The organism is Planotetraspora kaengkrachanensis (assembly GCF_016862895.1).
GTDB classification, from domain to species: domain Bacteria; phylum Actinomycetota; class Actinomycetes; order Streptosporangiales; family Streptosporangiaceae; genus Planotetraspora; species Planotetraspora kaengkrachanensis.
Genome location: NZ_BONV01000015.1, coordinates 168553 through 226223, shown reverse-complemented (window position 1 = coordinate 226223; position 57671 = coordinate 168553). Strand labels below are relative to the sequence as shown.

Below are 57671 nucleotides of genomic sequence, written 5' to 3'. Positions count from 1 at the left end.
CGGCATCGCCGAAAAGGACTACCAGCATCTGCTCTCCGACAAGTCCGGCAAGCCGCTGGTGTCGCGGGTGATCAAGGGCACGTACGCCCCCGGATCGACCTTCAAGATCAGCTCGGTCGCGGCCATGGTCGCCGACGGACAGCCGCTCAACGGCACCTACCAGTGCCCGAGCGCGTACAACGTCGAGGGCCGGGCCTTCCCCAACGCCGGAGGCATGAGCCTGGGCGCCATCTCCCTTCACACGGCACTGGTGAAGTCGTGTGACACGGTCTTCTACCGCGCGGGCTACGAGGAGTGGCTGCGCGACGGAGGGAAGAAGGCCAAGTCGCACGTCAAGGAGCCCATGGCGAACATGGCCAGGTCGTTCGGCTTCGGCAAGCGCACAGGCGTCGACCTGCCGGGCGAGTCGGCGGGCCTGATCCCCAACCGCGCCTGGAAGCGCGATCTGTGGAACGCCACCAAGGACCAGATGTGCCGACGGGCGAAGACCGGCTACCCGGAGATCGAGGACCAGGCCCGCGCGGCGTTCTCCAAGCGCCTCGCCAACGAGAACTGCCTCGAGGGCTACATGCTCCACGCCTACGAGGCGGCCAACTTCTCCATCGGTCAGGGCGACGTGCAGGTCACCCCGCTCCAGCTCGCCCGGGCGTACGCCGCGCTGGTGGGCGACGGGAAGCTGCGCAGCCCGCGGCTCGGCTGGGCGCTGGTCAAGCCTGACGGCACCCTCGTCAAGGAGATCCCGGTGCCCGTGGTCGGCAAGCTGCCGATCAACGACGAGACCCGCAACTACATCCGCAGGGCGCTCAGCGAGGTGACCTCGGACGGCACCGCGGCGGGGGCGTTCGCCGGATTCCCGATGGGTGTGGTGAAGATCGGCGGCAAGACCGGAACGGCGGAGGTCTTCGGCAAGGCCGACACCTCGTGGTTCGCGTCGTTCGCCCCTGCCGACAACCCGCGCTTCGTGGCCGTCGTGATGGTCTCTCAGGGTGGATTCGGTGCCTCGGCGGCGGCTCCCGCCGTCCGGCAGATCTGGGAGGGGATCTTCGGCCTTGGCAAGGGTGACGACGGCAAGGCGACCAAGGCGGCGCTCCCCGACGGGAAGCCCGCCGGCCGTCTCCCGGTGATCAGGCCTGACGGCACGGTGAGCCGGTGAGGCGGCGCCATGCCTGAGGCGGTGAGGATCGGGAGACGGTCCATCGTCCAGCGCACGGTCGGCCAGGGTTCGCCGATCTGGCGGATGGACGGCCTGCTGTTCGCGGCGATGCTCGCGCTCAGCGTCATCGGGACCCTGCTGGTGTGGTCCTCCACCCGGACCTGGATCTCCAACGAACCGACCGCGCTGGCCAAGAAGCACGTGCTCAACCTGTGCGTGGGCCTGGTGCTCTATTTCCTGATCGCCATGGCCGACTACCGCTGGCTGCGCACCTACGCCGCGCTCGTGTACGGCATAGCGATCCTGGGGCTCCTGCTCGTCATCACGCCCATGGGGTCGACGATCAACGGCCACCACTCGTGGATCATGATCGGCGGCGGCTTCGCCATCCAGCCGGCGGAGCTGGTGAAGCCGGCACTGATCATCTTCATGGCCCGGCTGCTCGCGCGGCACCTCCAGGGGAAGAAGAAGGACCGGCCGCGGCCGCTCGACGTGGCGTTGTGCCTCGCCGCGGCGGGCGTCGCGGCGCTCCTCGTCATGCTCCAGCCCGACCTCGGCACCACGATGGTCCTCGCAGTGATCACCGGCGGGGTGATCGTGTTCGCCGGGCTGCGCAAGCGCTGGATCGCCCTGGCGATGGTCGCGGCCGTCGCGGCCGGGCAGGCGGTGTGGTCGCTCGGGCTCATGAAGCCCTACCAGGTGGCGCGGTTCACCGCGCTGATCAACCCCTCGAGCGATCCCCGCGGCGTCGGGTACAACAGCACCCAGGCGCTGGTCGCGATCGGGTCGGGCGAGCTGTTCGGCAAGGGCCTGTTCCACGGCGGGCAGACGACCGGGCGTTTCGTGCCGGAGCAGCACACCGACTTCATCTTCACGGTGGCGGGCGAGGAGTTCGGCTTCTTGGGGACGGTCACGGTGGTGGCCCTGCTCGGGGTGATCCTGCTGCGCGGCCTCCGGATCGCGCGGATGTGCGAGGACCGCTTCGGCGCCCTCGTCGCCGGCGGGATCGTCACCTGGATGGGGTTCCAGACCTTGGTCAACGTCGGCATGACGATCGGCATCATGCCGATCACCGGTGTGCCCCTGCCGTTCGTGTCGTACGGAGGCACGGCCGCGTTCGCCAACATGGCCTCGATGGGCATACTCCAGGCCATCCACATCCGGGAGAGATGGGCCTGACGGAGGGCCGGATCGGCCGCGCCCGCCCCTGATCCCGCGACCGATCCGGCATGCCTCCCGAAGCCGATACCCTGGACACATGTCTGTCGAGTCATTGTTTCCTCGCCTGGAACCGCTCCTGCCCAAGGTGCAGAAGCCGATCCAGTACGTCGGAGGTGAGCTGAACTCGACGGTCAAGGACTGGGACGAGGCGACCGTTCGCTGGGCGCTGATGTATCCGGACGCCTACGAGGTCGGCCTGCCCAACCAGGGCGTGCAGATCCTCTACGAGATCCTCAACGAGCTGCCGGAGACGCTGGCCGAACGCACCTACGCGGTCTGGCCCGATCTCGAGGCGCTGATGAGATCGTCGGGCGTCCCGCAGTTCACCGTCGACGCGCACCGGCCGGTGCGAGCCTTCGACGTCCTCGGAGTGTCGTTCTCCACCGAGCTGGGCTACACGAACCTGCTGACGGCCCTCGATCTGGCGGGGATCCCGCTGGACGCGGTGGACCGGACCGGCGACGACCCGATCGTGCTGGCCGGGGGCCACGCCGCCTTCAATCCCGAGCCGATCGCCGACTTCCTCGACGCCGCCGTGCTCGGCGACGGAGAGCAGATCGCGATCGCGATCTCCGAGGTCATCCGCGAGTGGAAGGGAGAGGGCGCTCCCGGCGGACGCGACGAACTGCTCATGCGCCTCGCCTCCACGGGAGGCGTCTACGTCCCGAAGTTCTACGACGTCGAGTACCACCCCGACGGCCGCATCAAGCGCGTCGTCCCCAACCGTTCCGGCGTGCCCTCCCGTGTCTTCAAGCACACGGTGATGGACCTGGACGAGTGGCCCTATCCGAAGAAGCCGCTCGTCCCGCTCGCCGAGACGGTCCATGAGCGGTTCAGCGTGGAGATCTTCCGGGGTTGCACCCGGGGCTGCCGCTTCTGCCAGGCGGGGATGATCACCCGTCCGGTGCGCGAGCGGTCGATCACCACGATCGGCGACATGGTCGAGGCGGGCCTCAAGGAGTCCGGTTTCAGCGAGGTCGGCCTGCTGTCGTTGTCCAGCGCCGACCACTCCGAGATCGGTGAGATCGCGAAGGGCCTCGCCGACCGGTACGAAGGCACCCAGACGGGGCTTTCGCTGCCCTCCACGCGGGTGGACGCGTTCAACATCGACCTCGCGAACGAGTTCTCCCGCAACGGCCGCAGGTCAGGGCTCACCTTCGCCCCCGAGGGCGGCTCCGAGCGCATGCGCAAGGTGATCAACAAGATGGTCACCGAGGAGGATCTGATCCGCACCGTCACCACGGCCTACAGCCAGGGGTGGCGGCAGGTGAAGCTCTACTTCATGTGCGGCCTGCCCACCGAGGAGGACATCGACGTCCTCGGCATCGCCGACCTGGCCAAGAAGGTCATCAAGGCGGGCCGCGAGGCGACCGGCTCCCGGGACGTGCGCTGCACGGTGTCCATCGGCGGGTTCGTGCCGAAGCCGCACACCCCGTTCCAGTGGGCCGCACAGTGCGACCACGAGACGGTCGACCGCCGCCTGCGCGAACTCCGCGACGCCCTGCGGGGCGACAAGGAGTACGGCAGGGCGATCGGATACCGCTACCACGACGGCAAGCCGTCGATCGTGGAGGGCCTGCTGTCACGCGGCGACCGCCGCGTCGGCTCGGTCATCCGGGCGGTCTGGGAGGACGGCGGCCGGTTCGACGGCTGGAGCGAACACTTCTCCTTCGACCGCTGGATGGCCGCCGCGGAACGCGCGTTCTCCGGTGAGCCGGTGGACGTCGACTGGTACACCACGCGGGAGCGCGAGGAGCACGAGGTGCTCCCCTGGGACCACCTCGACGCCGGCCTCGACCGTGAGTGGCTCTGGCAGGACTGGCAGGACGCCGTGAACGACGTCGAAGTCGAGGACTGCCGCTGGACGCCCTGCTACGACTGCGGCGTCTGCCCCACGATGGGGACGGAGATCCAGATCGGCCCGACCGGCAGGAAGCTGCTCCCGCTCACCGTGGTCTGAGGCCTGGCGGGCCGGAATGCGGACTTCGCACCGGCACGGGGGAGGCGCTCCCGCATCACCTCAGGCCGCTCCGGCTCCCGGCGCGGCCTATCCTGAAAGTCGATCGACCGATATTCGGAAGGACGGCGGAACTCTGAAACCCGTTCCCGATGGGCCGGCACCCCCGCCCGTGGTGCAGCGCCTGCGCGTGCGCTACGCCAAGCGCGGGAGACTGCGCTTCACCAGCCACCGTGACATCTCCCGTGCCGTCGAAAGGGCGGTACGGCGGTCAGACATCCCGGTGGCGTTCAGCGCGGGGTTCAGCCCCCATCCGAAGATCTCCTACGCGGGTGCCGCTCCCACCGGGGTGGCGAGCGAGGCCGAATACCTCGAGATCGGTGTGAGCAGCACCTGCGATCTCGAGCAGGTCCGCGCCGAGCTCGACGCCTCGCTGCCGCCGGGGCTGGACGTGCTCGAGGTGATCGAGGCCCGTGCCGGGAGCCTGGCCGACAGGCTGGAGGCCTCGGTGTGGCTGCTGCGGCTGCCGGGGGCCGACGTGGCCGCGGCGGAGCAGGCGGTGAAGGAGTTCGAGGCGGCCGACCGCGTGGAGGTCGAACGCCTGACGAAGAAGGGAATGCGGCGGTTCGACGCCCGCCAGGCGGTGCGGTCGGTGACCGTCGTGAACGAGCACGAGAGAACGGCAGGTCAGGAGCCAGGCCCGCCGTGTGTCATACTTCGTATGGTTGTCCGGCATGAAACACCTGCCGTTCGACCCGATGACGTACTCATGGGTCTGCGTCTCGTGGCAGGCTTCGCGCCGCCGTCACCTCCCGAGGTGACCAGGCTGGCGCAGGGGCCGCTCGACGCAACGACCGGTGAGCCCGGCGATCCGTTCGACGTAGAACGGGCTGACGGGGACCTATAAGACTTGCCGTCGCTGCCCCGCACAGGAGGCGGCGGCGGACGTGAGGACAAGAGCCTCCGCGCGGCGCGGAAACGTGCCCGGAGGCTGACGGGAGAGCGCCCGCATGCTCGAGAACGACCCTGCCGACGGGGCTGTGCGCCTCGACGGCGAAACGACCGATGCCGGCCGGGAGCAGGACTCCGGGCCGGAGTACACGCCACAGGAGACCACTGGCGCGCCCATGACGCGTTCGGCGTCCACCGAGGTGCAGACATCCGCGGTGAACCAGCCGTCCTCCGGGTCCGGAGCGACGCAGGTGACCAGTGGCGCCGTGGTGACCTCGCCGCGCCGTCGCGCGGCGAGCCGCCCGGCCGGGCCGCCGCCCGAGCCGGACGAGATCCCGCCGGTGACCACCACCACGGCCGCCGCGCCCGCCGAGGCTCAGCCGCCCGCGGACGTCCCCGAGGCGCCCGCCGAGGCGGCGGAGAAGCCGAAGCGCACCCGCCGTCGCGCCTCCGCCAAGGCCGCGTCCGCGGAACCCGAGCTCTCAGGGGCCGACGAGGCCGCGGCCGAGACCGGTGCGGCAGCCGAGTCCGCCGTCCCGGCGGCCGGTGACGAGCCCGCAGAGGCCAAGCCGACGCGCCGGACCCGGACCAGGAGGTCGGCGGCCGAGCCGGCCGCCGAGTCCGCCCCCGTGTCCGTGCCCGCCGCCGAGGAGGCGCCCGCGACGAGGAGGCGGCGTACCCGCAAGAAGGACGAGAGCGTCACCGAGCGGTCCAGCGCGATGAGCGCCGCCGAGGCCGAGGTGGCCGCCGCCCTCCGGCTCGGCCGGACCGACGAGCGGCCGCAGGCCGACGACCTGCTCGACGTCGAACCGCTCGACGACGAGGAGACGCCGCTCGGCGAAGCGCCCGCCGACGTCTCCGAGGACATCTCGGGGGACGTCTCCGGGGACGCGGACACCGACGAGGACGCCCGTGAGGCGGCCGACGCGCGGGCGTCCAGCGCCAGGGTCGTCGCGGACCCGTTCGGGATGTCCGAGCGCGAGTCCGTCGCACCCTCGGTGACCTTCCAGCCTCCCGCGGCCGTCTTCCAGCCGCTCTTCCAGGCTCCCGACCCGTTCGCGGCCGCGCCGGCCCGGCCCCAGCCCGCCGTACCCGCCGCGTGGCCGCAGGACCAGGACCAGGACCAGGACCAGGACGAGGCTGAGGAGTCGGACGAGGCGCAGGACCTCGGCGACGACGAGGACGGCGCCGACGGCGAGACCGATGGCGACGGCTCTCACCGCAGGCGGCGCCGCCGCCGCGGAGGCCGCGGCCGGGGAACTCGCGCCAGGGACGCGGAGGAGGGCGAGGAGTCCGAGGCCGAGGAGGCTCAGGCGACCGCCGCCGAAGAGGAGGACGAGCGGGCCGCCGAGGAGGCCGACGAAGAGCAGGGCGGCTCGCGCCGCCGTCGCCGCCGGCGCCGCCGCGGGGGCGACGAGGCCGAGGCCACCGTCGACGATCCGCCGAACACGGTCGTCCGCATCCGTGCGCCCCGGGCCACGCGCAGCACCTCGATCGACGAGGTCCAGAGCGTGCGCGGCTCGACCCGCCTGGAGGCCAAGAAGCAGCGCCGCCGCGAAGGCCGCGAGCTCGGCCGGCGACGCCCGCCGATCATCACCGAGTCGGAGTTCCTCGCCCGGCGCGAGTCCGTCGAACGCGTCATGGTCGTCCGGCGCCGCCACGGCCGCACCCAGATCGCGGTGCTCGAGGACGGCGTGCTGGTCGAGCACTACGTCGACCGGGAGTCGAGCCAGTCGTACGTCGGGAACGTGTACCTGGGCAAGGTGCAGAACGTGCTGCCCTCGATGGAGGCGGCGTTCGTCGACATCGGCAAGGGCCGCAACGCCGTGCTGTACGCCGGTGAGGTCAACTTCGACACCGCCGGCCTGGAGGGGCAGCCCAAGCGGATCGAGGCGGCGCTGAAGTCCGGCCAGTCCGTGCTCGTGCAGGTCACCAAGGACCCGATGGGTCACAAGGGCGCGCGGCTGACCTCCCAGATCAGCCTTCCGGGCCGCTACCTGGTCTACGTGCCCGACGGTTCGATGACCGGGATCTCCAGGAAGCTCCCCGACAAGGAGCGGACGAGGCTCAAGCAGATCCTCCGCAAGGTCATGCCCGAGAACGCGGGTGTGATCGTCCGCACCGCCGCCGAGGGCGCCTCCGAGGAGGAGCTCAGCCGCGACGTCGCGAGGCTTTCCGCGCAGTGGGAGAACATCCAGCGCAAGGCCAAGTCGGCCAGCCCGCCCGAACTGCTCTCCGGCGAGCCCGACCTGACGGTCCGGGTCGTCCGCGACGTGTTCAACGAGGACTTCTCCTCGCTGGTCGTCGAGGGCGACGAGGTGTGGCAGACCGTGGACGACTACGTCAACTACGTCGCGCCCCATCTCGTGGAGCGGCTGACGAAGTGGGACGGCCAGGGCGACATCTTCGCGGCCTACCGGGTGGACGAGCAGATCGCCAAGGGGCTCGACCGCAAGGTGTGGCTGCCCTCGGGCGGCTCCCTGGTGATCGACCGGACCGAGGCGATGACCGTCGTCGACGTCAACACCGGGAAGTTCACCGGGCAGGGCGGCAACCTGGAGGAGACGGTCACCCGCAACAACCTGGAGGCGGCGGAGGAGATCGTCCGCCAGCTCCGGCTGCGGGACATCGGTGGCATCATCGTCATCGACTTCATCGACATGGTGCTGGAAGGCAACCGTGACCTGGTGCTACGGCGACTGCTGGAGTGCCTGGCCAGGGACCGGACCAAGCACCAGGTGGCTGAGGTCACCTCGCTGGGCCTGGTCCAGATGACCCGCAAGAGGGTCGGCCAGGGCCTGCTGGAGGCCTTCTCCACGCCCTGTGAGTGCTGCAACGGCCGCGGCCTGATCATTTCCACCGAGCCGGTGGAGGCCAAGCCGGAGCCGCGCGGCACGCAGGGCAAGATGGCCATCGAAAAGGCCGTGGCAGACAAGCTCGGGGCGGGTGAGGGCGCGGTCGTCGCGGCCTCCGCCAACGGACGGGACAGCGTCACCGACGCCATGACCGACGACGGCGACACTCCGCCCGCCCAACCGCGGGGACGTCGCCGTTCCCGCAGGAAGCAGGCCGAATAAGCCGCTCGGCGGCAAGTTCGCCTGCCCGGTGTTCCGCCCGGTTCGACCTGGGTGCCGCGAATCCGGTACCCTAGTCATCCGGTGCGCCCGCTGGCGCGCCTGGCTTTGCGCGCCCGCCCGGATCGCCGGTCGTGTCATCGACAGCAGCTGGATGCGGGGCGCGCATCTACGCATTTAGCCAGAAGAAGGGTTCCGCGGTGTACGCGATCGTTCGTTGCGGCGGCAGGCAGCAGAAGGTCTCCGTCGGGGACGTCCTCGAGGTGGACAAGGTGGCCGGCGAGGTGGGTTCCTCGGTGGCGCTGCCGGCGCTCCTCGTCGTCAACGACGGCGATGTCACCACCGACGCCGCCACGCTTGGCAAGTTCCAGGTGACCGCCGAGATTCTCGGCGAGACCAAGGGCCCCAAGATCCGCATCCTCAAGTACAAGAACAAGACCGGTTACAAGAAGCGCCAGGGTCACCGTCAGCGGTACACCCAGGTGAAGGTAACCGGCATCAACCCCGGGAAGTAGTGAATCATGGCACACAAGAAGGGCGCCTCGTCCACCCGGAACGGCCGTGACTCGAACGCTCAGCGGCTCGGTGTCAAGCGCTTCGGTGGCCAGCTCGTGAACGCAGGCGAGATCATCGTCCGCCAGCGTGGCACGCACTTCCACCCGGGTGACAACGTCGGCCGCGGTGGCGACGACACGCTGTTCGCGCTGGCCGCGGGCCACGTGCAGTTCGGGACCAAGCGCGGTCGTCGCGCAGTCAGCATCATCCCGATCGCGGAGTAGATCCGCCCGGGACAAACGTTGCAGATGAGGCGGACCGAGCACTCGGTCCGCCTCATCGTCTTTATAGGGGGAAGCGGCTGATGGCCGATTTCGTGGACTACGTCGTCCTGCACACCAGGGCGGGTGACGGCGGAAACGGCTGCGCCTCCGTCCATCGCGAGAAGTTCAAGCCGCTCGGCGGCCCGGACGGCGGCGACGGCGGCCGGGGAGGCGATGTGATCCTTGAGGTGGATCCCAACGTCTCCACTCTTCTCGAGTATCACCACCGGCCCCACCGCCACGCCGGCAACGGCAAGCAGGGCATGGGCTCCAACCGGGACGGCGCAAACGGCGAGGACATCGTCCTGCCGGTCCCCAGCGGCACCGTGGTGAAGGACGCCAGGACGGGTGAGGTGCTGGTCGACCTCGTGGGAGCGGGGACCCGCTACGTGGCCGCCCAGGGCGGTTTCGGAGGTCTCGGCAACGCCGCACTGGCCAACGCCAAGCGCAAGGCCCCGGGGTTCGCGCTCCTCGGCGAGCCGGGCGACGAGGCGGAGATCGTGCTGGAGCTGAAGACCATCGCCGACGTGGCGCTGGTCGGCTTCCCCAACGCCGGCAAGTCGTCGCTCGTCGCGTCGCTCTCGGCGGCCCGGCCGAAGATCGCGGACTATCCGTTCACCACGTTGATCCCCAACCTCGGCGTGGTCACGGCAGGAGAGACGGTCTTCACGGTCGCCGACGTGCCGGGTCTCATCCCCGGCGCCTCCGAGGGCAAGGGGCTCGGGCACGAGTTCCTCCGCCATGTGGAGCGCTGCTCGACGATCGTGCACGTCCTCGACTGCGCCACGATCGAGCCCGGGCGTGACCCTCTCACCGACTTCGACGTGATCGAGGCGGAGCTCGCGGCCTACGGCGCGCTGCAGGACCGGCCCCGGCTGGTCGTGCTCAACAAGGTCGACGTCCCCGACGGCCGGGATCTCGCGGACATCGTCCGGCCGCTGCTGGAGGAGCGGGGTCTGCGCGTCTTCGAGATCTCCGCGGCCACCCATGAGGGCCTCCGGCCGCTGACCTACGCGATGGGGGAGATGGTGTCCCAGGCCCGGGCTCAGGCCCCGGTCGAGGAGCCGACCCGTCTGGTCATCCGGCCGAAGCAGCTCGGCGAGACCGGCTTCGCCGTCCGGCGGGTCGACGAGAACACCTTCCAGGTGACCGGCGAGAAGCCGGAGCGCTGGATCCGCCAGACCGATTTCAGCAACGACGAGGCCGTCGGCTACCTGGCCGACCGCCTGGAGCGGCTCGGTGTCGAGGAGGCGCTGATCGAGGCTGGGGCGCAGGTGGGCGCCGAGGTCGTGATCGGCCCGATGGAGGGCGGCTACCTCTTCGACTGGCAGCCCTCTGAGGGCACCAGGACCCGGGTGGGCGGGCCGAGGGGCACCGACAACAGACTGATGTAGTCAACGGGCGAAGGAGCGGCGTGGCAGGCAGGGAGCGGATCCGGGAGGCTTCGCGGCTGGTCGTCAAGGTGGGGTCGTCCTCCCTGACGACCCCACAGGGCATGATCGACGTCGACCGCGTCGACGCGCTCGTCGACGTGCTCGGCGCGCGCCGCCGGGCCGGCACGCAGCTCGTGCTCGTCTCCTCGGGCGCCATCGCCGCCGGTCTCGGGCCGCTCGGCCTCCGGGCCCGGCCCAAGGACCTGGCCACCCAGCAGGCCGCGGCCTCGGTCGGCCAGGGCGTGCTGATCGCCCGCTACACCTCCTCCTTCGCCCGGTACGGCCTGCGCGTCGGGCAGGTGCTGCTGACCGCCGACGACATGATGCGGCGGTCGCATCACCGCAACGCCCAGCGGACGCTGACGAGGCTCCTGGAGCTCGGCATCGTCCCCGTGGTCAACGAGAACGACACCGTGGCCACCGACGAGATCCGCTTCGGCGACAACGACCGGCTGGCCGCCCTGGTGACCCATCTCATCCATGCGGACGCGATGGTGCTCCTGTCGGACGTGGACGCCCTCTACGACGGCGACCCGCGCCGGGAGGGCGCGACGAGGATCGCCGAGGTCCGCGGGCCCGACGACCTCGACGGCGTCGAGCTCGGCACGTCGGGGCGGGTCGGGACGGGCGGCATGATCACCAAGGTGCAGGCGGCCAGGATCGCCACGGGCGCGGGGGTGCCCGTGGTGCTCACCGCGGCGGCGCACGCGGCGCAAGCCCTGACCGGCGCCGACGTCGGCACGTACTTCCACCCCGGGGGGCGCCACCCGGGCACCCGTCTCCTGTGGCTCGCCCACGCAGCCACCGGCCGGGGCCGGCTGCACCTGGACGCCGGAGCGGTCGACGCCGTGGTGGGCCGCCGCATGTCGCTGCTCCCCGCCGGCGTGGTCAAGGTCGAGGGCGACTTCGCCGCCGGCGACCCCGTCGACCTGTGCGGCCCCCAGGGCGGCCCGGTCGCCAGAGGCCTGGTCAACTACGACGCCGCAGAGATCCCCGAACTGCTGGGCCGCTCCACGCGTGAGCTGGCGAGCACGCTCGGGCCGGAGTACGAGCGAGAGCTGATCCACCGGGACGACATCGTCATATTGGAGCCGGAGAAGTGATGGAGCGCGAGACCATGGCTGAGGCAGAGGAATTCCTGGCGGTCGCCCGGGCGGCCAAGGACGCCGCGACCGTGCTCGCGCCGCTGCCGCGAGCCCCGAAGGACGCGGCTCTGCGGGCGATCGCCGACGCGCTGGTGGCGGCGACCGACGAGATCGTCACGGCCAACGCCGACGACGTGGAGCGGGCCCGGCGCAACGGCACGTCCGAGTCGATGATCGACCGGCTCAGGCTCGACGCGGGGCGGGTGGAGAAGATCGCGGAAGCCGTACGGCAGGTGGCCGACCTGCCCGACCCGGTCGGCGAGGTCGTGCGGGGGAGCACGCTGCCGAACGGGCTCGAGCTGCGGCAGGTCAGGGTTCCGCTGGGCGTCATCGGGATCATCTACGAGGGCCGGCCGAACGTGACGGTCGACGCGGCCGTGTTGTGCCTGAAGAGCGGCAACGCCGTGCTGCTGCGCGGCTCCTCCAGCGCGCACTCCTCGAACAGCGTGCTCGTGCGGATCATGCAGGAGGCGCTGGAGGGGACCGAGGTGCCGGCGGGAGCCGTACAGCTCGTGCCGGGGGTGACCCGCGAGTCGGTCAAGCATCTGCTGCGCGCCCGCGGACTGGTCGACGTGCTCATCCCACGCGGCGGCGCCTCGCTGATCAGGAGCGTCGTGGAGGAGTCGACCGTCCCGGTGATCGAGACGGGCGTGGGCAACTGCCACGTCTACGTGGACGCCGACGCCGACCTCGAGACGGCACTCAAGATCCTGATCAACGCCAAGGCGCAGCGGCCGTCGGTGTGCAACGCGGCCGAGACGTTCCTGGTGCACGCGGAAATCGCCGACGCGTTCGTGCCGATGGCGCTGGCGGCGCTCAAGGACGTGGGCGTGACCGTGCACGGGGACGAGCGCATCCGGTCCTATGGCGCGGACGTCGAGCCCGCGACCGAGGACGACTTCACCGTGGAGTACGTCTCGCTGGACATCGCCGCGGCGGTCGTCGACTCGCTCGACGAGGCGGTGGCGCACATCCGGCGGTACGGCTCCGCGCACACCGACGCGATCGTCACGCGCTCCCAGGCGGCCGCGCGCAGGTTCGTGGCCACCGTGGACTCGGCGGCCGTGGCGGTGAACGCCTCGACGCGGTTCACCGACGGCGGCGAGTTCGGCTTCGGCGCGGAGATCGGGATCTCCACCCAGAAGCTGCACGCGCGGGGCCCGATGGGCCTGCCCGAGCTCACGTCCACCAAGTGGATCTACACAGGCGACGGGCACGTGCGTCTCTAGCGTCTCCTCCGAAGCGGCGCGCCTCCGGGGAAATGTCGCAGGCGCCCGCTATGCTCGGCGCTCCTATGTCTGGACGACTCGGGCGGGTCGGCCCGTACACGCTCCTGGAGCGCCTGGGCCGAGGCGGGATGGGCGAGGTCTACCTCGCCGTCAACCGCCGCGGAGAGCAGGTCGCGGTGAAGATGCTCCGCGAGCCGATCGAGGCCGACTCCGACGCGCGATTACGCCTCGACCGGGAGATCCGCGCGTTACGCAGGGTCGAGAGCCCCTACGTGGCCGAGGTGATCGACGCCGACCTCTCCGGCGACCGGCCCTACCTCGTGATGGAGTACATCGAGGGCGCGACTCTGCTCGAAGCGGTCCAGCGGGGCGGCGCCATGGAGGAGTCGGCCCTGATCCCCCTGGCGCAGGGGCTGGCCGCCGCCCTGGCGATCATCCATGCGGGCGGGGTGGTGCATCGCGATCTCAAGCCCGCCAACGTGCTCGTCCGCGAAGACGAGCCCGTGCTGATCGACTTCGGGATCGCCCACGTGCTCGACGCCACCCGGCTGACCGTGACGGGGACCTTCCTCGGCACCCCCGGCTACGCCGCGCCGGAGCTTTTCGCCGACGAGGAGGTGGGGGAACCCGCCGACGTGCACGCGTGGGCCGCCACCGTGGCCTTCGCGGCCACCGGCAGGCATACGTTCGGGCGGGGGCCCGTCCAGTCGCAGATGTACGCCGTCCTCAACGGAAAGGCCGATCTGGCCGGCGTTCCCGCCTCCCTGCTGCCGCTCGTCCGGGCGGCGCTCCACCGGGACCCGGCCAAGCGGCCCACCGCGGCACTGTTGTCCGACCGGCTGGCCAGGCTCGCCCGCGTCTCCGGCGACACCCCGCGTGGTACGGCCACGCGCGGCCGTACCGGGGCGGACAAGGCGGCGGCGGACGCGGACACCGCCGTGGAGGTGGAGGAGCAGGAGGCGCAGGCAGGCACGGGAGGAGGCGGCCGCCGGACCCGATCGAAGAACGGCAGGGCCGCGAAGGCCGTCAACGGCGGGTCCCAGAGCGGGTCAGCGGGCGCCTCGTCGAACGGCTCCGCCGCAGGCGGCGCGGCGTCCGGGAGTTCCGCCGGCGGTGCGGCGGGCGGGGGCGCCGCGGGTTCCAAGAACGGCAAGGGGGCCAGAACGGGCAACGGAGCCACGGCCCGGCGGCCGAAGCAGGGCGACAGGGCCGAATCGGCCCTGGCCGTCGAGGCGCCCGTCGCCGGGGCGGGTACCGGCATCCCCACAGGCGGCACCGTCCTGCTCGCCCTGGGGCTGCTCGGCGTGCCGTGCGTGGTGGTCTCGGTGGTCGAACCGCTGGCCACGTTCGCGATCAGCGGAGCCTTCGCGGTCGTGACCAGGGCGGCCTGGGTGACCCACTGGATCGTGCGCAACCGCAGGTCCCCGCGTACGCGGGGGTACCTGGGGGTGCTCAGCTATCCGGTGACCCTGGCGGGCTCCCTGGTGACCGGCGTCGTATGGCCGGGGGTGCCCGCGGCCGCCCTGGCCTTCCTCGCGCTCTGGCTGACCGCCGGGACGCATCTGGAGGACCAGTGGTGGACCCAGGTCGCTCCCGTCACCGTCGCCGGCGTCGTGTTCGGCGTCGCCGTCGGTGGGATCATCGGACGGGAGATCGAGCGGATCGGCTCGAGGATGCCCGGTCTCAGGAGGGAGCCGCTGCGGGCGATGGCCGTGTTCGGCGGCTTCGTCGCTCTGTGCGCGGGAGCCGTACAGGCGGTCTCCCTGTTCTTCTAGCCGTTCTCTCCGGGCTGACGGGGGCGGCCGCTCAGTTCTCCCTGCGCGCGAACCTGTTGAAGATGCGCTCGCCCGCGTGGACGGCGCCTTCCGCCACGTCGCGCAGGACGCCGATGAAGGGATCCTGCGACTGGGCCCAGGACTCGCGGTAGGAGTTCGCCGCGGCCTTGATCTCCTCGGTGATCTTCGTGTTGGCGTCGTCCTCCCGGCGGGGGTAGGTGCCTGCGAGGACGGCGTCGTAGCTGCCGGAACGCCGCCAGCGGTCGAGCTCGGCGACCCGGGTGACCGCGAACGGGTGGGTGGTGCCGAGGAGGTTGAGGACCTTCAGCAGGCCGTCCCGGACGTCGCCGGCGGTGTCGTACTCCCTGGCCTGGTCGAGGAAGGCCTCGATGTTCATCTCGTGGAGGCGCGAGCCGCCGGCCAGCTTCATGAGCGCCCGCAGCGCAGCCTCCGGGTCCTGCCCGGCGAGCAGCCCGCCCCGGTCGGCCGACATCTCGGCCTTGCGCTGCCACTCCTCGAGGGCCGCGACGATCACGCGAAGGCCGATGTAGCCGAGCGGGATCCAGGCCACCCTGGTGGCGAGGCGGGTGAGGACGGCGAGCATGGTGCCGTAGACCGCATGACCGGAAAGGATGTGCGAGGTCTCGTGCCCGACGACGAACCGCAGCTCCTCCGGGTCCATCAGGTCGAGCAGGCCGGTCGACACGATGATGAACGGCTCGTCGAAGCCGATCGCCATGGCGTACGCCTTCGGGTCCTGCTGCACGTAGATCTCCGGGATCCGGTGCAGGTCGAGGATGTAGGCGCTGTCGCGGCCCATGTCGTAGAGCGCACGGAACTGGGTCTCGTCCGTGCGCACCGCGGACGCCAGGAACATCAGTCGCAGGCGGCGCTCGCTGAACAGGCCTGACATGCGCTTCAGCACCGAGTCGAACCCGCTGAGCGAACGCATGGCCACCAACGCGGAGCGGTCGGCGGGGTGTTCGTACGCTCGCGAGCTGATGCCGGGCAGCTGCACGCGATTGCGATCCGGAGTGGTCATGTCCGCATGCTATGCCTCACCGGCGGGCCGTGCGCGGGACGGCGGACTCCCGGCTGAGCGCGCTGAGAGAGGGGTGGTGTCCGATTACTCCCGGTATGCAGGTTAGGGTCCCTCCCATGAGAAATGGGGCTCCGACGCGGCGTCTCGGCATCATGGGCGGCACCTTCGATCCGATCCACCACGGGCACCTGGTGGCCGCCAGCGAGGTCGCGCATCACTTCGATCTGGACGAGGTGGTGTTCGTTCCGACCGGCCAGCCATGGCAGAAGGCCGACAAGACGGTCTCCGCCGCCGAGGACCGCTACCTGATGACGGTGATCGCGACGGCGTCCAACCCGCGATTTTCCGTCAGCAGGCTCGACATCGACCGCCCCGGCCCCACCTACACCATCGACACGCTGCGTGACGTCGGGGAGGCGTACGGGCCGGATGTGGAGCTGTACTTCATCACGGGAGCCGACGCCCTCGCCCAGATCCTGAGCTGGCGGGACGTCGAGGAGCTGTTCACGATCGCCCACTTCGTCGGCTGCACCAGGCCCGGCCACACCCTCCAGGACCCCGGCCTGCCGGACGGCAAGGTCAGCCTCATCGAGATCCCCGCCCTGTCGATCAGCTCGTCGGAGTGCCGCGAGCGCGTCGCGGAGGGCCAGCCGATCTGGTACCTGGTTCCCGACGGCATCGTGCAGTACATCAACAAGCGCGGCCTCTACCGCAAAGAAACCCACTGACCAGCACGGACCTCACTGCCTCTCCACCGGAGGGCACATCGAGGGCACACCGGCGAAGATCGCATCAACCGCGGCGCGCGCGCGATCATCGGCGTCAGGCCACAGATGCGCGTAGATGTTCAGCGTGACGCTGGCCGAGCTGTGCCCCATCAGGTGCTGCACCGTCTTGACGCTTTCGCCATACCGGATCAAGGCGGAGGCGTAGGTGTGGCGGCAGAGATGCAGGCCCGTTCCCTCCGCGATGCCGGCTGCGTCGGCGGCCGGCATCGCCAGCTATCACTCCAGGTGCCTCTCTTGATCGGCGTGCCACGTGAGGTCGTGAACACTAACTCGGCATCACGAAGTATGGGCCTACGTGGGTTGGTCCGATCCTCGATCGCGACCCGCGTCGGCGGGAACGCTGCCACGTGCTCACTTAGCGTTGCCAGCACGCCATCAGAGAGCGGAATCGACCTCGAACTCTTGGGCGTCTTCGGTGGGCCGAGATAGGCCACGTTCCCTTTGGCTGAACTCGTGATCAACTGCTGCTCAACCCTGAGAACTTTCCGATTAAAGTCGGCCCGCCCCTTCCGAAGGACCGGGACCGGTCTAGTTTGGCCGGAGCATTCAAGTCGCGCGCGACATCCCGAGCTTGTGACGCCAGCCAGAGGGTGTCGGTGGAGTTAGCCCTCAGAGGAACATGACGGGTACGTCCTGGCTGATGCATATCCGTAGGACCTCTATGAGGGCTTGCGCCTCCTCCACGGGCGCCAGATGGAGTCCCGCTGGCGCAGCTCGCCAGTAGGAGACGATCTCCACGAGGCGCGGCAACATCTGTGTGCACTCGGCCACGGTTAAGGTGCCGCCGCCGTCGTCCGGACGATTCAGTAGAGGGCGCAGGCTCGTCTCCACGTCGTCCCATGAACGATCGCCGCCAAATCCGATCATCGCGTCGAGATCGAACCCCTCAGCCCCGGCCAAGCTCGTGCGGAATGCATGGAACGTGGTGTATGACCACTGCGCATCCGGACTGGTGACATCACCATTGCCAGGAAAGAGCACCAGACCCATATCAGCCTCCCGTAGACGGCTGCCCAGCGTAGGCGAATGATCATCCGGAACGCCTCGCATTTTCCACCTGTCCGCCGGACCGATCAGCCAGCTCGGCCCCCTGTTACAGATTTCCATCCGTGGTCAAGCCGTCTTCGGCGGAGCACCGGTGCGGGAATGAGAGGAAGCGTGAAGTGGGAGGGGGCAGGCTCGGCGATCCGATGGAAGGTGGCCCGCAAAGTTGGACGGGCACGCCGGGGATGGATCGGTGGAAGAGCTGTTTGGGTGAGTTGCTTCCGGTGGCACCGCGGAGGGGTCGAGGGAGGGGAAGCACGGCGCCTGACGAGCTTGTCATCACGGCCCGCACTCACGAGATGGGTACGGACACAAGGTCTACCTGTTGGTCGCGCGCCCGCACACCGGCGGGCTGCGGCTCTTCGGCCGGTCCCGCCGGCGGCGGCGCGCACCACGCCGACAAGCGGCGTGATCCTCAGATTGACGGCATTGCGGCTTGTGCGGATGAAGGTCTCCCGATTTGGTGGACGGTCATAGCCATGGGCACGCGCAGAGCCGATGAGACCCGAAAACCGGAAGGCGCCGATGGGCGAAGGGGAAGAAGAGGTGAGGGGCGAGGGAGGCGAGCAAGGGGCCGGGGTTCACCGAATCGTTTCGGAGCCAAATCGACGGGGACCCCTCCAAGATCAGCTTGGGGGCATGGGAGGGAGAATCGCGGGCAGGGGCGGTGCCCCTCCCGAATTAGCGGGCCAGTGTAATTGCCCCCCAAACTGATCTTGCCCCGCCGATTCAGCACCACCGCAACGATTCGTCAAACCCCTGACGCGCGTGCAGCCTTGTTCCGAGGCTAGTCCGGATCCTTCCGGGTATGACGTGGTCGGAATCCACGGGTGTAGTGCCGCCTCGTTGGGCGGGGAAGCGAGTTGGAAGGCAGAACCGGCGCCCCGGCATTCAGCGCTGCTTTCCTGATTTCTTCAGCCACGTGATCAGCTCGCGTGTGCCATCCGGCCCAATTGGCGAGGTTGGATTTTTGGACAGCCCACACTTGATATTTGGTCTTATCAGTCGTTTTGACGACAATGCCGACATAGCCGGGATCCAGTGCGACCACATCCCTAAGCGGAATCCGGCTACTGCTGAACGGGTTCCTGATCAGGAGCTTGTCACGGGTGAGGCTCACTGCCGGCCTCACGCCGATGCGCCAGACCCAGATACCGGCGAGAAGAAAAACCATGAGGAACAGCCCAGAGCTCGTCCCGTGTCAGAGCCTGGATCGTGCCGATCTCTGGCACGATCAAGCCGACAATCCATGCAATCGAGAGCACCCGGCCGATGAGACTAACTCGCCACGTAGCTATCAGATCTTCCACATCGCATGGTGACATCGACAGGTAGGCCGTGGCGACACTGCAGATCGAAGTCGTGCCTCCCGATTGCGTGGGCACGTGCCACAGGCGTGCCAGATGTGGCGGCACACAAGGGGCATTCACGGGGACTCACGGATAGCTCTCGGAGCTCCGGAGCTGCACAGCAGCAGGTCACGCGAAGATGACCGAAGTCTTCCAAACTGGTGAACATGCGATCAGTCAGGGCGCGCCAGGAAGGTCACTAGAGCGGCTTCAGGGATGCGGACACCCCCGGCCGATACGGACGAAGACAATTCGCCGTTCGGCGATCAGTCGACGAGGAAGGTCCTCATCGACACGGCGCGCGAGGTGTTCGTCGAGCAGGGGGCCGATGCGCGACTCGGTCATGACGGGTCAGGACGCTGTCGCGATCCAAACGGCCACCAGCGCGATGACGGTGCTGCACGCGACGATCGCGAAGGCAATCCGGGAGGGATGCCGTTGGACCCGCGACACGAGGCCCGGGTACGTCTTGGCGAGTTGGTTGGCGTTGACCGGACGGCTGGGACCGCTGCACGGCACTCCGAGCGCGTTCACTAACTGGTCGAGTTGCCTGCGCGTGTAGTAGTAGCCGGACACCCTGATGACCAGATTGCGGTGCGCGTCGAGCAGGAACAGGCTTTCGGTGGCTCCTGCGCGGGGTGCGACGATGGTCGCACGCACCACCTCGGCGACGCGCGAGCGTGACCGGCGCTGGGCGACCAAACCCTGTACGACGATTTCCTGCGCTGTCAGGATGATCCGGCCGCGGACGAGGGCCGTGATCGCCAGGATGATCAGCACGGCGAAAAAGGCGCCCATGACCGGGGCGAATACCGTCGGGGCGTCGCCGCGCAGGATCGCGGTGACGGCGCCCACGGTGGTCACCACTAGCCCGACCAGAGTGACCAGCATTTTCCGTCGATCCGGCCGCAGTACGAGGCCATCCTGGACACCACGCATGCGAACTGCGCCCTTCTTTCGGTCATTCGATGAGGATGCCGTATCGGCCGGTGCTTCAGCCGCGCGGGGTAGGTCGGGCGAGGCTGGCATCGTGGGCGAGGAGCGCTATCAATTTGTACCCGGACTACAGGCCGACTCGTATCCCCGTCTTCGAGTCTGTACGGGCTGGCTAGTCCCGCCCGGAGCTCTGGCTCAAGCGATTCGCGGCTCTCCGGTCTGACGATATTGATCTAGATCGAAGATCAGGGCGGCATCCCCCTTGCGCCTGACGACACTGGTTGTCACCCGCTGATCTACTTCAGCGCTTTTACCCAGGGTTCGCATCGAAGGGTCGAGGGCACAGCGAGGGCACATGACCGCCGAAAGCCGCGGAGGCGAGCGAAAACCGTTGAAAGTTGAAATCGCTGCCTGACCAGCGTTGTTCCGTATCGGTCCTGGTCGCGTTGCCGGTGTTCGCGCTACATCAACAAGCGCGGCCTCTACCGCAAAGAAACCCACTGACCAGCACGGACCTCACGGCCAGCGACCACCGCCACGATGACGGCCACCGCCAGGAGGACGGCACCGACGATCAGCCTGATCCGGCCGTGGTGCGCCCGGGCAGGTGCGGGCTCGACCGGCGGGGCCGTCGGCTGCCCGTCGGGTTCAGGAGTCGACATGGATCGCTTGCCACGCTTCCTGGATCGCTCAGTGCGTCGGCCTGTTTACGCATGGTGCGCTCCGAGCGAACGCTCCGCGAGCGAAAGAAACCGCATTGTTACTTAGGTGAGCGGTATCCGGTAGCCCGAGACCGGTCGGTCGTTTCCGGGATCATGACGCGGATCCGGTGGGGCTCGCCTACCGGGTCTGGTCGGTCGGGCGGATGAGGATCTCGTTGACCGCGACGTGCTCCGGCTGAGTGACCGCGTAGAGGACGGCGCCGGCGATGTCCTCGGGTTGCAGGGTCCGCATGGAGGCGGCCATCTTCTGTGCGGCGGCCTGCATCGTGGGGTCGGTGATGTGGCCGGCCAGTTCGGTGGCGACGAAACCGGGCTCGACGACCACGACGCGCACGCCCCGTGCGGTGACCTCCTGCCGCAGCGACTCGGAGAAGGCGGTGACGCCGAACTTCGTCGCCGCGTAGACGCCGCTGTTGGCCGACGCGGTCCGGCCCGAGGTCGAGGAGACCTGCACGACGGTGCCCTTGCGCTCCAACAGGTGGGGCAACGCCGCGTGGACCATGTACATCGACCCGAGCAGGTTGGTCTCGACCATGCGCGTCCATTCCGTGGTGTCCGCGCCCTCGATCGGGCCGCTGAGCATCACCCCGGCATTGTTCACCAGGACGTCCAGAGCGCCGAAGCGCTCGACGGTCTCCGCGGCCGCGGCCCGCACCGACTCCTGGTCGGTCACGTCCAGGTCGAGGGTCAGAACCTCTCCGGGAGCCTTTCGCGCCAGAGAGTCCAACCGGTCGGCGCGCCGGGCGCCGATCGCGATACGGGCGCCCTCCGCGGAGAGGGCCAGCGCGGTGGCCTCGCCGATGCCCGACGACGCTCCAGTGACGAGTACGACCTTTCCCTCCAATGTGGTGCTCATGTGCTTCCTTTCCACAGGGCCCGCGGGGTTCACAGCCCGCCTGACCATTGAAAACATCCTAAGCGGACCGGCTGGTCACGTTAGCGTAGCAGCGAAACGGACCGCTCGGTCACCTTGAGGAGTAGGCTGATGGGCGGAAGGAGGCACATGACTGGAACGACGCCCGCCGTCCCGTCGCGCAGCGATGCGGTGCGCAACCGCCGGCTGCTGCTGGACGCCGCGGCCAAGACGTTCGCCGAGCGCGGAGTCGAGGTGTCCATCGGTGAGATCGCGCAACGTGCCGGGGTGGGGAAGGGCACGGTCTTCCGCCACTTCTCCTCCAAGGAGGAGCTTCTGGCGGCGATCATGCTCGGCATGCTCGATGAGCTCGTGGGCACCGGCACCGCGCTGCTCGCGGAGGGCGACCCCGGCCGGGCGCTGCACGCGTTCATGACCGCCGGGGTGGAGATCTTCGTCAGGGACCGAGCGTTCTGCGAGGTCATCGGACGGCCCTCGTTGCAGAACCCGCAGGTGCGTGACGCGATCGATCGCCTGTGCGATGTCGCGGAAGCGCTCACCGCCCGCGCCCGCGAACAGGGCGTCGTCCGCCCGGACGTCACCGGCACCGATGTCGCCCTGCTGCTGGGCGGCATTCAGCGGACGGCTGAGTCGTTGCTCAGCGCCGAGCCGCAGGCGTGGCGCCGGTACCTAGAGTTGGCCTTCGACGGCATCACCACCCACACGGGGCGGACGCTTCCGCACCCGCCTCCGCGCCACCTGCCGCTGGCCGCCCCTGCCGCCGATCACGGGCGCTGAGCGAGCGCCGTGCTCAGCCGGCGAAATGTCGTAGCACTCGTACACAATCGCGTCTCGTGTACGAGTACTACCGAGCCGCGGATCGTGATGCCGCGTTGGTGGACGCGGAGTCGCCGCGTGTCATCGAGCCGGGAGTGGCGCGAGGCTTCGACGCCGTCGATGCCGGCAAGATCGATCCCGAGAACGAGTTCTGCCGGCTGGTGGCGATGATCCTCGATGTCCCCTATTCGTTGGACCTTGTCGGGCTGACGTACTTGTATCCGCCGCCAGAGGGGGCTCCGCGGAGCCCCGAAGAGGCGGACGCCCTCCCCGAAGGATCTCCATACCTGGAAGGACCGGGGATCGCGGAGTTCGCAGTGCGCGTCCGTGACGCCCTGGCGGAGGTAGAAGATGATCGTCTACCTGTGCTGGCGGCTCGGTGGTCCGGGATCGAGGAGTTCAGGCGCTACAGCGGTACTACTCCGGACGAGCTGTTGTCGTTGATCGAAGACTTCGTGGGGCTCGCACGCCGAGCCAAGGCCCATGATCAGATGCTCTACTGCTGGATGGGCGGATGGTAGGTGGGCCTTCGTCTCCGTCGGGCACGCCCGGGGACCTACAGCCGGGCGGCGATGGCAGGGCCCTGGTCGCGAAGCCATGCCTCGGCGCGAGGCAGACGGTCCTTCACGCCCTCGTCCCACATCCGCTTGAAGACCGGGTCGATCGCTGCGGCCGCGTTCATGTTGACGTGAAAGCGGTGGATCATGGCGGCCGCCGCGGGGACCAGGACCCGGCGCTGCGTGGGGGTCATGCCGTACGCGTCGGCGAACAGGGCGACGCGATGAGGGATGTCGAGGCCGACGAATGAGGGCGCCCTGTCCTTGGGGTGCAGCAGCGGCGCCCAGTAGTAGAGCGCATTGGCCAGATCGTCGATTCGCGTGGTCGGTTTGGCGAGGTCGAAGTCGATGAGTGCGGCGGGCAGGCCGTCGCGGAAGACGACGTTGCCGGGGCAGTAGTCGCGATGGCCCACCACCAGCGGTTCGCCGTCGGAGGTCGAGTCCCTGTTCCACGCGCCGGGTGTTCCTCCCCACTGCGCGTCCCCAGGCGGCGTCCAGCCGTCCGCGGCGTCGTGAAGCCGGCGGACCAGCCGTGCGAGTTCGATCAGCACCTCCTCCACCGAAGTGTGAGGCGGAAGGGGCTCCCGCGGGACGTCGCCGGGAACGAAAGAGAGCACCTCTCGGCCCTGATCGTCGAAGCCCAGGGGAATCGGAGCGTCGGAGAAACCCGCGGTGTGCAGATGCGCCAGGTAGGCGTGAACCGTCCTGGTGAAGGGCCGGGCCGGACGGCGGACCGTGTCGCCCACCCGAACGATCGCCTGAGTGACGCCGTCGCCGATCAGCGGCTGCTCACCGGCCTGACCCACGTCAGGGTTCTGGTCTGTCATGACCCTCACCTGATCACATCTGTGTCCCCCGCCGGGGACGGCATCGGTGCCACGCACCCCACGGGAGGCGAGGGAGGATGCGCGAATTCGCTCGCGCGCCGCGTGCGGCCTGGAGGCTCGCTACTCCTTGAGGCGATCGGCCACGGAGTCGTACCGCCTGAAGGCTCTGACAGAAAGGCCCGCGATCAGGACGAGGACGGCGCAGACGATGCCGCCGCCCGCCCACGCGGGGACGAGCCCGAAGGCGCTGGCCGTCGCACCGGCTCGCAGGTCCCCGAGCCGGGGGCCGCCAGCGACGACGACCATGAAGACTCCCTGCATGCGCCCGCGCATCTCGTCGGGGGCATAGGTCTGCAGGATCGTCTGCCGCCACACGGCGGAGACCAGGTCGGCCGCGCCCCCCATGGCCAGCAGGACCACGACCAGCCACAACTGCTGGGCGAACGCCGCGGCGGCCACGGTGAGACCCCACACCGCGATCACGATGGTGAGAGCCACTCCCTGGCGGCGCACGCGTCCCATCCACCCCGAGAACAGTCCGGCGGTGACCGATCCGATGGCGATGCTCGCCGACAGCCACCCGAAGGCGACCGTGGATCCGTCGAACCGCTCGGCCGCCATCTGCGGGAACAGGGCCCGCGGCATGGCGAACGCCATCGCGATGATGTCCACGGCGAAGGACATCATCACGATGGGCTTGCTCACGATGTAGCTCAGCCCGTCGACCACCGACCGGAAGCCCGGCCGGGAGATCTCACCCAGGGGTTCGAGGCGCGGCAGCCGTACGGCCGCGTAGAAGCCGGCGCCGAACAGGACGGCGTCGATCAGGTACGCCGTGCTGTAGCCGCCTCTCACCAGGACCACGCCGGCCAGCAGCGGGCCGAGCACCGAGCCGAGGCTGCTCACCAGGAAGTTGAGCGTGTTGGCCGCGGCCACGCGCTCTCTGGGGAGCAGCCTCGGGATGATCGCGCCGCGCGTCGGCGAAGTGATCGAGAACCCGATCGACTGGAGCACGACCGCGACCAGGATGAGGTAGACGTTCTGCAGCCCGGCCCAGGTCTGGATGAGCAGGGCCAGCGTGGCCAGCCAGGCCACGACCGATCCGGCGAGCAGGAGCTTGCGGCGGTCGACCGCGTCGGCGATGGCGCCGCCCCAGAGCCCGAAGATCACCAGCGGGATGAGGTTCGCCGGTCCGAGCAGGCCGACCCACAACGAGGATTTCGTGATGTCGTAGATCTCGGCGCTCACGGCCACGGACGTGAGCTGGAAGCCGATGAACGACACTCCCTGGCCCACGAGAAGCCGTCGGTAGGCGGGGACTCTGAGGGGCCTGACATCGAGTGCGACACGTCTAAGGCCTGACTCGACCTCCGTCATTCCCCAACTCCGCCAATCTCGGACATATGTAACATCCGGGCACTTTACCCATATGACCTGGGCCACGACGCACCGGGAGGGATCTCCGGACCGGAATCGACCGTCTCCGGAACGCGTTGAAATCTCTATGCCTGGGGATAACTCGGGATTGTCGGCGTGTCCCGATAGGGTCGCTCCGGGAAACCAGGTTGTGGGTGCCGCCGGGGAGCGGGCACCCTTGAGATGCCGTCAAAGGAGGACAGAGCAGCATCGTGACCGCATCTGAGAGATCCATACAGCTGGTGAAGGTCGCCGCCGAGGCCGCAGCGGAGAAGCTGGCCGACGACATCATCGCCTACGACGTGAGCGAACAACTCGTCATCACCGACGCGTTCGTGCTCTGCTCCGCGTCCAACGACCGCCAGGTCCGCGCCGTGGTCGACGAGATCGAGGATCGCCTGCGCATCGAGGCCGACGCGAAGCCGGTGCGCCGCGAGGGCGAGCGTGAGGGCCGCTGGGTCCTCCTCGACTACCTCGACATCGTGGTCCACGTCCAGCACGAGGAGGACCGCACCTTCTACGCCCTGGAGCGGTTGTGGAAGGACTGCCCCTCGATCCCGCTTCCGGAGAGCGTCACCAAGGTGGCCGCCCAGCGCGCCCGCGGGGCCGGCGAGTGACGCAGCGGAAGCCCGTGAGACGTTCGGCGACGCGGCAGCGGCGCAAGGGGGCGGAGTGAGCCGACGGATCGTCTGCCTCCGCCATGGCCAGACCGTCTGGAACGTCGAGCGGCGTTTCCAGGGGCACACCGACATCGGCCTCGATGACACCGGTGTCGCTCAGGCCGCCCGGGCGGCCTCCCTGCTCGCGGCGCTGCAGCCCACGATGATCGTCTCCTCCGACCTGCGGCGGGCGTACGACACCGCCTCCGCTCTGGGTCGCGTCACCGGACTCGACGTCACGGTCGACAAGGACCTGCGGGAACGCGGCGGCGGCGAGTGGGAGGGCCTCACCCGCGAGGAGATCAAGGCGGGGTGGCCCGCCGAATTCGAGGCGTGGGAGGCCCCCGGCGGCGAACTCGTGACCGATGTGGCCGAGCGCGTCGCGGAGGCGATGCTCCGCTGGTCGGCGAAGATCGACGAGGACGGCCTGCTGGTCGTCGCCTCGCACGGCGCCGCCCTCCGTCTCGGCATCGTCCGTCTCATGGGCCTGCCACAGGAGTTGTGGCCGGCGGTGGGCGGGCTCGGCAACTGTGCGTGGTCCGTCCTGGAGCAGGGACGCAAGGGCTGGCGCCTCCTGGAGCACAACGCGGGCACCCTGCCCGAACCTGTGATCAGCGACGACAGCCCGGCCGCCACCGCCGACGCCTGATCGCGCCACGCCGCCGCGCACCGTCCCCCGGAGGGACGGTGTGCGGGCCGTGCCAGCGCCGTGTGCGGGCCGTGCCAGCGCACGCCCCGACCGTGGGCGCATGACTTCCTCACAGAAACCCGCACCGGCCTCCGTGCCGCCGGGCGCGATCGAGGCGGAAGGCCTGGTCAAGCGTTACGGCGACACGACCGCACTGGCCGGTCTCGATCTGATCGTCCCCCCGGGCAACGTCTGGGGCCTGCTGGGACCCAACGGCGCGGGCAAGACCACGGTGGTCCGCATCCTGTCCACCCTGCTGCGCCCCGACTCCGGCCGCGCGTCGATCTGCGGCGCCGACGTGCTGCGGCGGCCGGGGCGGGTACGCGAGCTGATCGGGCTGACCGGTCAGTTCGCGGCCGTCGACGAGGCGCTGACCGGGTTCGAGAATCTCCTCCTCGTCGCCCGGCTTCTGGAACTCCCCGGCCGCCGGGCGCGGGAGCGGGCGGGCGAGTTGCTTGACCGCTTCGGCCTGTCGGAGGCGGGTGGCCGGCTCGTCAGGACGTATTCGGGCGGCATGCGCCGCCGGCTGGACGTGGCCGCGAGTCTCCTCGGCACCCCGTCGGTGTTGTTCCTCGACGAGCCGACGACCGGCCTGGACCCCCGGTCACGCGGTGACGTGTGGGATCTCGTGCGAGGCCTCGCGGCGGACGGCACGACCGTGCTGCTGACCACGCAGTACCTGGAGGAGGCCGACCGGCTCTCGCACGGGATCTCAGTGATCGACCACGGCCGGGTCGTGGAGACCGGCACGCCCGCACAGCTCAAGGCGAGGGTGGGGCGCCAGACGATCGAGTTGCGCCCGGTGGATCGCGGCCGGGTGGACGACGCCGAGGAGATCGTGGCCCACGTCACCGGGGCGGCCGCCGTACGGGACCGGGAGGGATGGCTGGTCTCGGCGGCGTTGCCGGTCGGCGGCCGGGCCGGCGCGGTGCTGGCCGAGGTGGCCGCCCGGCTGGAGACCGCGGGGATAGAGGTGGCCGAGATCGGTGTGCGGCTGGCCACCCTGGACGAGGTCTTCCTCGCCCTGACCGGGCACGACGAGCCGGTGGAGGCGGGACGATGAACGCGACGCGAGCGGCCCGCCACGGTGTAACGCTGGGATGGCGGAACATCGCGAAGTTCCGGCACACCCCGGATCAGCTGCTGGACATCCTGCTGATGCCGATCACGTTCGTCGTGATGTTCGTCTTCCTCTTCGGCAACGCGGTCTCGGGTGACTGGCACGCCTATCTGCGGTTCGTGATCCCGGGCATCGCGGTCCAGGCGCTGATGTTCGCCATGCTCGGTGGAGCGCTCGCGCTCAACGCCGACATGCGTGAAGGGATCCACGACCGGTTCCGCAGCCTGCCCATCGCCCGGTCGGCACCTCTGGTCGGGCACATCCTCGGCGACTGCCTCAAATACGTGTTGTCGGTCGTCTTGGTGTTCGCGTTCGGCGCGGCGCTGGGCTTCCGGTTCGGCGGCGGCGCGCTCGCGGTGGCCGGCGCCGCCGGGCTGCTGATGGCGTTCGCGCTCGCCACCTGCTGGATCGGCGTCCTGATCGGCGTGGCGGCCAGGAACGCGGAGACCGTGCAGGCGCTCAGCCTCGTCCTGATCTTCCCGCTGACCTTCGGGAGCAACGTCTTCGTCCCGGCCGAGAAGCTCCCCGGCTGGCTGCAGGCGTGGGTGCGGATCAACCCGGTCAGCCAGGTGACGGACGCGGTGCGGGCGCTGACGCTCGGTCTGCCCGCGGGCGGGTCGGTGCCGGCGTCGCTGCTCTGGTCGGCGGGCATCGCGGCGGTCTTCGCGCCGGCGGCCGTCCTCCTCTACCGCCGCCGGGGCTGATCGGCGAGGTGGTCGGACGGCGCGGCCACGTCAGTCCGGAGCGGGTCGGCTGAGCCGGAGTCGGGTGGAGTCGGCGCGGCCACGTCCGCCCGGAGCCGGTCGAGGGCGGAGCCGGCGTCGAGTGAGGCCGCGGCCGCGTACTCCACGTCGTAGGTCTCGCCGAGAAGCGCTCGGGCGCGCCGCTCGCTGTCCACGACGTCGGGGTTGCCGCGGTCCGGAGTGCCGCGCAGCGCCGAGGCGAGCCCGAGCGACGCGGCCGCGGCACTCGGGAGGTGTTCGGCCAGCGCCACGTCGGCCAGCGCCTCGGCCACTCCCGGCGCCTCCGATCCCGCCGCGCCGAGGCGGCCGAGGGCGTCACGCAGGTGAGCCCGGGCCTCCGTGAGGTCTCCGGAGAGGGTCGCGACCCGGCTCAGCTCGATCAGGGCGAGGACGTGCATCCAGGCCTCGACGAAGCCCCCTCCGCGCAGGTCGGCGATCACCTGGGTGAGCGACGTACGGGCACGGGCGTGGTCCCCGGCGGCGCGGGCGGCGGCGGCCAGCCCGATTCGCGCCGCGGCGACCACGGAGACGAACCGGCCGGCCCGGGCGGCGCGTTCGGCGTTCGTGAGGTCGTCGAGGGCGCCCTCCGTCTCCCCGGCGCGCAGCCGGTGGAGGCCGCGCTGCGCCTCCATCCACGCGGCGTCGGACATCGCGCCCACGGCTCGCGCCATGCGCAGCGCCTCGCCGGCGGACTCGACGGCCGCGGTGTGCCTGCCGGAGACGCCGTGGAAGCCGGCCAGGATGCTCGCGGCGGCGGCGATGCCCCACCTGTCGCCGACGGCGGCGAACCGCGCGTGCGCGGTCTCGTAGTGCGCGCCGGCGGCGTCGAGGCGGCCGTCGTTCTGTGCGGCGTATCCGAGTGTCAGCTCGGCCTGGGCCGAGACCCAGCCGTCCGGATGCGCCGTCAGCCGTCCGCCGAGGCCGGACCCGCCGCGGAAGCCGTCCAGGATCATGGCCATGAAGGCGACGGCGGGATGCCAGAGACGTTCGTCGTCACCGGCGAGCTCGCGCGCCGCGTCAGCGGACGAGGCGCTCCTGGCGGGATCGCCGCTGGACTGGTACAGGGCGTCGTACGCGTACACCGTGGCCAGGGCCCTGCCGGGCACGGTGGTGCGCACGTCCGGCAGGTCCAGCACGCGGCTCAGCCACCCGGTCGCGTCGTCGCGGGTGTCGCGCAGCACCCAGTGCCACCCGAGTGCGGCGGCCAGCCGGGCCGCGGTCTGCTCGTCGCCGCCGTCCACGGCCCAGCGGAGGGCGGCGGTCAGGTTGCCGTACTCCTGGTCGAACCAGGCCAGCCGATCCAGCTGCGCTCCGGCGCGCAGGTCGGGCTCCGCCTCCTCGGCCCGCGCGAGGAAGAACGACGCGTGCGCCCGGCGCGACCGGTCCGCCTCGCCGGACTCGGCGAGCCGCGCGGCCGCGAAGGCGGCGACGGTGCCGAGCATCCGGTACCGCGACGGCCGTCCGGGGGTCTCGACCATCTCCACCAGGGACTTGCCGACCAGCGCCGCGACCACCTCGACGATCTCGTCCTCCAGGCCCATCGCCGTGCACACGGCCTGCGCCGCGTCGAGCGTGGCGCCCCCGGCGAAGACCGCCAGCCCGCATGCCGCTGTGCGCTCGGACTCGCTCAGGAGCCGCCAGCTCCACTCGACCACGGCCAGCAGGGTCTGATGGCGCGGCAGCGCCGTCCTGCTGCCTCCGGTGAGCAGCCGGAACCGGTCGGAGAGCCGGGCTGCGATCTCCGCCGGGCTCAGTGACCGCAGACGGGTGCAGGCCAGCTCGATGGCCAGTGGAAGCCCGTCGAGGCGCCTGCAGATGTCGAGCACGCCGGGCAGGTCGCCCGGGGTCAGGGTGAACCCCGGACGTACGGCGGCCGCGCGGTCGAGGAACAGGCGCACCGCCGGATAACCGGCGGCTCCGGGGACGTCCACGTCCTCGGGCGGGAGCCCGAGCGGACCCACCGGATGGAGGAACTCGCCGGAGATGCCCAGCGGCTCGCGGCTCGTGGCGATGATCCGCACGCCCGGGCAGTCGGCGAGCACGCGGCCGGCGAGACGGGCGCACGCGTCGATGAGGTGCTCGCAGTTGTCCAGCACCAGGAGCGTCCGCCGGTCGCCGATGCGCGCGGCGAGCCGGGCCGCCGCGCCGCCCGCCCCGTCGGCGGGTCCGTCGCCGGTCTCGCCGCGCAGGCCTCCCTCGCGCAGCCCGAGCGCGCGGGAGACCGCCGCGGGCAGCCATTCCGGGTCGTGGACCTCGGCCAGTTCGATCGACCACACCCCGTCGGCGTACTCGCCGGTCAGTGTCGCGGCGATCTCCTCGGCGAGCCTGGTCTTCCCCGCGCCGCCCGGCCCGACCAGCGTCAGCAGCCGGGCCTCGCCGAGGACCTCGCGGACCCGGGCCACGTCCTCGTCGCGCCCCACGAAACTTGTCACCTGCGCGCGGAGATTCCCACGACGCGTACCTTGTTGTCCGCCCCGCGGACCGTTCCGCCGTCCCTGCGGTGTTTCCGCACCCTGTCGCGGGACATCGCCTGCAGGAGCCGCGTGGCCGACGCGCAGGATCGCGGTGTGCAACTCGCGGAGCCGGGGTGAGGGATCGGCGCCCAGCTCGTCGGCCAGGATCTCGCGCAGGTCCTCGAACACCACGAGCGCCTCCGACGGCCGTCCGGCGGCCGCGAGCGCGCGCATGCGCATCTCGCCCAGGCGCTCCCGCAGCGGATGCGCCGCCGCCAGGTGGGCGAGCTCGGTCACCACGTCCGCCGGGTCCGCGCCGACCGCCAGCTCGACCTCCGCCCGGTCCTCGACGGTCCGCAGACGCAGCTCGCCGAGGCGGACGGCGTCCGCGCCCGGCCCGGCGGAGGCCAGGTCGGGCAGCGGGTCGCCGCGCCAGAGCCGTAACGCCTGGTCGAACAGGTCGCAGGCGGCCGTGAGGTCACCGGCGTCGCGGCACCGCCGTCCCTCGCTCGTGAGGTGTTCGAAGAGCCGGACGTCGACGTCCGCGGCGGGCACGTCCAGCCGGTAGCCCGTGGGCAGCAGTTCCAGCGGAATCCCGGGGGGAAGGGCGCGTCGCAGCCGGGAGACCAGTGTCTGCAGTGCGTTCGCCCCGCCCGCCGGAGGCCGACCGTCCCAGACGGCCTCGACGAGCTCGGCCGCGGAGACCGTGCGGCCCGAGTCCAGCGCGAGCCGGGCGAGCAGGGCGCGCAGACGTGGTCCCGGGATGTCGACGGTCCGGCCGGTGTCGTCGAGGACCTCCAGAGGTCCCAGCAGCCTGATCCGCACGGGTCCAGCGTCTCACGCGCGCCCTGCCGGACGCCCGTCTCTCAGCCGACGGTGATCTTGTCGACGTTCGGCCCGCCGCGGCCTGACGTCGCGGTGGCCCTCACCGTGTTCTTCCCGGCCCTGAGCTTCGCCGTGACCACCCGGTCCGCCCAGGTGTCCCAGCCGCCGGTGCCGTTGAAGGCGACCTTCGAGGCCACCACTTTGCCGTTGACGGAGATGTCCATCGGGTGGTTCGCCGTGGTGCCGTTGGCGTACCGGACGGTGAGCGGTGTGGATCCCGCCGCGGCGGCGTCGACGGTCCACTCCACGTAGCCCTTGGCCCTGTTGTCGTAGTCGACGAAGCCGGAGCCGGTGTACCCGGTGTGGTCGGTGAGGACGCCCGCCTTCGACAACCGCGCGTCCTCCGCCTGGTAGACCTTCGACGGGCCCGTCCCGCCGAACGTCACCGTCTGCGTCGAGGTGTTCCATCCGCTGACGCGGACGCCCGCGGCGGAGCCCCGATATGTGACGGTGAGCGTCTTCGACTCACCCGGCCAGAGGCTGATCGCGTTGTCCGACCACTGGGCGGGCAGGACCGGGGTCCCGGACGCGTCGACCACGTGGGCGTCGAGGTAGAACGCGGGGACCTTCCCCGTGCCTGTGTTCTTCACCGTGACCGTCGCGGTGCCCGCCGAGGCGGACGCGGCGGTCACCGAGATCGGCGCCTGGGGCATGCTCGTGAGCCCCGTGAGGTTCGCGTACGACGTGGTCGGCGTGTAGTACCAGTCGCTGTCGTCGTAGTCGAGCGTGTCGCTCGAGGTCGACAACCAGTAGACGTTCCTGTCGATCTCGCCCGAGCCGTCGCTGAGCGTCAGGCGCAGCAGGTACGTCGACGGGAGGCCGCTGATCGCGGGCACGGTGACAGCGGTGACCCGGCCGCCGTCGGCGGGCGCGGTGACGGTCGCCGTGTTGCTGTACTCACTCGTGCCGTCGAGCGCGAAGACGTCGGTCTTCACGGTCAGCCCCGCGGCGGGCGTGTGGGTCGAGTTGACGACGACCACGGACTTGTCGTCGTAGGAGTACTGCACGTGGAGCGGCGCCGTGGCCTTCCGCGTGCCCCAGTAGGCGCCGCCCTGGTCGAGGTAGGTGTCGAACAGCTGCCAGTGGAGCGAGCTCCAGCCGCTGTTCAGCATCCAGTAGATGACCCCCGTCGAGGGGTCGGACGCGTCGGTGAAGTTGCGGCCGAACGCCTCGAACTGCGCGCGGACGTTCTCGTACTGGGCGAGCTGGGCCTTGCGCACGTAGTCGTCGAGGCTCGACGGCGCGCCGTACCGGCCGACGAGGGCGTTGTTGAACAAGGTGAGGTCGTCGAAGGTCCTCGACGGCGACCGGTGGTACTGGGGGGCGGTCAGGTTCTGCCAGAGCGTGTCCTGCTCGGAGGGGGAGAGCATCCGCTTCAGCGAGTCGACCGTGGGGATGTCCGGTCCCGCGCTGACCTCGGACGCGAAGCCCGCGGCGCCGCCGAGCCGCTTGTCGTACCAGTAGTTCGGCGGGATCCAGTCGTAGGGCCCCTCCATCTTCATGCCGGAGTCGCCCAGTTGGGGTGAGGAGTTGTCCGAGGCCGCCGCGACGACCGGCGTCTTCCAGTCGGCCGCGTCGAGTGCGCTGAGGTAGTCGGCCTCCTGCGTGGCGTTCGGCGCGAAGTCGCTGCCGATGAGGAAGGTGAACACGCTCGGGTGGTCGCGCAGCCGGGCCGCCTCCGCGGCCATGGAGGCCTTGGCGATCGGATAGTCGGCCGCGGTCCACGGGTCGCCCGACTCGCCGCCGTTGGTCTGGCCCTCCCATTTGTCGCAGCACTCCCAGCCGGCCATGACGAGGATGCCCATCCGGTCGGCCATGTCGAACAGCTCGTCCGACTCGAGGTGGCCCTCCAGCCGGATCGTGTTCAGGCCCATGTCGCGGACGTACTTCAGCTTGTCCTGGACGTACGTCGTGTCCCAGCGCAGGAAGATGTCCGAGGACCAGCCGCCGCCGCGGATCAGGATCGGGCGGCCGTTGATCTTGTAGAGGCGGTGGCCGCTCGCGTCGAGCGACGAGGTGACCGAGCGGATGCCGTACGTCGACGAGGAGGAGTCCGTCACGGCGCCCTTCACCGTGGAGGTCACGTCGAGGTCGTAGAGCGGCTGGCCGCCCATGCCGTACGGCCACCAGATCCGCGGGTGCTTCACGGTGAGCGGGAAGGACACCGTCTTCGTCTCATGGGCGGCGAGCCGTACGGTCTGGCTGAAGCGCTGCGAGCCCGCTGTGCCGGCGATCTTCGCGGTGACCGGGGACGCGGAGTCGTTGCGCGCGTCGACCTTGACCGTCAGGTCGGCCCGGTTCAGCGCGCCGTTGAGCGAGGTCACGACGTGGGCGTCGCGCAGGGCGACCGAGCCGCTGCGCCGGACGAGGACGTCGCGGAAGATGCCCATGTTCCGGTCGGGCGGGTTCTGCACCCAGTCGATCCAGCCGATCGTCAGCTGCTTGTTCGGGTCGTTGGGGTTGACCTTGAAGGCGACCGAGTTGGTGCCGGGGTGCACCAGCGAGGTCACGTCGATCTCGTGGCGCGTGTACGCCCCGGCGAGCCCGGCGGCCACCTGCGTCCCGTTCACCCAGACGTCGCCGCCCGATATCAGCCCGGTGAAGTCCAGGAACGTGCTCAGGCCGGTCTCGGGTCCGACCGTGAAGTCCGAGCGGAACCACCAGGGCACGGTGAAGTCCGACGCCGGCACGTTCTTCATGTTCGTCGAGTAGAACGGGTCGGGGTAGACGCCGTCGGCGACGAGAGCGGCGAAGACGGTCGAGCGGGGTCCGGCGGCGTACCAGCCTGGGGCGGCGTAGCCCGGCGAGGAGATCGCCGCGCCGGAGTCCGGGGTGATGGACGATGACTGGATCTTGTAGCCGGGGAGGGCGATCGCCTGGGGGACCGCCTGTGAGGCGGAGGCGGGCGCGACGGGCACGGCCGTGAGACCGGCGAATGTCAGGGCGAGCGCGGCGAGTGATCGGAGCAGGGTCCGGGGGCGCACAGAATCCTCCTGAGCATTTGTTAATAAGGGTTATTAACAAATTTGCCCAGATCGTAGGACGCGCTCATGATCGCGTCAAGGGTAATCCCTGTGACCTGGGTAGTGACCTGGCATGACGTCGCGAAGACCGGTGGGTGTTGAAGAGGAGTTCCTCGTCGTCGACCTGGAATCCCGGCGGCTGACCCCGCTGGCGCATGCCATGCTCGACCAGCTGCCGGAGGAGGGCTTCGCCGCCGAGCTGCAGCGCTCGGTCGTGGAGACCAACAGCACGCCGTACGAGGACCTGATGGACGTGCGGGCCGAGCTCGTACGGCTGCGCGGCGCCCTCACGGCGGCCGCCGAGCCGCTGGGGGTCGGCGTGATCGGGTCGGGGACGACCCCGCTGGCCGGGACGGACGGCTTCACCATCTCGCCGGGCGAGCGGTTCCGGTACCTGTCGGACTCCTACCAGTTCCTCGCCCAGGAACAGCTGATCTGCGGAGCCCAGGTGCATGTGGAGATCGACGACCGGGACGTGGCCGTGCTCGCCGTCCAGCGGGTGGAGCCGTGGCTTCCCGCGCTGCTGGCACTGAGCGCGAGCTCGCCGTACTGGCAGGACGCCGACAGTGGGTATGCCAGCAGCCGGGCGCTGGCCTGGCAACGGTGGCCGACGGCCGGGCCCGTCGGGCCCTTCCGCAGCGCCGCGGAGTACGACCAGGCCGCGGAGGACCTGGTCGCCTCCGGCGTCATCGAGGACGTCGGCATGGTCTATTTCGACATCCGCCTCAGCGCCCACGTGCCGACGGTCGAGTTGCGGGTCTGCGACTCGTGTCCCCTGGTCGACGACGTGGTGCTGATCGCGGGACTGTTCCGGGCGCTGGTCGTCAGGGAGAGCGAGTCCGTGGTGAAGGGCGAGCCCCAGAAGGGCGAGGGCCGAGTCGCGCTCCTGCGGGCGGCGAACTGGCGGGCGGCGCGCTCGGGTCTCGAGGGCGACCTGCTGTCGCCGGTGAACAGCCGGCCCATGAGCGCCCCGAAGCTGATCACCTGGCTGCTCGACGATCTGCGGCCCGCGCTGGAGGAGCTGGGGGACTGGGAGGTCGTGTCGGAGCTCGCGGACGCCGCGCTGCGCCGGGGCAGCTCGGCCTCGCGCCAGCGCGGCGCCCATGCCCGGGACGGGAGGCCCGAGGACGCCGTCGACCTCCTGCTCCAGGAGACGCGCAGGTCATAGCGGCGGTCCGCCCGGCGGTCGCCCTGTGTCACGGACGGCGTGGCCGGGCCGATACCCTACTGGCCATGTCCCCGTGGTCCCCGACGTTCCCGGCCTTGGGCGCGCGATGACCGCCGCGTACTCGGGCTGGATCATCGCCGCCGCACTGCTCCTCGCCCTGGCGGGAATCGTCACCGCCGTCCGTGACCGGTCCATGGGCGTGGTCCTGCTGGCGGGCCTCGCGCTGCTCGAGGTGGCGTTGCTGGTTCAGGCGGGCATCGCTCTGGCCGGGATGGATCACGTGCGGGAGAAGGCCACCTTCATCGGCTACCTGGCCGGGACGCTGGTCATCCCGCCCGCCGCCGTCTGGTGGGGGATGGCCGAGCGCACGCGCTGGGGGCCCGGCGTCATCGCGGTGGCCGGTTTCACCGTCGCCGTCATGATCGGCAGGCTGATGCAGATCTGGAACGGGGCGGCATGACCCAGGGTGACCGGCAGGTCAGGTCGGGGCCGGGACGGCTGCTCGTGGCGGTCTACGGTGTGTTCGCCCTCGCGGCCACCTCGCGCGCCGGCGTGCAGATCGCCACCAAGTTCTCCGAGGCGCCGCTCGCCTACCTGCTTTCTGCCTTCGCCGGGATCGTCTACATCGTGCTGACCGTGGCGCTGGCCAGGAACAACCGCCGCCTGGCGCTGGTCGCGTGCGCGATCGAGCTGGCCGGCGTACTGATCGTCGGGACGCTGAGCCTCGTGGACTCCCGGGCGTTCCCCGACGCGACCGTGTGGTCCGGCTACGGCAGCGGCTACGGATTCGTGCCTCTCGTGTTGCCGGTTTTCGGGCTGATCTGGCTGCTGCGCCGCCGTCCCGTTTCCTAGGTCGTCGCCCTCCGTTCGCAGGGCCGGCCACCCACCCCGCCGTGGTGAGGAATAACGCCGCTGATACGGTTGTCGAAACGTGGGATGACTGGACGATCGCAGCTAACGGGAGTGAACACCGGCATGAGTGCCGTCGCCGCACACAGACAAGGCAACAGGTCGATGGCCTGGCTGATCGCAGCGGGGATCGCCCTGGCGGCGCTCAACCTGCGGACGGCCGTGACCAGCGTGGGACCGGTCCTCGACCAGGTCAGCGAGAGCCTTGGCATGTCGGGGGTGGCGACGGGCCTGCTCACCACGCTGCCGGTGTTGTCCTTCGCCGTCTTCGGGGGCCTTACCCCCGCGCTGTCGCGGATCATGGGCGAACGCCGGCTCCTGCTGGTCGCGCTCGCCCTGCTCGGGGTCGGCCTCGCCGTCCGCGCAATGGTGGGCAACACCCCGGTGTTCCTGGCCGCGAGCGTGGTCGCGCTGTCCGGCGGCGCCATCGGCAACGTGGTGATCCCGACCCTCATCAAGCAGCATTTCCCCCGCCGTGCGGGTGCCATGACGACCGTCTACTCGACGGCTCTCGCTGTCGGAACGATGGTCGCCGCCGCGGCGACCGTGCCCATCCAGCGGGCGGCCGACGGCAACTGGCACATCGCGCTGGGAGTGTGGGCGGCCTTGGCCGCTGTCGCCGCCATTCCGTGGCTTGCGCTGTCGCGCAATGAGCCGGAGCGGTCCCGCACCCTCGCGCGCACGGGAACCGGCGAACTCATCCGGACCAGGCTGGCCTGGGCCATCGCCGGCTACTTCGGGTCGCAGTCGCTCATCGCGTACGTGATGTTCGGCTGGCTGCCCGAGATCCTTCGGGACAACGGCTACACCGCGGGCCAGGCGGGAACCGTCCTGGCGGTCTTCACGGGCCTCGGCATCCCGATCTCTCTGGTCGTGCCCCCGCTGGCGACGCGCCTGCGGAACCAGCGCGCGCTCGTGGTCGGCTTCGCCGTCCTCTACGCGGCGGGATTCGCCGGCCTCATGACGGGCCACGCGCTCTGGGTCTGGTCGCTCCTCGTGGCCGTCGCGATGGGCACGTTCCCGCTGGCGTTGTCGATGCTCGCCCTGCGCACCCGGACGCCCGAGGCCACCAGCGCGCTGTCCGCGTTCGGGCAGAGCACCGGCTACCTCATCGCGGGCGCCGGGCCGCTGGCCTTCGGCGTCCTGCACCAGGTGAGCGGCGGGTGGACGGTGCCGTTCGCCCTGCTGTTCGTGGTCGTGGCCGGGCAGGTCGTCACCGGCTGGTACGCGGGCGCCGAACGGACGGTCGAGGACGAGCAGCGCCCGCGCGGTGGCAGGCACGCCGCCCATCGGGCCACTCCGGACGCCTCGACGTCAGATGCTTCCGGCGCGTCGCCGTCCCACGGCGAGGGGCACGCCTCCGGCGCGTCGCCGTCCCGCGCTCCGGGCGGCTCGCCGTCCCCGGACGAGGACGACGCGCCCGTCACCGTCTCCGCCGCCTGATCGCGGAGAGTCAGCCATCGAGTGATCCCGGGCATTGAGGCGTGCGCCACCGCGGGGGCGGCGCAAGCCTCACGGGACCACCGTCCGGGGCGAGGGCCGGCGATCACGGCCTGCCCGCCCAGACGCGCCCGTCCGGGCCGCGGTGAATCCGCGGCCCCCGGATGCCGCGTCGATTCCCTTCGGTACGGCCCGCACCGCTACAGCGGAGTGCGGGCCGTACCGAAGGCATGTAAAGCGTGTTATCGCAAACACCTGTCAGGTCCAGTACTGGAACGGCAGCGCCTACGTGGCGGTGCCCGGTCAGTCGGCGTGCGGCGTCGCGGGCAACACCTACAACGTCACGACGTTCACCTCGGTGAACACCACGCGGCTGCGGTTGAGCATCGCCTCAAGAACCGGTTACTCGACCGGCGTAGTCGAATGGATGGCGTTGCGCACAGGGTCATGAGAGCCGTCTGGACAGCGGCCCGGTTTCGGCGCGCGCCCGCGATGGGCGCACGCCGTACCGGTGTTTTTCGATATATATCCACAAGTAGCCGGAAATTTATCTTTGGATGTTATGATAGGAAAATAATCCTTTTGTGATGAGTAGCATCACGGCGTATATCCCAGAGAAAGGGAATTCGCCTGTGTGTTACGAAGCAGACGCCGTGCCGCCTGTGCCCGCGTCGTCGGCCGTCGTCCTCTCCTCGGGACGCGTCACGCTGCCCTCGGCCGACGGGACCGAGGTCGCCGCCTTCCACGCCGTGCCCGGCGGCCCGTCCGGAGTGGGAGTGCTCGTCCTTCCTGACAACCGCGGTCTTTCCGGGTTCTACGAGCAGCTTTCCCTCCGCCTCGCCGAGCACGGCCATCCGGCCGTCGCGATCGACTACTTCTCCCGGACGTCCCGGCTGGAGGATCGCGAGCCCGAGTTCCCGTTCATGGACCATCTCGGCAAGCTCACCAGGGACGTCCTCTACGACGACTTCACGGCGGGTGTCACCTGGCTCCGCTCGCGCGGGTGCGCGGCCGTCGTTTCGCTCGGCTTCTGCCTGGGCGGCCGGTTCGCGTTCACGACCGCGCTCGAGCGGTTCGGCCTGGCCGGTGTCGTCGGGCTGTACGGCTATCCCGACGAGTTGTTCGGCGCGGCGGGCCCGACCCAGCTCGCTTCCGGTTTCACCGCGCCTGTCCTCGGCATGTTCGGAGGCGGCGACGAGGGCATCCCTCCGGCGGTCGTGGACGCCTTCGGCCACGCGCTCGAGAGCGCCGGTGTGCCCCATGATTTCGTGACCTACCCCGGGGCGCCGCACGGGTTCTTCGAGATGGGGAACGAGGAGTTCGCCGGCGCCTCGGCCGACGCCTGGCGGCGGATCCTCGCGTTCCTCGACGAGCGGTCCTGACGCCCGAGGGTGGCCGCCCGAGGCGACCTGACCTCGCCTCGGGCGACCACCTGCCAGGGTAGGCGCCCTTCGCCGATATCGGAATCTCTCCAGACCGCACGGGCTGTTAGAGTCCGGGCATGCGATTGATCGTCTCTCCTCCGCCCGCGTCCTAGCGGGCGGACTCCCTCTCACGAGCCGGGCCGGAAACGGCCGGGCCGGTGGTCTCTGCCCGCTTCCGGGCCTGATCGACCACTCAGCAGAGAGAGACGTCACGATGACGCGCGTTCACACCCTGTCCGAACGGCAGGGTTTCAGTTATGTCCTCGTCGCCGCGATCGCCTGGGGGACGGGAGGCGCCGCGGGGGCACTCCTCACCCGCACCGGCGACCTCGGCCCGGCGGCCGTGTCCTTCTGGCGGTTCGCCATCGGCGCGGCGCTGCTCGTCGCCGTCCGGCGGCTGGGCCGCCTCCGGCCGCGGGCGGGCCGTACCGGCTGGCGGGAGGCCGCACTCGCGGGCCCGCTCATGGCGGTGTGCCAGGTGGCGTACTTCGCCTCGATCGCCGAGACCGGCGTCGCGCTCGCCACGATGATCACCATGGGGGCCACGCCCGTGCTGGTCGCGCTCGGCGGCCGCGTGTTCCTGCGGGAGTCGCTGGGCCGGGCCGAGGGGATCGCCATCGTCCTGTCGGTGGGTGGACTGCTCCTGATGACAGGCGGCGACGGGACATTCTCCCTCGGGGGGATCGCCTGGGCGCTGCTGTCGGCCGTGTCCTACGCCGCGACCACGCTGCTCGCCAGGGCGTCGGCGGCCGACCCGTACGGCCGGGCGGTGGGCGGGTTCTCCGCCGGCGCCCTGTGCCTGCTCCCCGTGGCGGCAGTCTCCGGGCTGGTGCCGTCCCATGCGGACGTGCCGGTGCTGGCCTATCTCGGTGCGGTGCCGACCGCGTTGGCCTACGCGCTGTTCTTCTCGGGACTGACCCGGGTCGGCGCGACGACCGCCTCGGTGGTCGTGCTGCTGGAGCCGCTGGTCGCGGCTGTGATCGGCGTGGTGGCACTGGGGGAGCGGCCCGGCCCCGGCCAGGTCGCGGGCGGCGCGCTGCTGCTCGCCTCCGTCGTGGTCCTGGCCCGGGCGCAGGTCGGCGGAAGGGCCCGGTGAATTGAATCGACCGCTGCCCGGCGGTCGCTGTGCGGTCCTGTCGCCGAAAGGCGGCCGGGCGGGCGGCGGCCGCCGGGCCGGCGTTTCCGATTCGAGCGTTCGCCCGGCCGTTCACCGGCACTCCACCGAAAAGGTTTCTGTTTGCGCTATCACGTTAATCACCTCAGAATTCGTCGATTTATGGCCGGGCCGAATTCGTCACTGCGCAGGTCGTGCGGTTAACCGAATTGTGTCCTTGACGGGGATGAGTGTTATCGCAAACACTCGGGAAACCGAGAAGGGACGACGCATGACGACTCCGCAGCGTGGAGACATCCCCCATCGGCCGAAAGTGGCCGTGATGGAGGACGTGGCCGAACTCGCCGGTGTTTCGGCGATGACGGTTTCACGGGTGCTCAACGCGCCGGAGAAGGTGCGGCCGGAAACCAGGGCGCGCGTCCTGGCCGCCGTGCAGGAGCTGGGCTACCGGCCCAACTCCGCGGCACGGGTCCTGGTCACCGGCAGGTCGGGCGTCCTGGGCGTGGTCAGCTTCGACACCACCCAGTACGGCCCCGCGTCCACGCTCTACGCGATCGAGCGGGCGGCGAGGCAGAACGAGTACTCGGTCAGCATCGCGAGTCTGGACGCGCTCAACCGCAAGTCGATCGCGGAGGGCGTCGGCCGGCTCACCTCCCAGTCGGTGGACGGCGTCATCATCGTCGCCCCGCACGAGTCCGCGACCGACGGGCTGCGGCACCTGCCGCCGGACCTGCCCGCGGTCGCGGTCGACGCGGGGGACGGAGTGCCCTTTCCCGTGGTCATGGTCGACCAGCACGCGGGGGCGGCACGGGCGACTCGCCATCTTCTCAGTCTCGGTCACCGGACGGTGTGGCATCTGTCCGGCCCGGCCAACTGGGTGGACGCCAACGCGCGCGTCGCCGGATGGCGGTCGGTGCTGGAGGCCGAGGGCCGTGAGGTCCGCGAGCCTCTGGTCGGGGACTGGTCCGCGCGCTCGGGCCACGAACTCGGCCGTCGCCTCGCCCTTGAGGACGATCTGACCGCCGTGTTCGCGGCCAACGACCAGATGGCCATGGGACTGCTCAGAGCCCTGAGGGAGGCGGGGCGAAGGGTTCCCGAGGATGTCAGCGTGGTCGGGTTCGACGACATCCCGGAGGCGGCCTACTTCTGGCCGCCGCTGACCACGGTCCGCCAGGACTTCGCCACGGTCGGCCGGCTGGCCTTCCAGCTCGTGCTCGACCGGATCGACGGCGTCCTGGGAGAGCGCAGGCTCAAGGTCGAGCCCGAGCTCGTCGTCCGGGAGAGCGCGGGTGTGAGCCCTCCCGGTTGAAAACGTGGCCCGTGCCCGGGGACGCGCACGGCCATGAATGTTAACGCAAACACAACCAAATGCTAGATCGAGTCGACCATCCGCTCCACGAGTCCCCGACCCGTGGAGGACGGCTGGAGCGACGTACTCCTCCACCACCCCCCTGAGAAGAAGCAAGGAGAGAGTAATGAGAAGGAAGCTGCCGGCAGTGCTGCTCAGCGCCGCCCTGGCCTTCGTCGTCACCGCGTGCGGTAGCGGATCCGGCGGGACCACCACCGCAGACGACGGGAAGATCACGCTGGGCTTCTCGCAGGTCGGCTCCGAGAGCGGCTGGCGCGAGGCGAACACCAAGTCGATCAAGGAATCGGCGTCGACCGCGGGGATCGACCTCAAGTTCTCCGACGCGCAGCAGAAGCAGGAGAACCAGATCGCCACGATCCGGTCCTACATCCAGCAGAAGGTCGACGTCATCGCGTTCTCGCCGGTCGTCGTCACTGGCTGGGACGCGGTGCTCAAGGAGGCGCAGGCGGCCAAGATCCCCGTCGTGCTCACCGACCGGGCCGTCGACTCCGACGCCTCGCTGTACGTGTCCTTCCTCGGCTCCGACTTCGTCAAGGAGGGCGAGGCGGTCGGCGACTGGGTCCTCAACGAGTACAAGGACGCCACCGGGCCGGTGAACATCGTCCAGCTCGAGGGCTCGGTCGGGTCGGCGCCCGCCATCGACCGCAAGAAGGGCTTCGAGGCCAAGATCGCGTCGAACCCGAACCTCAAGGTGATCGCCTCGCAGAGCGGCGACTTCACCCGGGCCGACGGCAAGGAGGTCATGACGGCGATCCTCAAGGCCAACCCCAAGATCGACCTGCTGTTCGCGCACAACGACGACATGGGCCTCGGTGCCATCCAGGCGATCGAGGAGGCCGGCAAGAAGCCGGGAGTGGACATCAAGATCGTCACGATCGACGCGGTCAAGGACGGCATGCAGGCGCTGGCCGACGGCAAGATCAACTTCATCGCGGAGTGCAGCCCGCTGCTCGGCGACCAGCTCATGGAGATCGTGAAGCAGATCAAGGCCGGCCAGCCGGTGGAGAAGCGGATCATCACGAAGGAGACCACCTTCACCCAGGAGCAGGCCGCCGAGGCATTGCCGAGCCGCAAGTACTGAGATACGACCCACTCAGACACGACCACTGAGACCAGGCGCGAGGGGACGGGGCCCCTCGCCTTCTCTCTGAGAGGAGCCCCAGCATGCCCGGAGCCGTGCTGGAGATGATCGGCGTCAGCAAGGGATTTCCGGGAGTGCGGGCGCTGGCCGATGTCGACTTCCGGCTGTTTCCCGGAGAGATCCACGCCCTGATGGGCGAGAACGGGGCCGGGAAGTCCACCCTCATCAAGGTGCTGACCGGGGTGCACTCCGCGGACGCGGGGGAGGTGCGGCTCGGCGGTGAGCGGGTCACGGTCACCGGCCCGCAGCACGCGCAGAGCCTCGGCATCAGCACCGTCTACCAGGAGGTGAACCTCTGCCCGAACCTGACCGTGGCGGAGAACGTCTTCATCGGCCGTGAGCCGTCGAAGGCCGGCGCGATCCGATGGCGTGAGATCCGCCGCCGGGCGGCCGAGCTGCTCACCCGGTTCGGCGTGGACGTCGACCCGGGTGCGCGGCTCGGCACGTGTTCCCTGGCCATCCAGCAACTCGTGGCGATCGTCCGCGCGGTCGACATCTCGGCGAAGGTGCTGATCCTGGACGAGCCCACGTCCAGCCTGGACCGCGACGAGGTCGAGCAGCTGTTCACGGTCATGCGCAGGCTCCGCGACGACGGAGTGGCGATTTTGTTCGTCTCGCACTTCCTCGACCAGGTCTACGAGGTGAGCGACCGGATGACCGTGCTGCGCAACGGCGCCCTGGTCGGGGAGTACGAGACCGCGCGGCTCAGCCGGATCGACCTCGTCGGCCACATGACCGGCCGGACGCTCAGTACGCTCGAGCAGCTGCACGTCCGCGACGAGACGGCCCGCGTCCAGGCCGAGCCCGTGCTCAAGGCCGACGGCGTCGGCCGCAGGGGTGCGATCGCGCCGTTCGACCTGGAGATCCATCCCGGTGAGGTGGTCGGTCTCGCCGGGCTGCTGGGCTCGGGCCGTACGGAGGCGGCGCGGCTGATGTTCGGCGCGGACCTCGCCGACTCCGGCACGGTCGCCCTCGGCGGTGCGTCCGTGCCGCTGCGGAGTCCGAACGCCGCGATCCAGCATGGCGTCGCGTTCTGCCCGGAGAACCGCAAGAGCGAGGGACTCATCGAGGACCTGACCGTCGGTGAGAACATCGTGCTCGCGTTGCAGGCCGCCAACGGCTGGCTGCGGCCTCTGTCGCAGGCCAGGCGCCAGGAGCTGGTCGGGCGCTACATGACCGCGCTCAGGATCACCCCGGCCGATCCGGACATGCCGGCCCGCAACCTCAGCGGCGGCAACCAGCAGAAGGTGCTGCTCGCCCGCTGGCTCATCACCCAGCCGAAGCTGCTCATCCTCGACGAGCCGACCCGGGGCATCGACGTCGGCGCCAAGGCCGAGATCCAGAAACTCGTCGTCTCACTGGCGGAGGACGGCGTCGCCGTCCTGTTCGTCTCCGCGGAGCTCGAGGAGGTCCTGCGGATCAGTCACAAGATCGAAATCCTCCGCGACCGTCGCCTGATCGCCGAGATCGGCGACACCGGCTCCGTCACGCCCGAGGGGATCCTGGAGATCATCGCGAACGGAACGACATCATGAAGGCAGTCACCGGGCACCGTCTCTTCTGGCCGGCCGCCGTGCTGGTCGTCATGCTGCTGGCCAACGTCGTCGTCACCCCGGGGTTCTTCTCCGTCCAGGTGAGGAACGGTCACCTCTACGGCAGCCTGGTGGACATCCTGCTGCTCGGCTCGCCCCTCATGCTCATCGCGCTGGGAATGACCGTCGTGATCGCCACCGGCGGGATCGACCTGTCGGTCGGCGCGGTGGTGGCGATCTCGGGGGCACTCGCCTGCTACCTCATCAGCGGTCAGCAGGACCAGGGCGCCGTCACCGGGGTGCTGGTCGCCGTCGCGCTCGCGCTGGCGCTGTCCGCGGTGCTCGGATTCTGGAACGGGCTGCTGGTGGCGCGCGTCGGACTCCAGCCCATCATCGCGACGCTGATCCTCATGGTCGCGGGGCGCGGGGTCGCCCAGCTGATCACGTCGGGGAAGAACATCAACGTCAACAGCCCGCCGTACAAGCTGATCGGGGGCGGCTACTGGCTGACGCTGCCGTTCGCCGTCATCGTCGTGGCCGTGGTGGTCGCCCTGACCGGCCTCGCCGTACGGCGGACCGCCCTCGGCATGCTGCTGGAGGCGATCGGCGGCAACGCGGAGGCGTCCCGGCTGGTCGGGATCCGCTCCCGGCGGCTCATCGTCCTGGCGTACACCTTCTGCGGGTTGTGCGCGGGCATCGCCGGGCTCATGATCAGCTCCAACATCTCCACGGCGGACGGCAACAACGCCGGGCTGTGGATGGAACTGGACGCGATCCTCGCGGTGGTGATCGGCGGCACGGCGCTGACCGGCGGCCGCTTCACCCTGGCGGGCACCATCCTGGGCGCGTTGGTCATCCAGACCTTGTCCACCACGATCTACACCACCGGCGTCCCCTCGCAGGTGACGCTCGTGTTCAAGGCGGTCGTCGTGGCGATCGTCTGCCTGATCCAGTCGCCGGCCTTCCGGGCGAAGGTGTTCCGCCGCAGGGCCAGGCCCGAGGCTCCTCCGCCGGCCGCACCCGCCGCGGCGGACGTGGAGGTGAACGCATGACCACGCTCGGTTTGAAGGGCCCCGTCCGGATCCGGCGGGAGCACGCCGCCGTCCTGGTCACCTTCGGGCTGCTGGTCGCCATGTTCGCGGCCGGTTCGATCGTGTACCCGGCGTTCGGGTCCGCCCAGGTCGTGGTCGACCTGTTCATCGACAACGGCTTCCTGCTCGTCATCGCGATCGGTATGACGTTCGTCATCCTCACCGGTGGGATCGACCTGTCGGTGGGCGCGGTGGCGGCGCTGTCGGGCATGTTGTGCGCCTTCCTGCTCGGACAGTGGCACTGGCCGGTGGCCGTCGTGCTGCCGCTGGTACTCCTGGTGGGAGTCGGGTTCGGGTTCGGGATGGGCTACGTCATCCACCATTTCGAGATCCAGCCGTTCATCGCGACGCTGGCCGGGATGTTCCTCGCCCGCGGCCTGTGCTTCGTCATCAGCGTCGACCAGATCTCGATCACGCACCCGTTCTTCACCGAGTGGGCGCAGACGCGGATCCCGCTCGGGGAGGAGACGAACGTCACACCGACGGTGCTCATCGGGCTGGTCGTGTTCGCCGCCGCTTTCTGGACGTTGCACTACACGCGCTTCGGCAGGGCGGTGTACGCCATCGGCGGCAACGACCAGTCGGCGCTGCTAATGGGGTTGCCGGTGGCCCGGACCAGGATCCGCGCGTACATGGTCAGCGGTCTGTGCTCCGCGCTCGGCGGCATCCTGTTCGCCTTCTACACGATCTCCGCGAGCGGGCTGCACGAGGTGGGGACGGAACTGGACGCCATCGCGGCAGTGGTCATCGGCGGCACCCTGCTCACCGGCGGCTCCGGCTATGTGGTCGGCACCGTGCTGGGCGTCATGCTGCTCGGGACCATCCAGACCATCCTCAGGTTCCAGGGCACGCTGAGCTCGTGGTGGACGCGGATCGCGATCGGCGTCCTGCTCCTGCTGTTCATCCTGCTGCAGCGCCTGCTGGGCTCGTCGAGGACCAGGCGCTGACCCCTGCCCCCGCACCGGCGCCGATCTCGATCAGGGGAGCGCCGGTGCGGGGAGGCCGGGGTGCGTCCCTCAGGCCTCCTCGTCCGCGGGCGGTCCGGACAGGCGGGCGATCTTGTCGGGGTTGGCGATGAGGTAGACGGTCTCGATCAGTCCTCCGCTGATCACGAGGGAGATGACCGTGATCACACGGCCTTCCGCGCTCAGGACGACGCCCGGCCCGCCGTTCACGTCGGTGATCTCCATGTCGATGTCCGCGGTGAGCGGGGCGCCGATCGACTGGAGGAACCGGATGACGCCGTCCTCGGTCGCGATGGCGGCGAGGAAGGCGGCGACGTTGCGGGAGCCCTCGAGGATCCGCAGCGGCGCCCTCGCCTTGCCTCCTCCATCGCCGACCAGCGTGACCTCCGCCGCCAGCATCGCCATGAGGCCGTCCAGGTCGCCGCCGGTGGCGGCCCCGATGAACCGCTCGGTCACCTCACGGCGCCGCGCCCGGTCCACGTCGAAACGCGGCCGCCGCTCGCGCACGTGGTCGCGCGCCCGCCTCGCCAGCTGCCGTACGGCGGGCTCGCCCCGGCCGATCATCTCGGCGATCTCGGCGTGGGAGAACCCGAACGCCTCTCTCAGCACGAAGACGGCACGTTCGAGGGGTGACAACGTCTCCAGCACGACCAGGAGGGCCAGTTCCACACTGTCGGCCACCTCGGCCTGCTCGGCCACGTCCGGCGCCGTGATGATCGGCTCGGGCAGCCACGGGCCGACATAGGTCTCCCGCAGCGATTTGACCTTGCGGAGCCGGTCGATCGCGAGGTTGGTCGTCACCCGGACGAGATACGCCCTCGGGTTGCCGACCTCCGCCGGGTCGATCTCCGACCAGCGCAGCCACGCCTCCTGGACCACGTCCTCGGCGTCGGCGGCGCTGCCGAGGATCCGGTAGGCCACACCGATCATGAGGTCGCGGTGCTCGTTGAACCGTTCTGCGGTCATATGAGGACATGCGTATCACACGGACCCGGGCGTGACATCGGCTTCGCGAGCCCCGTTCGATTACCCGGTCCCGCGCGGAGTCCTGTAGAGTTTCACTCGTCGCAAGGGGCTATAGCGCAGCTGGTAGCGCACCTCCATGGCATGGAGGGGGTCTGGGGTTCGAGTCCCCATAGCTCCACTCGTGACAGAGGACCTGCGGGAAACCACCCACTGGGTGGCTTCCCGCAGGTCCTTTCTTCTTTCGGCCGGACGATGATCCCCGGTGGCCCCGATGCGGGCCCCCTCGGCGGGCATGCCGACGGCGGATAGAGTCGCCGGACGGCTGCTCGCGCAAGCGCCGCCAGAGTCGGCAGGAGACCGGATGACAGACCGTGACGGGACGCGGCGGGGCACGGACGACGGCGTGCTGTATCGCCGGGTGGCCGCGGATCTGCGCGACGCCATAGCGGCCGGGTCGTACGGCTCGGGCGGCAAGCTGCCCGCCGAGGCGGCCCTCGCCGAGCATTACGGGGTCTCCAGGGGCACGATCCGGCAGGCCCTGGCGTTGCTGCGCTCGAACGGCCTCGTGACCTCCCGGCGCGGCACCCGGCGCGTGGTGCTCGGCACCGCGCCGGTGCAGAGTTTCTCCGAACTGCTGAGCTTCACCAACTGGGCGCGGTCGATAGGCGAAGAACCCGGCGCCGTCCTGGATTCCATGGTGGCCCGCCCCGCGGACGGCCAGGAGCGCGAGCAGTTGCGCCTGGAACCGGGCGCCGACGTGTACGCGGCGCGGCGGGTGCGCACTCTGTCCGGCCGGCCGGTGATGATCGAGCGGACCGTTTACCCGGTCTGGGTCGGCGAACTCGTGGCCGAGCTGCCCGCGAACGAGGTGTCCTACACCGAGCAGCTGCTCGAGCACGGCATCGTGTTCGCCGACGCCGACCACACCATCGACCTGGCCTACGCGGACGCCGACGACGCCCGGCTGCTGGGATGTGCCGAAGGCGCCGCGCTGCTGCGCGAACGCCGTCACACGACCGATCCGGCGGGGCGGCCTCTGGAGTGGTCCGAGGACCGTTACCTGCCGGGCACCGTCGCCTTCACGGTGCACAACTCCATCGCCGCCTCCGCCCTCTCGCGCCTGCACCGCGCCGGCCCGGCCCGCTGACGAGCGGTCAGCGGCGCAGCAGCGAGGCGAGCAGCGGCCGGAAGTGCTCGAAGTCCGGGGTCGCCGCGTCGGTCTCCTTGGCCTCGTCGTCCCAGCGTCGGACCGCGACAGCGTCGGCCGCGCCGGGCAGGGCGGCGAACGCCGCGGCCTCCTGCTCGTTCATGGGGCCACCCTGCACCTGAAGGGTGTACTCCGACGCCTCAGACAGCAGCGCCCGGTAGCCGGGCTCGACCGCGCACAGGTAACGCTTCGCGGCGACGTGCAACCGCACCGGCTCGGTGACCTCCGGACCGAACCACCGGGCGAGCAGGTCGGCACCGGTGTGGCTGTGCCGGTTGTCGGTGCCCGCCATCAGGTCGTGCCCGCTGACCGGCCCTGAGAAGTGGCCGACGTCGTGCAGGAGCGCGGCCGCCACCAGGTGCGCGGGAGCGCCCGCGGCCTCCGCAAGCGCGCCCGCCTGCAGCATGTGCTCGGCCACGGTGACCACCTCACCCAGGTAGTCGGCCGAACCCGGGCCGTGGAAGAGCTCGGCGAGCTCATCGAGGACGGCGGTACGCCGCAGCACCGCCAAGGTGCTCGCCAGCCCGTCGAGGTCGGCGTAGGCGCCCTGCAGGTGCCGGGCTCCCGCCTGCTCGAAGGCGGTGCGTGCGTGCAGCAGCCGCGTGTTGTCGAAGATCAGGCAGTCGCCCGGCCCCAGACGGAACGTCAGCTGCAGTTCGGGACGCAGCAGCAACTCGGCGAAGGTGCGGTAGGCCGCGTAGAAGGCCTCGAGTTCGCGGGCGGGAAGGCGCAGGGTGCCCATCGACCGGTTGTTGAACCGTACCTCGCGGATGCGGCCCATCGGGTCGAGGTCGATCAGCGGGCGGTGTGCCGTCAGTTCGGCGCGGGCGTCGCGGTAACCGAAGGGCACGGGGGTGCGGGTCAGCACGGCGAACGCCTCGGGGTCCTCTTCGCGCAGCAGCGCAGCGGCGTGGAACCCGTCGACGAGCCCGGAGTCGCCGCCCTCGGCAGCGTTCCTGAGGCAGTGCAGCAGCTGGATGGTCGGCACCGGGTCGCGGTACGGGTTGTCGGTGTGCGGGGCGATGGCCAGCGAGGAGAAGGCGAGGTTGTCCGGAGCGGGCTCCACCCGGACGTCGAAGAGCTCGCCGTAGTTGGTCTCACGGACGAAGCCGAAGGACCGGGCCACGGCCAGGACCTGGCCCTCCTCGGCCGGCACTGAACGCAGCAGGGCGAAGCCGAGCTGCTGCACGGCCACAAGCACCCGCGCACGCTCCCCGTCCGCTGACAGATAGGCCGGCCAGTCCGCCTCCGGCAGTACCCCCAGGTCCGCGGCTTCCCACAGTTGCTTGCCGGCCTCGTTGCGGTGGTCCCCCTGGTCCGGGTCGGCCGGTCCGGCGGTCAGCCACTCGACGGCGTAGACCGAGCGGTGGCCGTCCGGAGACCAGATCACCTCCACCGCATCCGCGCCGTGGACCTGCCGCGCGGTCACGGCGCCGACGGCGAGGCCGGCCGGCAGGTCGGTGATCTGAAAGAACTTCTGCCCGCTGCGCGGATCACGGCACTCGGCGCACGGGCAGTTGTCCCGCAGCCATGCCGGAGGCGGCCCCGCGACGAGGGCGGCGGGGTCGGTCGCGGGGGGCGCGGAAATCGGCAGGTCCGGCATGGTGTCCTCCAGAGGCGGGAAAGTTGTATAGCCAACTTATGCCCACCTTGGTGTCCGGCAGGCGAGTCGAGGAGGACCACGCGGTGAACCCACGCTGTCGTGTTCAGGGGAAGGCGGGTGCCGATCCGCCGTTCCTCGATGTGCGGGTCGCGGCGGGTCAGGCCGTGACGTGGCGGGTCCGGCGTCGGCGCCAGGCGAGCGCCGCGGCCTGGAGGACGAAGAACGTGCCGCCCGCGGCCGTGTAGGTGACGAGCGGGGCGAGGCTCGGGTTCTCGCCCGCGGCCTGGACGAAGTACGTCGAACCCGCGATCACCGAAAGAGCGCCGGCGATCAACATCGGCCACTGCAGGCCCAGTTCGGGACCGCGCCGCCGTACGGCGACCGTGAACTGGGCCACGCCGGAGACGACGGCCCAGACGCCGAACGCGAACAGGACCGCCGCGTCGCCGCCGGCCGCCGCGAGGCCCAGCGCCACGGCCGCCAGGGCGCTGAGCGCGGTGTTGAACACCTGGAGCGTCCGGGCCGGGGTGCCGGGATCCTCCCGCACGTCGAGCAGTGAGGCCACCACGTCGATCAGCGGATAGGCGACGAGCAGGACGACCGACGCGGCGGACATGGAGTCGTGGACGGCCGAGAAGCCCACGGCCCAGGCGATCGCGACGAGGCCGCGGACGAGGTAGATGCGCAGCAGGACGGACATGAGAGTGCGAATTCCCTTCGAGGCTCGGATACTCCGATCACTCTCGTGCGCCGGGCCTCCCGCGGTCCCCAGGGGAGGACCCTGGCCGGAGCCCTGGTTCCACGGGTGCTCCCCGCGGGCGCCCGGAGCACGCCGGCAGGAGCACGCCGGCAGGGGCACGCCGGCAGGGGCACGCCGGCAGGAGCACGCCGGCACGGCAGGGACGGCGGTCCCGATCTCGTCCGGGACCGCCGTCGTCAAGCGAAATGGATCAGGTGGCTCAGGTGGTCACGCAGCGGTAGCTGGAGGCCGCCGCCGGGTCGCCGTGCCCGGTGTACCGGGCCACCTGCGGGTACCGGCACACGTCGCGGGTGACGGGCCTGCCGTCGGCTCCGGTGGTCGCCGCGGCCAGGGTGGCCGGGGCCTGGCCCTTCTCCACCCACTGCACCAGCGCGCCCAGCGCGTCGGTCGGCTGCGGGCCGGGGCCGCCGCCGCAGTGGGTCACGCCGGGGAGCAGGAAGAGCCGGTAGAAGTCGTCGACCTTCTTGTCGCCGCCCATGAGCCTGTCGACGCGCTCGCGGTAGTCGACGCTGCCCTGGGTGGGGACCAGTTCGTCAGCCTGGCCGTGCCAGCTCAGCAGCTTGCCGCCGGCCTTGCGGAACGCGGACAGGTTCGGGTCGCCGGTGCCGATCACGTCGTTGAAGTCCCGCTGGGACCGCCGGAAGATCTGGGCGAAACTCCGGTAGGTCAGCGTGGTCGTGTCGAACCGCGGGTCCTTCTCCACGAAGTACTTCACCCAGTTGTCCGCGACGAAGAAGGGCACTCCGACCTGGGCCAGGTAGCCGAAGCTCGCGCCCTTGTTCGGGCCGTACCAGAGCTTTTCCCCGTCCGGTGAGACCGGCCCCGCCCAGATCTTGTCGACCACCTCGGCGTCGGCTGCGGTGATGGTGATCTCCTTGCCTTCGCAGAGGACCTTGACGCCGACCAGGCGCCGCGCGTCCCAGTGGCAGGACGCCGGGTCGTCGATGATGCCGTCCTTGACGCCGTCGAGGTCGTCGCAGGCCTTGACCGCGGCGGTGTTGAACGCCTCGAGTTCGCACTGCGTCGGGTAGGTCTTCTCCTCGTTGAAGACCACCTGCGACCAGAGCGTGGCGACCGCGAACCGGTCCCAGTCGGTCGCCGGAGCGTCGGCCAGGATGCCCTGGAAGTCGCCCGGATGGTCCTGCGCCTCAGCGAATCCCTGACGGCCGCCGGTCGAGCAGCCGTTCCAGTACGCGTACCGAACCGGGCTGCCGTAGAACTTCAACGCCACGTCCTTGCCGACGACCGCCATGTCGTGCAGCGACCGTGAGGCGAAGTCCTTGAGCAGCGGCGTGTTGACCTCGCCGTCGGGGGCCAGCGCCCACCCGCTCACGTCGATCGGCGAACTGCCGACACCGGCGTCGGTGGCCGCCGCCACATAACCGGCCTTGACCGCGGTGACGAGCGGGGCGCCGAAGTCGCCGGCCAGATACGCGCTGCCGCCGGTGGCCTGGAACCGCCCGGTCCACTTGTGCGGGTCCCGGGGCAGCGAGATCTTGACATTGACGTGGTCGTTCGCGCCAGGATGGGTGAGCGTGACCGTGATGTCGCACCAGGCCGGGACGTCGGTGATCGGCGCCGGAGTGGGCAGCGGAGGCGCATCGGGGAACGTGACGGTGCCCCCGGCATGGGCGGCCGCCGTCACCGACTCGATCTTGGCGCCGGGCGGAGCGGAGACGGGGAGCGTGGAGCAGACGGTCGAGGCGGCGTCGCCGCCGTGGTGGACGGCCGCGTCGGCCCCTGTCGGCGCCAGCGCCGCCGACAGGGGAACGATCGCCGCGACCATCAGCATGATCAGACGTTTCATGCCGGCCACTTTCACGTGGATGGTGCCGGCTTCGCCCCAGGGAGGCACACGGGGGTCGCTCCCCGGCGTCCCGGGTCCGGGTCGCCGCCGCGGGCGGGTGTAGCGTCCTGCCGGGGGGAGGGTGAGGTGCCGAGTAACGCCAGGGGGTTCGAACTGCGCGGCCGGCAACGCGAGCGGGACACGATCGACCGCCTGCTGCGCGACGTCCACGACGGCCGGAGCCACGTGCTGGTTCTGCGTGGGGAGCCGGGCGCCGGAAAGACCGCTCTGCTCGACTATCTGATCGAGCGTGCGCCGGCCGGCCGGGTGACCCGCACGGCCGGGGTCGAGCCGGAGTCCGAGATCGCCTACTCGGCGCTGCAGCAACTCTGCGCGCCGCTGCTCGACCGGTTGGAGCGGTTGCCCGAGCCGCAGCGGGTCGCGCTCGCCACCGCCTTCGGGCTGACGCCCGGCGACCCGCCGGAGGGCCTGCTCGTCGGACTGGCCGTGCTCGGCCTGTTCGCCGAGGCCGCGTCGGAGCAGCCGCTCGTCTGCGTGGTGGACGACGTGCAGTGGGTCGACCGGATGTCCGAGGTGATCCTCACATTCGTGGCCCGCAGGCTCGACGCCGAGTCGGTCGCACTGGTCTTCGCCTCGCGCAGCCCGGGAGACGAGCAGGTGCTCAGCGGCCTGCCGGAACTGCGCGTCGACGGACTGCCCGACGCGGACGCGCGGGCGCTGCTCGACTCCGTGCTCACCGGTCCCGTCGATGCGCGCGTACGCGATCGAATCGTCGCCGAGACGCGCGGCAACCCACTGGCCCTGCTCGAGCTGCCCCACGACCTCACCCCCGCGGAGCTGGCGTTCGGGTTCGGCGCGCGGAGCGCGACGCCTCTCGTGAGCCGCGTCGAGGAGAGCTTCCAGCGGCGCATCGCGGCGCTGCCCGCGGACACGCGCCGTCTGCTCCTCACCGCCGCCGTCGAGCCGGTCGGCGACGTGACCCTGCTGTGGCGCGCGCTCGAGCGGCTTGGCGTCAGCCCGGGCGCCGTCGCGCCCGCGGAGGCGGCCGGACTGGTCGAGCTCGGCGCCCGGGTCCGGTTCCGGCACCCGCTGGCGCGCTCGGCCGCGTGGCGGTCGGCCGACGCGGCCGAGTTGCGCGAGGTGCACCGCGCGCTGGCCGAGGTGACCGACCCGGGGCGGGATCCCGACCGGCGCGCCTGGCACCGGGCGCACGCCACGGTCGGGCCTGACGAGGAGGTCGCGAGCGAGCTGGAACGCTCGGCCGACCGGGCGCTGGCCCGCGGCGGACGGGCGGCGGCGGCGTCCTTCCTCGAGCGCGCGACCGAGCTGACCGCGGACCCGGGCCGGCGGGCGGCGCTGGCGCTGGCCGCCGCGCGCGCCCACTTGGCGGCCGGCGCCCCGGCGCTGGTGCCTGACCTGCTGGCCGCCGCCGAGCTGGGCCCGCTCGACCCGTTGCGGCGTGCGGACCTGGAGCGGCTGCGCGCCCAGGTCGCGTTCGTGCTCAACCCCGGCCGCGCGGCCGTCCCTCCGCTGCTCGCGGCAGCCCGCCGGCTCGAGACGATGGACCTCGCCGCAGCCCGGGGGACCTATCTGTCGGCGCTGGGCGCGGCCGTGCACGCGGGCCGGCTCGGCGGAGACGACCTGCGCCGGGCGGCGGAGGCCGCCCGGGCCGTCCCCACGGGGGAGGACCCGGCCGGTCTCCTGCTCGCCGGTCTCACGGCGTGGAGCCTGGACGGGTACGCGCAGGCAGCGCCGCTGCTGTGCCGGGCGCTTGACGCGCTCACGACGGACGAGGATCCGGGCCTGCTGTGGCTGGCCGGCCCCGTCGCGCACGAGGTGTGGCGGGACGAGGCCTGGCATCGCCTCGCCGAGCAGGCGATCGGCTTCGCCCGCGCCACCGGGGCCCTGTCGCTGCTGTCCACCGCGCTCGTCCTCCGCGCGGGCGCGCTGCTGTTCGAGGGCCGGTTCGCGGACGCGTCGGATCTGCTCGACGAGGTCGACGCCCTGGGCCGGGCCACCGGCCTGGGCGTGCATCCGTCCGCCTCGCTCGCCCTGGCCGCCCACACCGGCAGGGAACTCCCCGCGCTGGAGCTGATCGAGGCCGCGGTCAAGGACGCCGACGCACGTGGTGAGGGCCGGCTGCTCGGCATGACCGGCTATGCCAGGGCGGCGCTGTTCAACGGGCTCGGCCGCTATCCGGCCGCGCTTGAGGCCGCCGGGCAGGCCGCCGAGTACGAGGACCTGGCCGTCTGCAACTGGGCGCTCGGCGAGCTGGTGGAGGCGGCGGTGCGCAGCGGCGAGCAGGCGGTCGCGTCGCAGGCGCGCGAGCGGCTCGCGGCGCGGACCGCGGCCGCCGGGACGGACTGGGCGCGTGGCGTACAGGCACTCGCCGACGCGCTGGCCGGTCCGCCCGGGCAGGCGGAGGAGAGCTACCGCGAGGCCGTGGAGCGGCTGTCGGCGACGCGGATCCGGCTGTCCCTGGCCCGGGCTCACCTGCTTTACGGCGAGTGGCTGCGCCGTGAGAACCGCCGCGGCGACGCCCGGGTCCAGTTGCGCACCGCCCACGACGCGTTCACCACCATGGGCGCGGAGGGCTTCGCGGAACGGGCCGGCCGGGAGTTGGCCGCCACCGGCGAGACCGTCCGCCAGCGGACCCTGGGAGCGCGCGAGGAACTCACCTCCCAGGAGGCGCAGATCGCCCGCCTGGCGGTGTCCGGCCGGACCAATCCCGAGATCGGCGCCGTGCTGTTCCTCAGCCCGCGAACGGTCGAGTGGCATCTGCGCAAGGTCTTCATCAAGCTGGGCATCGGGTCACGCCGCGAGCTCGCCGCGGCGTTGCGCGGCCGGTGACCAAGGACCGCTGGCCAAGGGCGGTGACCAGGGGCCGGTGACCCCCCGGGGGTGATCCCAGGGAGTCTCCCTGGGGCGAGGCGACGCTCCGGCGGCGATCGTGGATGCCGGGATGCCGACCGGCATCCGGTATCGCTGAGGAGCGGACATGGTGGAGTACAAGCTCGAGGTGATCGTCCTGCCCGTCGCGGACGTCGACCGGGCCAAGGAGTTCTACAGGCGGATCGGTTTCCGGGAGGACGTCGACTATGCGAGCGGCGACGACTTCCGGGTCGTGCACTTCACGCCGCCTGGCTCCCAGTGCTCGATCGTGGTCGGCACGGGCGTCGGTACGGCCCGGCCGGGGTCTGTGGAGAACGTGCACCTCATCGTGGCGGACATCGAAGCGGCCAGGGCGGATCTGGTCGGCCGCGGCGTCGAGGTGAGCGAGATCTTCCACGACGAGGGCGGCGTCTTCCACCACGCGGAGACGGAGAAGCGGGTGCCGGGCCCGCAGCCCGACCGGCGCTCGTACGGCTCGTTCGCCTCGTTCAGCGATCCCGACGGGAACGGCTTCGTGCTGCAGGAGGTCACCGAGCGCATCCCCGGCCGCTGAGCCGCCGGAACCGGACAGGCGCGGCAGCCGAACCACGGGCAGGGGAAGCGCGGGCGGGGAACCGGGGGCCGGGGAGGCGTGGGGTCTCCCCGGCACATGCCGGTCAGGCGCGCGCCGAGCGGTGTTCCTGCGGACTGACCCCGTGGACGCGCTTGAACGCGGTGCTGAGCGCGAACGGGCTGCCGTAGCCGACCTGCCTGGCCACCGCGCCGACCGTGGCGTCGGAGTCGCGCAGCAGGTCCGCGGCCAGGGCGATGCGCCGGCTCGTCAGATAGGACATGGGCGGCTGGCCGACCATCTCGGTGAACCTCCGGGCGAGGGCGGCACGCGAGACGCCTGTCCTCGCCGCCAGTGATGCGACCGTCCAGGGATGCGCCGGGTTGTCGTGGAGCAGCCGCAGGGCGGTGCCCACCACCGGATCGCCCTGGGCCCGGTACCAGGCGGGGGCGTTCGCCTCCGGCCGGGCGAACCACGCCCGCAGGACGGCGACCAGGAGGAGGTCGAGCAGCCGGTCGAGGACGACCTCCTGACCGGGCTCGTCCTTGACGATCTCGTCGCAGAGCAGCGGCAGGATCGATGCGCCCGCGGATCCCGCGGAGAGGGCGAGCGACGGGGGCAGGGCCGACAGCAGTCGTCCGCCGATCTCGCCGCCCGCCTGGTAGGTGCCCGTCAGCATCACCGCGGCGCCGTCCAGGGCGTTGCCCCAGGTGCGGACCCCCTGGTTCATCGCGTCGCACAGGTCCTCGCCCGCCGGGGTCGTGGTGCAGCCGCCCGGCCGGACCACCGCCTGGACCGGCGTGGACGGGTCGTCGGAGACGGTGTAGGGGTCGGGGCCGCGCATGAGCGCGATCTGCCCCGGGCCGAGCCGCACGGTCTCGCCCCGGTCGGGGGCGACCCAGGCCTCGCCCCGCACCATGGCGACGAGTGTGAGCGGCGCGCGGTCCTCGACGCGAAGAGACCAGGGAGGGTCGAGGATGGAGCGGATCAGGAACGCTCCGCGGGCTCTCGGCCCGTCGAGGAGGCCGGCGAACG

General features: G+C 70.5%; 48 protein-coding genes and 1 tRNA gene (2 of these 49 only partly in view). 34 read left to right on the top strand and 15 right to left on the bottom strand.

The features are described 5' to 3' along the window. From mrdA to Pka01_RS19130, 11 genes are all read left to right on the top strand, one after another. Positions 1-1153: the 3' portion of a penicillin-binding protein 2 gene (gene mrdA / locus Pka01_RS19180; RefSeq protein WP_203884160.1), read on the top strand. 911 nt of this gene lie to the left of the window's left edge; only the last 1153 of its 2064 coding nucleotides appear in the window; the start codon falls outside the window, past its left edge; the stop codon is at positions 1151-1153. 9 nt (positions 1154-1162) lie between these two features. Beyond that, entirely contained in the window at positions 1163-2332 is a 1170-nt protein-coding gene (rodA, locus tag Pka01_RS19175) for a rod shape-determining protein RodA (protein ID WP_203884159.1), read from the top strand. Between the two features lie 79 nt (positions 2333-2411). Further along, positions 2412-4334 carry a TIGR03960 family B12-binding radical SAM protein gene (locus tag Pka01_RS19170; RefSeq protein ID WP_203884158.1) on the top strand — a complete coding sequence of 641 codons (1923 nt, stop codon included), beginning with the start codon at positions 2412-2414 and terminating at the stop codon, positions 4332-4334. A gap of 172 nt (positions 4335-4506) precedes the next feature. After that, positions 4507-5238, top strand: a complete 732-nt coding sequence (locus tag Pka01_RS19165; protein WP_239115121.1) for a TIGR03936 family radical SAM-associated protein — start codon at positions 4507-4509, stop codon at positions 5236-5238. A gap of 103 nt (positions 5239-5341) precedes the next feature. After that, a complete protein-coding gene (locus Pka01_RS19160; RefSeq protein WP_239115120.1) occupies positions 5342-8359 on the top strand; it encodes an Rne/Rng family ribonuclease in 3018 nt (1005 codons plus the stop codon). Between the two features lie 197 nt (positions 8360-8556). Beyond that, positions 8557-8871, top strand: coding sequence for a 50S ribosomal protein L21 (gene rplU, locus Pka01_RS19155; RefSeq protein WP_203884156.1), 315 nt, complete (start codon positions 8557-8559; stop codon positions 8869-8871). A gap of 6 nt (positions 8872-8877) precedes the next feature. Next, a complete protein-coding gene (rpmA, locus tag Pka01_RS19150) occupies positions 8878-9135 on the top strand; it encodes a 50S ribosomal protein L27 (RefSeq protein ID WP_203884155.1) in 258 nt (85 codons plus the stop codon). 80 nt (positions 9136-9215) lie between these two features. Next, positions 9216-10568 carry a GTPase ObgE gene (gene obgE / locus Pka01_RS19145; RefSeq protein WP_203884154.1) on the top strand — a complete coding sequence of 451 codons (1353 nt, stop codon included), beginning with the start codon at positions 9216-9218 and terminating at the stop codon, positions 10566-10568. Positions 10569-10588: 20 nt separating this feature from the next. Next, positions 10589-11710, top strand: a complete 1122-nt coding sequence (gene proB, locus Pka01_RS19140) for a glutamate 5-kinase (protein ID WP_239115119.1) — start codon at positions 10589-10591, stop codon at positions 11708-11710. A 14-nt stretch (positions 11711-11724) separates the two neighbouring features. After that, the gene (locus tag Pka01_RS19135) at positions 11725-12981 is read left to right on the top strand and encodes a glutamate-5-semialdehyde dehydrogenase (protein WP_239115118.1); all 1257 of its coding nucleotides are present in this window, start codon (positions 11725-11727) and stop codon (positions 12979-12981) included. A gap of 65 nt (positions 12982-13046) precedes the next feature. Continuing rightward, positions 13047-14756, top strand: a complete 1710-nt coding sequence (locus Pka01_RS19130) for a serine/threonine-protein kinase (protein ID WP_203884152.1) — start codon at positions 13047-13049, stop codon at positions 14754-14756. Positions 14757-14787: 31 nt separating this feature from the next. On the opposite strand, the gene Pka01_RS19125 is transcribed toward Pka01_RS19130, so the two are convergent. Further along, positions 14788-15798, bottom strand: coding sequence for a M48 family metallopeptidase (locus Pka01_RS19125; protein WP_203884151.1), 1011 nt, complete (start codon positions 15796-15798; stop codon positions 14788-14790). Positions 15799-15914: 116 nt separating this feature from the next. Here Pka01_RS19125 and nadD point away from each other — a divergent pair, with 116 nt between their 5' ends. Next, entirely contained in the window at positions 15915-16526 is a 612-nt protein-coding gene (nadD, locus tag Pka01_RS19120; RefSeq protein ID WP_203884150.1) for a nicotinate-nucleotide adenylyltransferase, read from the top strand. Positions 16527-16538: 12 nt separating this feature from the next. On the opposite strand, the gene Pka01_RS19115 is transcribed toward nadD, so the two are convergent. The 5 genes from Pka01_RS19115 to Pka01_RS19095 form a co-directional block, all read right to left on the bottom strand. Further along, positions 16539-16793: a tyrosine-type recombinase/integrase gene (locus tag Pka01_RS19115; RefSeq protein ID WP_203884149.1), complete on the bottom strand. Its 255-nt coding sequence runs from the start codon at positions 16791-16793 to the stop codon at positions 16539-16541. Between the two features lie 402 nt (positions 16794-17195). Continuing rightward, positions 17196-17576 (bottom strand): hypothetical protein, encoded by a 381-nt coding sequence (locus Pka01_RS19110; protein WP_203884148.1) that lies wholly within the window; start codon positions 17574-17576, stop codon positions 17196-17198. An 841-nt stretch (positions 17577-18417) separates the two neighbouring features. Beyond that, entirely contained in the window at positions 18418-18804 is a 387-nt protein-coding gene (locus Pka01_RS19105) for a hypothetical protein (protein WP_203884147.1), read from the bottom strand. 526 nt (positions 18805-19330) lie between these two features. Further along, on the bottom strand, positions 19331-19870 hold the full coding sequence (locus Pka01_RS19100) for a hypothetical protein (protein WP_203884146.1): 540 nt from the start codon (positions 19868-19870) through the stop codon (positions 19331-19333). Positions 19871-20755: 885 nt separating this feature from the next. Next, positions 20756-21493 carry an SDR family NAD(P)-dependent oxidoreductase gene (locus tag Pka01_RS19095; RefSeq protein WP_203884145.1) on the bottom strand — a complete coding sequence of 246 codons (738 nt, stop codon included), beginning with the start codon at positions 21491-21493 and terminating at the stop codon, positions 20756-20758. 147 nt (positions 21494-21640) lie between these two features. Here Pka01_RS19095 and Pka01_RS19090 point away from each other — a divergent pair, with 147 nt between their 5' ends. Both Pka01_RS19090 and Pka01_RS19085 read left to right on the top strand, forming a co-directional pair. Beyond that, positions 21641-22288 (top strand): TetR/AcrR family transcriptional regulator, encoded by a 648-nt coding sequence (locus Pka01_RS19090; protein ID WP_203884144.1) that lies wholly within the window; start codon positions 21641-21643, stop codon positions 22286-22288. Between the two features lie 56 nt (positions 22289-22344). After that, positions 22345-22848, top strand: a complete 504-nt coding sequence (locus tag Pka01_RS19085) for a hypothetical protein (protein ID WP_203884143.1) — start codon at positions 22345-22347, stop codon at positions 22846-22848. A gap of 35 nt (positions 22849-22883) precedes the next feature. Here the strand turns inward: Pka01_RS19085 and Pka01_RS19080 are convergent, their stop codons facing one another. Both Pka01_RS19080 and Pka01_RS19075 read right to left on the bottom strand, forming a co-directional pair. Continuing rightward, the gene (locus tag Pka01_RS19080) at positions 22884-23711 is read right to left on the bottom strand and encodes a phosphotransferase enzyme family protein (RefSeq protein WP_203884142.1); all 828 of its coding nucleotides are present in this window, start codon (positions 23709-23711) and stop codon (positions 22884-22886) included. A gap of 120 nt (positions 23712-23831) precedes the next feature. Next, a complete protein-coding gene (locus Pka01_RS19075) occupies positions 23832-25088 on the bottom strand; it encodes an MFS transporter (RefSeq protein ID WP_203884141.1) in 1257 nt (418 codons plus the stop codon). 251 nt (positions 25089-25339) lie between these two features. Here Pka01_RS19075 and rsfS point away from each other — a divergent pair, with 251 nt between their 5' ends. The 4 genes from rsfS (at position 25340) to Pka01_RS19055 (ending at position 28298) form a co-directional block, all read left to right on the top strand. Next, positions 25340-25744 (top strand): ribosome silencing factor, encoded by a 405-nt coding sequence (gene rsfS, locus Pka01_RS19070; protein WP_203884140.1) that lies wholly within the window; start codon positions 25340-25342, stop codon positions 25742-25744. Between the two features lie 55 nt (positions 25745-25799). Further along, positions 25800-26435: a histidine phosphatase family protein gene (locus Pka01_RS19065; RefSeq protein WP_203884139.1), complete on the top strand. Its 636-nt coding sequence runs from the start codon at positions 25800-25802 to the stop codon at positions 26433-26435. 100 nt (positions 26436-26535) lie between these two features. After that, positions 26536-27537, top strand: a complete 1002-nt coding sequence (locus Pka01_RS19060) for an ATP-binding cassette domain-containing protein (protein ID WP_203884138.1) — start codon at positions 26536-26538, stop codon at positions 27535-27537. Beyond that, a complete protein-coding gene (locus Pka01_RS19055; RefSeq protein ID WP_203884137.1) occupies positions 27534-28298 on the top strand; it encodes an ABC transporter permease in 765 nt (254 codons plus the stop codon). Before Pka01_RS19060 ends, Pka01_RS19055 begins: the two co-directional genes overlap by 4 nt. Here the strand turns inward: Pka01_RS19055 and Pka01_RS19050 are convergent. Together Pka01_RS19050 and Pka01_RS19045 are read right to left on the bottom strand one after the other, a co-directional pair. Then, on the bottom strand, positions 28280-31615 hold the full coding sequence (locus Pka01_RS19050) for an AfsR/SARP family transcriptional regulator (RefSeq protein WP_203884136.1): 3336 nt from the start codon (positions 31613-31615) through the stop codon (positions 28280-28282). The two genes, Pka01_RS19055 and Pka01_RS19050, sit on opposite strands and share 19 nt — an antisense overlap. A gap of 41 nt (positions 31616-31656) precedes the next feature. Next, on the bottom strand, positions 31657-34659 hold the full coding sequence (locus Pka01_RS19045) for a glycosyl hydrolase 2 galactose-binding domain-containing protein (protein WP_203884135.1): 3003 nt from the start codon (positions 34657-34659) through the stop codon (positions 31657-31659). A gap of 112 nt (positions 34660-34771) precedes the next feature. Here Pka01_RS19045 and Pka01_RS19040 point away from each other — a divergent pair, with 112 nt between their 5' ends. From Pka01_RS19040 to yjfF, 12 genes are all read left to right on the top strand, one after another. Next, entirely contained in the window at positions 34772-35866 is a 1095-nt protein-coding gene (locus Pka01_RS19040) for a carboxylate-amine ligase (protein ID WP_239115116.1), read from the top strand. A gap of 73 nt (positions 35867-35939) precedes the next feature. Then, positions 35940-36326 carry a hypothetical protein gene (locus Pka01_RS19035; RefSeq protein WP_308442252.1) on the top strand — a complete coding sequence of 129 codons (387 nt, stop codon included), beginning with the start codon at positions 35940-35942 and terminating at the stop codon, positions 36324-36326. After that, the gene (locus Pka01_RS19030; protein WP_203884134.1) at positions 36323-36718 is read left to right on the top strand and encodes a hypothetical protein; all 396 of its coding nucleotides are present in this window, start codon (positions 36323-36325) and stop codon (positions 36716-36718) included. The genes Pka01_RS19035 and Pka01_RS19030 overlap by 4 nt, the downstream gene beginning before the upstream one ends. Before the next feature lie 123 nt (positions 36719-36841). Further along, entirely contained in the window at positions 36842-38218 is a 1377-nt protein-coding gene (locus tag Pka01_RS19025) for a CynX/NimT family MFS transporter (RefSeq protein ID WP_203884133.1), read from the top strand. 286 nt (positions 38219-38504) lie between these two features. Further along, positions 38505-38666, top strand: coding sequence for a hypothetical protein (locus Pka01_RS19020; protein WP_239115115.1), 162 nt, complete (start codon positions 38505-38507; stop codon positions 38664-38666). A gap of 181 nt (positions 38667-38847) precedes the next feature. Then, positions 38848-39597 (top strand): dienelactone hydrolase family protein, encoded by a 750-nt coding sequence (locus Pka01_RS19015; protein ID WP_203884132.1) that lies wholly within the window; start codon positions 38848-38850, stop codon positions 39595-39597. Positions 39598-39853: 256 nt separating this feature from the next. Continuing rightward, positions 39854-40735 (top strand): DMT family transporter, encoded by an 882-nt coding sequence (locus tag Pka01_RS19010; protein ID WP_203884131.1) that lies wholly within the window; start codon positions 39854-39856, stop codon positions 40733-40735. A gap of 289 nt (positions 40736-41024) precedes the next feature. After that, on the top strand, positions 41025-42062 hold the full coding sequence (locus Pka01_RS19005) for a LacI family DNA-binding transcriptional regulator (RefSeq protein WP_203884130.1): 1038 nt from the start codon (positions 41025-41027) through the stop codon (positions 42060-42062). Positions 42063-42228: 166 nt separating this feature from the next. Beyond that, a complete protein-coding gene (locus Pka01_RS19000) occupies positions 42229-43203 on the top strand; it encodes an ABC transporter substrate-binding protein (RefSeq protein WP_203884129.1) in 975 nt (324 codons plus the stop codon). A gap of 83 nt (positions 43204-43286) precedes the next feature. Then, positions 43287-44798, top strand: a complete 1512-nt coding sequence (locus tag Pka01_RS18995; RefSeq protein WP_239115114.1) for a sugar ABC transporter ATP-binding protein — start codon at positions 43287-43289, stop codon at positions 44796-44798. Beyond that, positions 44795-45847: an ABC transporter permease gene (locus Pka01_RS18990; protein ID WP_203884128.1), complete on the top strand. Its 1053-nt coding sequence runs from the start codon at positions 44795-44797 to the stop codon at positions 45845-45847. Before Pka01_RS18995 ends, Pka01_RS18990 begins: the two co-directional genes overlap by 4 nt. Next, entirely contained in the window at positions 45844-46833 is a 990-nt protein-coding gene (gene yjfF / locus Pka01_RS18985) for a galactofuranose ABC transporter, permease protein YjfF (RefSeq protein WP_203884127.1), read from the top strand. Before Pka01_RS18990 ends, yjfF begins: the two co-directional genes overlap by 4 nt. 69 nt (positions 46834-46902) lie before the next feature. Here yjfF and Pka01_RS18980 read toward each other — a convergent pair whose 3' ends face one another. Beyond that, positions 46903-47817: an RNA polymerase sigma-70 factor gene (locus tag Pka01_RS18980; protein ID WP_203884126.1), complete on the bottom strand. Its 915-nt coding sequence runs from the start codon at positions 47815-47817 to the stop codon at positions 46903-46905. 105 nt (positions 47818-47922) lie between these two features. Between Pka01_RS18980 and Pka01_RS18975 the strand changes: the two genes are divergently transcribed. Beyond that, positions 47923-47995, top strand: a tRNA-Ala gene (locus tag Pka01_RS18975). Between the two features lie 183 nt (positions 47996-48178). After that, the gene (locus tag Pka01_RS18970) at positions 48179-48964 is read left to right on the top strand and encodes a GntR family transcriptional regulator (RefSeq protein WP_203884125.1); all 786 of its coding nucleotides are present in this window, start codon (positions 48179-48181) and stop codon (positions 48962-48964) included. Positions 48965-48971: 7 nt separating this feature from the next. On the opposite strand, the gene tmpA is transcribed toward Pka01_RS18970, so the two are convergent. The 3 genes from tmpA to Pka01_RS18955 form a co-directional block, all read right to left on the bottom strand. Continuing rightward, positions 48972-50627, bottom strand: a complete 1656-nt coding sequence (gene tmpA / locus Pka01_RS18965) for a 2-trimethylaminoethylphosphonate dioxygenase (protein ID WP_203884124.1) — start codon at positions 50625-50627, stop codon at positions 48972-48974. 157 nt (positions 50628-50784) lie between these two features. Next, the gene (locus tag Pka01_RS18960) at positions 50785-51327 is read right to left on the bottom strand and encodes a hypothetical protein (protein WP_203884123.1); all 543 of its coding nucleotides are present in this window, start codon (positions 51325-51327) and stop codon (positions 50785-50787) included. A gap of 259 nt (positions 51328-51586) precedes the next feature. After that, positions 51587-53194 (bottom strand): tannase/feruloyl esterase family alpha/beta hydrolase, encoded by a 1608-nt coding sequence (locus tag Pka01_RS18955; RefSeq protein ID WP_239115113.1) that lies wholly within the window; start codon positions 53192-53194, stop codon positions 51587-51589. Between the two features lie 126 nt (positions 53195-53320). Between Pka01_RS18955 and Pka01_RS18950 the strand changes: the two genes are divergently transcribed. Both Pka01_RS18950 and Pka01_RS18945 read left to right on the top strand, forming a co-directional pair. Then, entirely contained in the window at positions 53321-56044 is a 2724-nt protein-coding gene (locus Pka01_RS18950) for a helix-turn-helix transcriptional regulator (RefSeq protein WP_239115112.1), read from the top strand. A 148-nt stretch (positions 56045-56192) separates the two neighbouring features. Beyond that, positions 56193-56639, top strand: a complete 447-nt coding sequence (locus Pka01_RS18945; RefSeq protein ID WP_239115111.1) for a VOC family protein — start codon at positions 56193-56195, stop codon at positions 56637-56639. A 103-nt stretch (positions 56640-56742) separates the two neighbouring features. On the opposite strand, the gene Pka01_RS18940 is transcribed toward Pka01_RS18945, so the two are convergent. Beyond that, a protein-coding gene (locus Pka01_RS18940) for an AraC family transcriptional regulator (RefSeq protein ID WP_203884120.1) crosses the window boundary here: on the bottom strand, positions 56743-57671 show its 3' portion. The gene runs 7 nt beyond the window's last position; the window shows 929 of its 936 coding nt (coding positions 8-936); its start codon lies beyond the right edge, outside the window; the stop codon is at positions 56743-56745.

Bases quoted from the DNA above. Each gene is read 5' to 3' on its own strand.
- rodA (WP_203884159.1), top strand. From the start codon at position 1,163: ATGCCTGAGGCGGTGAGGATCGGGAGACGGTCCATCGTCCAGCGCACG.
- Pka01_RS19170 (WP_203884158.1), top strand. From the start codon at position 2,412: ATGTCTGTCGAGTCATTGTTTCCTCGCCTGGAACCGCTCCTGCCCAAG.
- Pka01_RS19160 (WP_239115120.1), top strand. From the start codon at position 5,342: ATGCTCGAGAACGACCCTGCCGACGGGGCTGTGCGCCTCGACGGCGAA.
- rpmA (WP_203884155.1), top strand. From the start codon at position 8,878: ATGGCACACAAGAAGGGCGCCTCGTCCACCCGGAACGGCCGTGACTCG.
- obgE (WP_203884154.1), top strand. From the start codon at position 9,216: ATGGCCGATTTCGTGGACTACGTCGTCCTGCACACCAGGGCGGGTGAC.
- Pka01_RS19135 (WP_239115118.1), top strand. From the start codon at position 11,725: ATGGCTGAGGCAGAGGAATTCCTGGCGGTCGCCCGGGCGGCCAAGGAC.
- Pka01_RS19130 (WP_203884152.1), top strand. From the start codon at position 13,047: ATGTCTGGACGACTCGGGCGGGTCGGCCCGTACACGCTCCTGGAGCGC.
- Pka01_RS19125 (WP_203884151.1), bottom strand. From the start codon at position 15,798: ATGACCACTCCGGATCGCAATCGCGTGCAGCTGCCCGGCATCAGCTCG.
- nadD (WP_203884150.1), top strand. From the start codon at position 15,915: ATGAGAAATGGGGCTCCGACGCGGCGTCTCGGCATCATGGGCGGCACC.
- Pka01_RS19115 (WP_203884149.1), bottom strand. From the start codon at position 16,793: ATGCCGGCCGCCGACGCAGCCGGCATCGCGGAGGGAACGGGCCTGCAT.
- Pka01_RS19110 (WP_203884148.1), bottom strand. From the start codon at position 17,576: ATGGGTCTGGTGCTCTTTCCTGGCAATGGTGATGTCACCAGTCCGGAT.
- Pka01_RS19105 (WP_203884147.1), bottom strand. From the start codon at position 18,804: ATGGTTTTTCTTCTCGCCGGTATCTGGGTCTGGCGCATCGGCGTGAGG.
- Pka01_RS19100 (WP_203884146.1), bottom strand. From the start codon at position 19,870: ATGCTGGTCACTCTGGTCGGGCTAGTGGTGACCACCGTGGGCGCCGTC.
- Pka01_RS19095 (WP_203884145.1), bottom strand. From the start codon at position 21,493: ATGAGCACCACATTGGAGGGAAAGGTCGTACTCGTCACTGGAGCGTCG.
- Pka01_RS19090 (WP_203884144.1), top strand. From the start codon at position 21,641: ATGACTGGAACGACGCCCGCCGTCCCGTCGCGCAGCGATGCGGTGCGC.
- Pka01_RS19080 (WP_203884142.1), bottom strand. From the start codon at position 23,711: ATGACAGACCAGAACCCTGACGTGGGTCAGGCCGGTGAGCAGCCGCTG.
- Pka01_RS19075 (WP_203884141.1), bottom strand. From the start codon at position 25,088: ATGACGGAGGTCGAGTCAGGCCTTAGACGTGTCGCACTCGATGTCAGG.
- Pka01_RS19060 (WP_203884138.1), top strand. From the start codon at position 26,536: ATGACTTCCTCACAGAAACCCGCACCGGCCTCCGTGCCGCCGGGCGCG.
- Pka01_RS19055 (WP_203884137.1), top strand. From the start codon at position 27,534: ATGAACGCGACGCGAGCGGCCCGCCACGGTGTAACGCTGGGATGGCGG.
- Pka01_RS19040 (WP_239115116.1), top strand. From the start codon at position 34,772: ATGACGTCGCGAAGACCGGTGGGTGTTGAAGAGGAGTTCCTCGTCGTC.
- Pka01_RS19030 (WP_203884134.1), top strand. From the start codon at position 36,323: ATGACCCAGGGTGACCGGCAGGTCAGGTCGGGGCCGGGACGGCTGCTC.
- Pka01_RS19025 (WP_203884133.1), top strand. From the start codon at position 36,842: ATGAGTGCCGTCGCCGCACACAGACAAGGCAACAGGTCGATGGCCTGG.
- Pka01_RS19010 (WP_203884131.1), top strand. From the start codon at position 39,854: ATGACGCGCGTTCACACCCTGTCCGAACGGCAGGGTTTCAGTTATGTC.
- Pka01_RS19005 (WP_203884130.1), top strand. From the start codon at position 41,025: ATGACGACTCCGCAGCGTGGAGACATCCCCCATCGGCCGAAAGTGGCC.
- Pka01_RS19000 (WP_203884129.1), top strand. From the start codon at position 42,229: ATGAGAAGGAAGCTGCCGGCAGTGCTGCTCAGCGCCGCCCTGGCCTTC.
- Pka01_RS18995 (WP_239115114.1), top strand. From the start codon at position 43,287: ATGCCCGGAGCCGTGCTGGAGATGATCGGCGTCAGCAAGGGATTTCCG.
- Pka01_RS18990 (WP_203884128.1), top strand. From the start codon at position 44,795: ATGAAGGCAGTCACCGGGCACCGTCTCTTCTGGCCGGCCGCCGTGCTG.
- yjfF (WP_203884127.1), top strand. From the start codon at position 45,844: ATGACCACGCTCGGTTTGAAGGGCCCCGTCCGGATCCGGCGGGAGCAC.
- Pka01_RS18980 (WP_203884126.1), bottom strand. From the start codon at position 47,817: ATGACCGCAGAACGGTTCAACGAGCACCGCGACCTCATGATCGGTGTG.
- Pka01_RS18970 (WP_203884125.1), top strand. From the start codon at position 48,179: ATGACAGACCGTGACGGGACGCGGCGGGGCACGGACGACGGCGTGCTG.
- tmpA (WP_203884124.1), bottom strand. From the start codon at position 50,627: ATGCCGGACCTGCCGATTTCCGCGCCCCCCGCGACCGACCCCGCCGCC.
- Pka01_RS18960 (WP_203884123.1), bottom strand. From the start codon at position 51,327: ATGTCCGTCCTGCTGCGCATCTACCTCGTCCGCGGCCTCGTCGCGATC.
- Pka01_RS18955 (WP_239115113.1), bottom strand. From the start codon at position 53,194: ATGAAACGTCTGATCATGCTGATGGTCGCGGCGATCGTTCCCCTGTCG.
- Pka01_RS18945 (WP_239115111.1), top strand. From the start codon at position 56,193: ATGGTGGAGTACAAGCTCGAGGTGATCGTCCTGCCCGTCGCGGACGTC.